This window comes from Parasedimentitalea denitrificans (assembly GCF_011813015.1).
GTDB lineage: Bacteria > Pseudomonadota > Alphaproteobacteria > Rhodobacterales > Rhodobacteraceae > Parasedimentitalea > Parasedimentitalea denitrificans.
In genome coordinates this window covers 57,672-113,367 of sequence record NZ_QHLQ01000010.1, presented here as the reverse complement: position 1 = coordinate 113,367, position 55,696 = coordinate 57,672, and the positions used below count along the sequence as shown (strand labels likewise).

Annotated in this window: 56 protein-coding genes, 1 tRNA gene and 4 pseudogenes (2 of these 61 only partly in view); 42 read left to right on the top strand and 19 right to left on the bottom strand. The window is 55.8% G+C overall.

Going from position 1 to position 55,696, the window contains the following annotated elements; all coding sequences use genetic code 11:
* The 4 genes from DL239_RS11805 to DL239_RS11790 form a co-directional block, all read left to right on the top strand.
* On the top strand, positions 1–250 hold the end of the coding sequence (locus DL239_RS11805; protein ID WP_167684298.1) for a 3-hydroxyanthranilate 3,4-dioxygenase. It extends 311 nt beyond the left edge of the window; the window shows 250 of its 561 coding nt (coding positions 312–561); its start codon lies off the left edge, out of view; the stop codon is at positions 248–250.
* Between the two features lie 26 nt (positions 251–276).
* Positions 277–1,251: a TRAP transporter substrate-binding protein gene (locus DL239_RS11800; protein ID WP_167684297.1), complete on the top strand. Its 975-nt coding sequence runs from the start codon at positions 277–279 to the stop codon at positions 1,249–1,251.
* 65 nt (positions 1,252–1,316) lie between these two features.
* Positions 1,317–1,850 carry a TRAP transporter small permease gene (locus DL239_RS11795; RefSeq protein ID WP_167684296.1) on the top strand — a complete coding sequence of 178 codons (534 nt, stop codon included), beginning with the start codon at positions 1,317–1,319 and terminating at the stop codon, positions 1,848–1,850.
* Positions 1,847–3,106 carry a TRAP transporter large permease gene (locus DL239_RS11790; RefSeq protein WP_167684295.1) on the top strand — a complete coding sequence of 420 codons (1,260 nt, stop codon included), beginning with the start codon at positions 1,847–1,849 and terminating at the stop codon, positions 3,104–3,106. Before DL239_RS11795 ends, DL239_RS11790 begins: the two co-directional genes overlap by 4 nt.
* A gap of 380 nt (positions 3,107–3,486) precedes the next feature.
* Here the strand turns inward: DL239_RS11790 and DL239_RS11785 are convergent, their stop codons facing one another.
* On the bottom strand, positions 3,487–3,771 hold the full coding sequence (locus tag DL239_RS11785) for a hypothetical protein (RefSeq protein WP_167684294.1): 285 nt from the start codon (positions 3,769–3,771) through the stop codon (positions 3,487–3,489).
* 53 nt (positions 3,772–3,824) lie between these two features.
* Here DL239_RS11785 and DL239_RS21675 point away from each other — a divergent pair.
* Both DL239_RS21675 and DL239_RS11780 read left to right on the top strand, forming a co-directional pair.
* Positions 3,825–4,040 (top strand): annotated as a pseudogene (locus tag DL239_RS21675) (IS3 family transposase); the annotation flags it as partial.
* A gap of 177 nt (positions 4,041–4,217) precedes the next feature.
* Positions 4,218–4,403 (top strand): hypothetical protein, encoded by a 186-nt coding sequence (locus DL239_RS11780; RefSeq protein WP_167684293.1) that lies wholly within the window; start codon positions 4,218–4,220, stop codon positions 4,401–4,403.
* A 333-nt stretch (positions 4,404–4,736) separates the two neighbouring features.
* Here the strand turns inward: DL239_RS11780 and DL239_RS11775 are convergent.
* Positions 4,737–4,811: transfer RNA gene (locus DL239_RS11775), tRNA-Asn, on the bottom strand.
* An 816-nt stretch (positions 4,812–5,627) separates the two neighbouring features.
* Between DL239_RS11775 and DL239_RS11770 the strand changes: the two genes are divergently transcribed.
* The gene (locus DL239_RS11770) at positions 5,628–8,342 is read left to right on the top strand and encodes a response regulator (protein ID WP_167684292.1); all 2,715 of its coding nucleotides are present in this window, start codon (positions 5,628–5,630) and stop codon (positions 8,340–8,342) included.
* 91 nt (positions 8,343–8,433) lie between these two features.
* Here DL239_RS11770 and DL239_RS11765 read toward each other — a convergent pair whose 3' ends face one another.
* Together DL239_RS11765 and DL239_RS11760 are read right to left on the bottom strand one after the other, a co-directional pair.
* Positions 8,434–9,282 (bottom strand): flagellin N-terminal helical domain-containing protein, encoded by an 849-nt coding sequence (locus tag DL239_RS11765; RefSeq protein WP_167684291.1) that lies wholly within the window; start codon positions 9,280–9,282, stop codon positions 8,434–8,436.
* Between the two features lie 394 nt (positions 9,283–9,676).
* Positions 9,677–10,267, bottom strand: coding sequence for a 3'-5' exonuclease (locus tag DL239_RS11760; protein WP_167684290.1), 591 nt, complete (start codon positions 10,265–10,267; stop codon positions 9,677–9,679).
* Between the two features lie 540 nt (positions 10,268–10,807).
* Between DL239_RS11760 and DL239_RS11755 the strand changes: the two genes are divergently transcribed.
* Both DL239_RS11755 and tig read left to right on the top strand, forming a co-directional pair.
* Complete coding sequence (locus tag DL239_RS11755; protein ID WP_167684289.1) at positions 10,808–11,914, top strand: porin; 1,107 nt, start codon at positions 10,808–10,810, stop codon at positions 11,912–11,914.
* A gap of 207 nt (positions 11,915–12,121) precedes the next feature.
* Positions 12,122–13,456, top strand: a complete 1,335-nt coding sequence (tig, locus tag DL239_RS11750; protein ID WP_167684333.1) for a trigger factor — start codon at positions 12,122–12,124, stop codon at positions 13,454–13,456.
* A gap of 199 nt (positions 13,457–13,655) precedes the next feature.
* Here the strand turns inward: tig and DL239_RS11745 are convergent, their stop codons facing one another.
* The 3 genes from DL239_RS11745 to DL239_RS11735 form a co-directional block, all read right to left on the bottom strand.
* Entirely contained in the window at positions 13,656–14,498 is an 843-nt protein-coding gene (locus DL239_RS11745) for a flagellin N-terminal helical domain-containing protein (protein ID WP_167684288.1), read from the bottom strand.
* A 552-nt stretch (positions 14,499–15,050) separates the two neighbouring features.
* Complete coding sequence (locus DL239_RS11740; protein ID WP_167684287.1) at positions 15,051–15,674, bottom strand: glutathione S-transferase; 624 nt, start codon at positions 15,672–15,674, stop codon at positions 15,051–15,053.
* Between the two features lie 59 nt (positions 15,675–15,733).
* A complete protein-coding gene (locus tag DL239_RS11735) occupies positions 15,734–16,396 on the bottom strand; it encodes an NAD(P)-dependent oxidoreductase (RefSeq protein ID WP_167684286.1) in 663 nt (220 codons plus the stop codon).
* 120 nt (positions 16,397–16,516) lie between these two features.
* Here DL239_RS11735 and DL239_RS11730 point away from each other — a divergent pair, with 120 nt between their 5' ends.
* Positions 16,517–17,419, top strand: coding sequence for a LysR family transcriptional regulator (locus DL239_RS11730; protein ID WP_167684285.1), 903 nt, complete (start codon positions 16,517–16,519; stop codon positions 17,417–17,419).
* Positions 17,420–17,466: 47 nt separating this feature from the next.
* Here the strand turns inward: DL239_RS11730 and DL239_RS11725 are convergent, their stop codons facing one another.
* Together DL239_RS11725 and DL239_RS11720 are read right to left on the bottom strand one after the other, a co-directional pair.
* A complete protein-coding gene (locus DL239_RS11725; protein ID WP_167684284.1) occupies positions 17,467–19,425 on the bottom strand; it encodes a bifunctional 2',3'-cyclic-nucleotide 2'-phosphodiesterase/3'-nucleotidase in 1,959 nt (652 codons plus the stop codon).
* A gap of 129 nt (positions 19,426–19,554) precedes the next feature.
* The gene (locus DL239_RS11720; RefSeq protein ID WP_167684283.1) at positions 19,555–21,240 is read right to left on the bottom strand and encodes an amidohydrolase; all 1,686 of its coding nucleotides are present in this window, start codon (positions 21,238–21,240) and stop codon (positions 19,555–19,557) included.
* A gap of 31 nt (positions 21,241–21,271) precedes the next feature.
* Between DL239_RS11720 and DL239_RS11715 the strand changes: the two genes are divergently transcribed.
* Together DL239_RS11715 and aqpZ are read left to right on the top strand one after the other, a co-directional pair.
* Positions 21,272–21,433, top strand: coding sequence for a hypothetical protein (locus tag DL239_RS11715; RefSeq protein ID WP_167684282.1), 162 nt, complete (start codon positions 21,272–21,274; stop codon positions 21,431–21,433).
* A gap of 13 nt (positions 21,434–21,446) precedes the next feature.
* Positions 21,447–22,133 carry an aquaporin Z gene (gene aqpZ, locus DL239_RS11710; protein ID WP_167684281.1) on the top strand — a complete coding sequence of 229 codons (687 nt, stop codon included), beginning with the start codon at positions 21,447–21,449 and terminating at the stop codon, positions 22,131–22,133.
* Between the two features lie 42 nt (positions 22,134–22,175).
* On the opposite strand, the gene DL239_RS11705 is transcribed toward aqpZ, so the two are convergent.
* The 5 genes from DL239_RS11705 to rpsF form a co-directional block, all read right to left on the bottom strand.
* A complete protein-coding gene (locus tag DL239_RS11705) occupies positions 22,176–22,649 on the bottom strand; it encodes a lytic transglycosylase domain-containing protein (protein WP_167684280.1) in 474 nt (157 codons plus the stop codon).
* A 125-nt stretch (positions 22,650–22,774) separates the two neighbouring features.
* Positions 22,775–23,134: a hypothetical protein gene (locus tag DL239_RS11700; protein ID WP_167684279.1), complete on the bottom strand. Its 360-nt coding sequence runs from the start codon at positions 23,132–23,134 to the stop codon at positions 22,775–22,777.
* Positions 23,135–23,270: 136 nt separating this feature from the next.
* On the bottom strand, positions 23,271–23,870 hold the full coding sequence (gene rplI, locus DL239_RS11695) for a 50S ribosomal protein L9 (RefSeq protein ID WP_167684278.1): 600 nt from the start codon (positions 23,868–23,870) through the stop codon (positions 23,271–23,273).
* Positions 23,871–23,882: 12 nt separating this feature from the next.
* The gene (gene rpsR / locus DL239_RS11690) at positions 23,883–24,110 is read right to left on the bottom strand and encodes a 30S ribosomal protein S18 (RefSeq protein ID WP_005852865.1); all 228 of its coding nucleotides are present in this window, start codon (positions 24,108–24,110) and stop codon (positions 23,883–23,885) included.
* A 28-nt stretch (positions 24,111–24,138) separates the two neighbouring features.
* Positions 24,139–24,492 carry a 30S ribosomal protein S6 gene (gene rpsF / locus DL239_RS11685; protein ID WP_167684277.1) on the bottom strand — a complete coding sequence of 118 codons (354 nt, stop codon included), beginning with the start codon at positions 24,490–24,492 and terminating at the stop codon, positions 24,139–24,141.
* A 309-nt stretch (positions 24,493–24,801) separates the two neighbouring features.
* Here rpsF and DL239_RS11680 point away from each other — a divergent pair, with 309 nt between their 5' ends.
* The 3 genes from DL239_RS11680 (at position 24,802) to DL239_RS11670 (ending at position 26,831) form a co-directional block, all read left to right on the top strand.
* Positions 24,802–25,356: a hypothetical protein gene (locus DL239_RS11680; RefSeq protein ID WP_240931848.1), complete on the top strand. Its 555-nt coding sequence runs from the start codon at positions 24,802–24,804 to the stop codon at positions 25,354–25,356.
* Positions 25,357–25,513: 157 nt separating this feature from the next.
* Entirely contained in the window at positions 25,514–26,089 is a 576-nt protein-coding gene (locus DL239_RS11675) for a YceI family protein (RefSeq protein WP_167684276.1), read from the top strand.
* 169 nt (positions 26,090–26,258) lie between these two features.
* A complete protein-coding gene (locus tag DL239_RS11670; protein WP_167684275.1) occupies positions 26,259–26,831 on the top strand; it encodes a YceI family protein in 573 nt (190 codons plus the stop codon).
* 112 nt (positions 26,832–26,943) lie between these two features.
* On the opposite strand, the gene DL239_RS11665 is transcribed toward DL239_RS11670, so the two are convergent.
* A complete protein-coding gene (locus DL239_RS11665) occupies positions 26,944–28,185 on the bottom strand; it encodes a cytochrome b/b6 domain-containing protein (protein ID WP_167684274.1) in 1,242 nt (413 codons plus the stop codon).
* Positions 28,186–28,368: 183 nt separating this feature from the next.
* Between DL239_RS11665 and fabD the strand changes: the two genes are divergently transcribed.
* From fabD to cysE, 26 genes and pseudogenes are all read left to right on the top strand, one after another.
* Positions 28,369–29,304: an ACP S-malonyltransferase gene (gene fabD / locus DL239_RS11660; RefSeq protein WP_167684273.1), complete on the top strand. Its 936-nt coding sequence runs from the start codon at positions 28,369–28,371 to the stop codon at positions 29,302–29,304.
* A 65-nt stretch (positions 29,305–29,369) separates the two neighbouring features.
* A complete protein-coding gene (gene fabG / locus DL239_RS11655) occupies positions 29,370–30,107 on the top strand; it encodes a 3-oxoacyl-[acyl-carrier-protein] reductase (RefSeq protein ID WP_167684272.1) in 738 nt (245 codons plus the stop codon).
* Between the two features lie 391 nt (positions 30,108–30,498).
* Complete coding sequence (locus tag DL239_RS11650) at positions 30,499–30,732, top strand: acyl carrier protein (protein WP_167684271.1); 234 nt, start codon at positions 30,499–30,501, stop codon at positions 30,730–30,732.
* Positions 30,733–30,889: 157 nt separating this feature from the next.
* Positions 30,890–31,633, top strand: coding sequence for a 1-(5-phosphoribosyl)-5-[(5-phosphoribosylamino)methylideneamino]imidazole-4-carboxamide isomerase (locus DL239_RS11645; RefSeq protein ID WP_167684331.1), 744 nt, complete (start codon positions 30,890–30,892; stop codon positions 31,631–31,633).
* A 301-nt stretch (positions 31,634–31,934) separates the two neighbouring features.
* Positions 31,935–33,200, top strand: a complete 1,266-nt coding sequence (fabF, locus tag DL239_RS11640; RefSeq protein ID WP_167684270.1) for a beta-ketoacyl-ACP synthase II — start codon at positions 31,935–31,937, stop codon at positions 33,198–33,200.
* Positions 33,200–34,354, top strand: a complete 1,155-nt coding sequence (gene mltG, locus DL239_RS11635; protein WP_167684269.1) for an endolytic transglycosylase MltG — start codon at positions 33,200–33,202, stop codon at positions 34,352–34,354. Before fabF ends, mltG begins: the two co-directional genes overlap by 1 nt.
* 179 nt (positions 34,355–34,533) lie before the next feature.
* A complete protein-coding gene (locus tag DL239_RS11630) occupies positions 34,534–34,926 on the top strand; it encodes a VOC family protein (protein ID WP_167684268.1) in 393 nt (130 codons plus the stop codon).
* A 147-nt stretch (positions 34,927–35,073) separates the two neighbouring features.
* Positions 35,074–35,463, top strand: a complete 390-nt coding sequence (locus DL239_RS11625) for a recombinase (protein WP_240931847.1) — start codon at positions 35,074–35,076, stop codon at positions 35,461–35,463.
* A pseudogene (locus DL239_RS11620) lies at positions 35,438–36,732 on the top strand (DNA-packaging protein). The gene DL239_RS11625 and the pseudogene DL239_RS11620 overlap by 26 nt, the downstream one beginning before the upstream one ends.
* Positions 36,733–36,938: 206 nt before the next feature.
* Positions 36,939–38,120: a phage portal protein gene (locus tag DL239_RS11615; RefSeq protein ID WP_167684329.1), complete on the top strand. Its 1,182-nt coding sequence runs from the start codon at positions 36,939–36,941 to the stop codon at positions 38,118–38,120.
* Complete coding sequence (locus DL239_RS11610; protein ID WP_167684267.1) at positions 38,113–38,331, top strand: GTA head formation protein, RCAP_rcc01685 family; 219 nt, start codon at positions 38,113–38,115, stop codon at positions 38,329–38,331. The genes DL239_RS11615 and DL239_RS11610 overlap by 8 nt, the downstream gene beginning before the upstream one ends.
* A 34-nt stretch (positions 38,332–38,365) precedes the next feature.
* Positions 38,366–38,923, top strand: coding sequence for an HK97 family phage prohead protease (locus DL239_RS11605; protein WP_167684266.1), 558 nt, complete (start codon positions 38,366–38,368; stop codon positions 38,921–38,923).
* 103 nt (positions 38,924–39,026) lie between these two features.
* Positions 39,027–40,139: pseudogene (locus DL239_RS11600) on the top strand (phage major capsid protein).
* Between the two features lie 164 nt (positions 40,140–40,303).
* Positions 40,304–40,903, top strand: coding sequence for a head-tail connector protein (locus DL239_RS11595; protein WP_167684265.1), 600 nt, complete (start codon positions 40,304–40,306; stop codon positions 40,901–40,903).
* Positions 40,900–41,238 (top strand): head-tail adaptor protein, encoded by a 339-nt coding sequence (locus DL239_RS11590; protein ID WP_167684264.1) that lies wholly within the window; start codon positions 40,900–40,902, stop codon positions 41,236–41,238. The genes DL239_RS11595 and DL239_RS11590 overlap by 4 nt, the downstream gene beginning before the upstream one ends.
* Positions 41,235–41,633 (top strand): DUF3168 domain-containing protein, encoded by a 399-nt coding sequence (locus tag DL239_RS11585; RefSeq protein WP_167684263.1) that lies wholly within the window; start codon positions 41,235–41,237, stop codon positions 41,631–41,633. Before DL239_RS11590 ends, DL239_RS11585 begins: the two co-directional genes overlap by 4 nt.
* A gap of 136 nt (positions 41,634–41,769) precedes the next feature.
* Complete coding sequence (locus DL239_RS11580; RefSeq protein WP_167684262.1) at positions 41,770–42,183, top strand: phage major tail protein, TP901-1 family; 414 nt, start codon at positions 41,770–41,772, stop codon at positions 42,181–42,183.
* 3 nt (positions 42,184–42,186) lie between these two features.
* Complete coding sequence (locus DL239_RS11575; protein ID WP_167684261.1) at positions 42,187–42,507, top strand: gene transfer agent family protein; 321 nt, start codon at positions 42,187–42,189, stop codon at positions 42,505–42,507.
* Positions 42,504–42,704, top strand: a complete 201-nt coding sequence (locus tag DL239_RS11570) for a rcc01693 family protein (RefSeq protein WP_167684260.1) — start codon at positions 42,504–42,506, stop codon at positions 42,702–42,704. Before DL239_RS11575 ends, DL239_RS11570 begins: the two co-directional genes overlap by 4 nt.
* Positions 42,697–43,356 (top strand): RcGTA-type gene transfer agent tail tape measure protein, encoded by a 660-nt coding sequence (locus tag DL239_RS11565; protein WP_167684259.1) that lies wholly within the window; start codon positions 42,697–42,699, stop codon positions 43,354–43,356. The genes DL239_RS11570 and DL239_RS11565 overlap by 8 nt, the downstream gene beginning before the upstream one ends.
* Before the next feature lie 116 nt (positions 43,357–43,472).
* Complete coding sequence (locus DL239_RS11560; RefSeq protein WP_167684258.1) at positions 43,473–44,105, top strand: DUF2460 domain-containing protein; 633 nt, start codon at positions 43,473–43,475, stop codon at positions 44,103–44,105.
* On the top strand, positions 44,105–44,992 hold the full coding sequence (locus tag DL239_RS11555; protein WP_167684257.1) for a phage/gene transfer agent baseplate hub protein: 888 nt from the start codon (positions 44,105–44,107) through the stop codon (positions 44,990–44,992). Before DL239_RS11560 ends, DL239_RS11555 begins: the two co-directional genes overlap by 1 nt.
* Positions 44,989–45,531, top strand: coding sequence for a C40 family peptidase (locus DL239_RS11550; RefSeq protein ID WP_167684256.1), 543 nt, complete (start codon positions 44,989–44,991; stop codon positions 45,529–45,531). The genes DL239_RS11555 and DL239_RS11550 overlap by 4 nt, the downstream gene beginning before the upstream one ends.
* A pseudogene (locus DL239_RS11545) lies at positions 45,531–49,463 on the top strand (baseplate multidomain protein megatron). Before DL239_RS11550 ends, DL239_RS11545 begins: the two are co-directional and overlap by 1 nt.
* On the top strand, positions 49,463–49,753 hold the full coding sequence (locus DL239_RS11540; RefSeq protein WP_167684255.1) for a DUF7742 family protein: 291 nt from the start codon (positions 49,463–49,465) through the stop codon (positions 49,751–49,753). The pseudogene DL239_RS11545 and the gene DL239_RS11540 overlap by 1 nt, the downstream one beginning before the upstream one ends.
* A 420-nt stretch (positions 49,754–50,173) precedes the next feature.
* Positions 50,174–50,998 carry a serine O-acetyltransferase gene (gene cysE / locus DL239_RS11535; protein ID WP_167684254.1) on the top strand — a complete coding sequence of 275 codons (825 nt, stop codon included), beginning with the start codon at positions 50,174–50,176 and terminating at the stop codon, positions 50,996–50,998.
* Between the two features lie 9 nt (positions 50,999–51,007).
* Here cysE and DL239_RS11530 read toward each other — a convergent pair whose 3' ends face one another.
* The gene (locus DL239_RS11530) at positions 51,008–51,433 is read right to left on the bottom strand and encodes a hypothetical protein (protein WP_167684253.1); all 426 of its coding nucleotides are present in this window, start codon (positions 51,431–51,433) and stop codon (positions 51,008–51,010) included.
* A 442-nt stretch (positions 51,434–51,875) separates the two neighbouring features.
* On the opposite strand from DL239_RS11530, the gene cysK reads away from it, so the two are divergent.
* Positions 51,876–52,940, top strand: coding sequence for a cysteine synthase A (gene cysK / locus DL239_RS11525; protein WP_167684252.1), 1,065 nt, complete (start codon positions 51,876–51,878; stop codon positions 52,938–52,940).
* A gap of 170 nt (positions 52,941–53,110) precedes the next feature.
* On the opposite strand, the gene DL239_RS11520 is transcribed toward cysK, so the two are convergent.
* The 3 genes from DL239_RS11520 to DL239_RS11510 all read right to left on the bottom strand — a co-directional run.
* On the bottom strand, positions 53,111–53,710 hold the full coding sequence (locus tag DL239_RS11520; RefSeq protein WP_167684251.1) for a hypothetical protein: 600 nt from the start codon (positions 53,708–53,710) through the stop codon (positions 53,111–53,113).
* A 174-nt stretch (positions 53,711–53,884) separates the two neighbouring features.
* Positions 53,885–55,183, bottom strand: a complete 1,299-nt coding sequence (locus DL239_RS11515) for a pyruvate dehydrogenase complex dihydrolipoamide acetyltransferase (protein ID WP_167684250.1) — start codon at positions 55,181–55,183, stop codon at positions 53,885–53,887.
* Positions 55,184–55,195: 12 nt separating this feature from the next.
* Positions 55,196–55,696 carry the final stretch of a pyruvate dehydrogenase complex E1 component subunit beta gene (locus DL239_RS11510; protein WP_167684249.1) on the bottom strand. The gene runs 861 nt beyond the window's last position, so the window shows 501 of its 1,362 coding nt (coding positions 862–1,362); its start codon lies beyond the right edge, outside the window; it ends in the stop codon at positions 55,196–55,198.

Here is a 55,696-nt window from a genome sequence, read left to right as displayed (position 1 = left end):
GGGGTTGGGGATCGTCGTGGAGGCGCCACGTCAACCGGGCATGTTGGAAGGTTTTGAATGGCACTGTTTCAACTGTGAAACGCGAGTGCATCGCGTTGAGCTGCCGCTGGGTGGGCCAGAGGGCATCGTGACCGCGCTTCCAAAAATATATGAGGCGTTTCACAACGACATGGACGCACGGACCTGTCCCGAATGCGGCACAGTCCATCCCGGCAAAGGTAAACCGCCTGAAGGCTGGGTGAAGATCTAAATCAGTTTGAAAAAAAGGGGATTACCATGAAAAAATTCGTGAGAACACTCGCGTCAACCGCGGTGGTCGCGGTGTCATCAATTACAGCGCAGGCAGATGAGTTCCGGTTGGGACTGATCACACCGCCGCCGCATATCTGGACCAAGGCAGCCGAAGCTTTTGGCGAGGATCTGGCCGAAGCTAGTGGCGGCGCCCACAGCGTTTCAGTTTTTCCAGCCCGACAGCTTGGAAATGAGGCCGAGATGCTGCAGCAGCTTCAAACCGGCGCGCTGGATATGGCGTTTATGACAGTGGCTGAAGTTTCAAACCGAGCCCCAAATCTGGGCGCGTTCTATGCGCCCTATCTGGCGAATGATATCGCTCATGCCGGGCGCATATTGCGTTCTGGCACTGCCAAATCCATGCTGAGCCCGCTGCCTGCTCAGGTCGGAGTGGTTGGCGTTGGTTATGGCATGGCGGGGCTGCGCCAGATCGTAAGCCGTGGGGACGTGAGTAGCACTGCCGATCTTGAGGGTCGCAAACTGCGGATCACTCCGTTCGCTCCGATTTTGGACTTTTATAACGCTGTTGGCGCGGCACCGACACCGATGCCTCTGCCATCGGTTTATGACGCGCTGGCAAACGGTCAGGTCGATGCCATTGATATGGACGCCGAGCTGATCTGGGTGCTGAAGTACTATGAGCACGCTGATACAATCCTGCAGTCCGACCACATGATGTTCCCGATGGTGGGTCTTGTGTCGGCACGGGTCTGGGCAGGTCTGTCAGAGGAAGATCGGGCAATGATTGGCGAATTGATGGCCAGTCATGTCGACAGCACCATCGACAGCTATATCGAAAAAGAAGCGGGCTGGCTGGACCAGATCAAGGGCACCGGCAAGACCTTTACCAAGGTTGATGCGGCCTTCTTTGGCAATGCCATAAGCGAATGGAATGCAGCTTGGGAGCAGAAGTCAGAGTCGCTTGGCGACCTGCGTACAACTGCTTCGGAAACCCAGTAAGAAATAACACCTATGACTAAGGGACGCGGGTATGCCTGCGTCCTTTTCTTGGGGGAGGGGGGTATATGCTCTATCTGCTATCACGATCTTGGGCGAAAATGGAGCTATGGTGCTCGGCCTTTCTGGCGCTAATGATTACCCTCTTGATCTTGTTAAACGTGGCGACCCGCTCTCTTGGCGCTGCGCTGTTTTGGGTCGATGAATTGGCCATTTATACGATGGTGTGGATGACGTTTTTTGGCGCATCCGCGGCAATGCACTACCGAACCTCGGTTTCAATTACGTTGCTCACAGACGCCGTGCCCCTTGCGGTCAAGGCCATAATCGAAAAGGTGGTTGATCTGATAGTGTTCGCCTTTGCAATTGCCGTGGTGTGGTTTTGCTGGCGCTGGTTCTCACCGCTTGAGCTTGCCCGCGCTGGATTTGATACAGTGGCGTTTCAGGGCGCAACGTTCAATTTCATCTATGCAGAGCCGACTTCGACGCTGGGTGTGCCGAAATATTTGTTCTGGCTGGTGATGTGGTTTTTTGCCTTCGGAGCTGTGCTTCATTCCGCGATGCACTTGTTTTCCAATCCAGTTCGGGAGGCAGACCAATGACTGCATTCATTTTCCTTGCCACATTGATCCTGTCGGTCCCCGTGGCCATCGTTCTGGTCATCGCTGCTGTTTGGTACATCTGGCAGAGCGGCAATACGGTTCTTTATGACAGTATCGCCTTAAAAATGTTCGGCGGATTGGAGAACTACGGCCTGCTGGCAATTCCGCTGTTTATGCTAACAGGAGAGTTGATGAACGAAGGTGGCATGACAAAGCGGCTGATCAATGCTGCGCGGGTTTTTGTCGGCGGTTTTCGCGGTGGTCTGGCCTATATCAACCTACTGGCCAACATGTTCATGGCCGCGATCATTGGCTCCGCCACAGCGCAGATCGCGGTTATGTCGCGGGCGATGGTGCCGGCAATGGAGGAAGAAGGCCATGACAAAGGATTTGCGGCCGCCACAACAGCTGCGGGTGGGCTTCTGGCTCCGGTTATTCCCCCATCGATGATGTTTGTGATCTATGGTGTGTTGGCGCAAATCCCCATTGGCGAAATGTTCATAGCCGGGATCATCCCTGGTTTGCTTTTAGCCTCGGCCTTCGCCCTTGTAATTACAGTCATTGGCTGGGTGCACCAATTCCCTAAAGGCGCTTGGCTAACGCGCAAGCAGGCCGCTAACGCCCTTCTTGATGCGATGCCCGCCCTTTTGATCCCACTTTCTATCATCGGTGGAATTCTGTTTGGGATAGCCACTCCAACCGAGTCCGCTGCCATCGCCTCTTTGATCGCCTTTCTTGTTGGCTGGCTGTTCTATGGTGAATTGAAGCCATCCCATTTGGGAGAGATGTTCACGCGCACTGCTGCCAACGCGTCGATGATCATCTTTATGATTGCCGCGGCCAGTGTGTTTGGTTGGGTCATCATTTATGAAGAGGTACCGCAGAAACTGGCGAGCCTGATTACCTCGGTCACATCCGATCCGTTCCTATTCCTGCTGATCGTGAATGCAGCGTTGTTGGTGGTGGGTATGGTAATCGACGGCATCGCCGCAATCATTCTTATCACCCCGATTTTGTTGCCAATTGCGATGGGATCCTATGACATCAGCCCTTACCAGTTTGGGGTTGTGGTTTGCCTGAACCTTGCTTTGGGCCTGTTGACGCCGCCGGTTGGGATCGGGCTTTATATCGCCTCAGCGATGAGTAACACAACACCCGGTGAAATTCTGAAAGCGTTGTGGCCATTCCTCTTGGTTGTTGCATTCATTCTCGTCTTGCTGAGCTATTTCCCTGTGCTTTCACTTCTGTTGATCTGATTTTGAGTACTTGTCTGACGTCAGACACTGCCTTTGGTGCAGGTCTCATCAATCAGCTGTTTCCAGCCCAAAATGGGCACGGGCACAGACCCAACGCGGCACCCTCAGTACTGCAAATGAGGCAAGCAACGGTGTAGTGTTGTAGGCTAAGTGAAACTCTTTTGCAGCATCGTATTCTCCCCTCGCTTGGAGGATTAAACCGGAATAGGCGTTTACCACGAAGAAGGCGACAACTGACCTGCCCAAGAGCAACCCGTAACGCCAGACGCGTAGGTCATTCCATTTGGGCAACGATGCTATGTGACGGAGACTCGGCAGCCTGGCTCTTTCTATTGCGGATTGATCCCTAGGAGAGCGCGTCAGCGCCACTAACAATGCAATCAGCAGTAATGGGATAGACCAAAGGACCAAAGCAAATCGCCAATCGCTCTCTGCCAATGGGGTTCAACGGGTAGAGTCAGACCAGCCCCCGACAATTCGCCAATCATCATATCATTGAGGTAAACTGAGCTGCCAAGTGCGACATGCGTGGGCGTCCAAATACGCGTTGCAGCAGGAAGAGCTGTCTGGAACACGGTAACACCCAATCCCATTTCAGCTGATGCAGAAAACAACATTGCAGCAGATTGTACCTGTCCACGAGCTCCGGAGGCTGCCGTCTTCACAAGAAGTCCTGAAACGATAGCGGCGCGCAGGCCAAAGCGCGTTATAATCCAAACTGCTAGAAAACTACTTGCTCCCAGATGATCTCGAAGCCCAGATCGGAGCCTTCGTCGACCACTGCAACCACTAGCGATTCCACGAGATCCTGAACAACGTCACACCTTAAGATGTCGACTTCGGACGGGACAAAGCCATTCTACAGCAGCGAGAAAGGATCAAACAGAAGACGTTCGAAGAGCGACGCTTGCATCATAGGCAGTACGCCGCATAATCAAACCAATCAGATGAGCTAAACCCTCTCTTAGTTTAAGTCGCCTTTGGAACCCAAACTCTGCTGACGTACGCAGGAGGCTGGTTTGTCAGGATGAGGAAGTCCAACAAATGCGCATGAATATTGAATAAAGAATAAAAGCGGATCTTGGAAGTCTGGCATGATATTGAAGATCGAATGCGCGACAAAAGCACTGAGATGATTGCTCAATTCACTGCCAGCAAAACTGATGTCGATTACTCGAATGTTATGGACACGTTGTTCTCTCGGAACCAAGAGCCCAACTCAGGAGGACTGCGGTCCGCCGCGAAGTGGATTGTTATCGTTGCAGGCCGCGTTCCCACCACCGGAAACGGGTTCTAAGGAAAGTAGGCGAAACATTCGGTCTGTCCAGATTAGGAGCGACAGCGTTGAATATGGCGTTTTAAACAATATTATTGATCGTCGGAACTACAGGTTTGTTTGGAGTTTTGAGCGCATTCGATGTGGGTGGTGGATTCGTGTAGGTGTCTGGAATTTTACGCTCAAATGTTAGCAGTGGTAATGGATTTTGTAATATATAGAGTTGTGACGGTAAGAACTGGGATCTCATGTTTCTCGTAAAAAAATGGTGACAAATTCGGTGGCAAGTCGAAAATTCCAGAAGTATCTAAAAACCAAAAAAGCCCTTAAGCTCTTGGGCTTAAGGGCTTTTTATGGCTCCGGCGGTAGGGATCGAACCTACGACCAATTGATTAACAGTCAACTGCTCTACCGCTGAGCTACGCCGGAATATATGTGATCATATAGCTATGGATTTTGGCGAGGTCCAGAGGGGAAAATACTTTTTCTGAAAATATTGAGATTGCCGTGTTGCAGTTTTGAAAAGTGTTATTAGTCATGCGGTTACCCGTCTTTTCTGATCTGCGAAACCGCTGGGATTGGTGTATATTCGGCGATACAATTATGGAAACAGTAGCTCGGGTGGGCACTATTACGTGAATCGGGATGAATGACGTAGCCAAATACGTTCACATGCTTTGGCCCACTCTCGGTGGGAGAGGGTAGGTCACCTAGCTTTCTCATCGTTTGCAAGGTGCCTATGGCGCCATCGCAGTCTTCTTGTTTGTTTTGACTGCCCAGTGATTTCATCATCCAACCGAGTTTTGGGATTTACACTCGCTAGAAGCGGAAATGTGCAGGAAGAGCGCTAAATGTAAGTCTGGAAACAAATTTGCAACCAGGTCGATTGGTCGCCTGTTGGCAATTGTCAAAGGTGTGGGGATGACCGAGAGTGCCAATCGTAAGGCAGATGCAATCAGGCACGCCGATCCTATCGGACAAATCAGAACAATAAAGAACCAGCTGCGGTTTCTTTTGTCACTGGTCGCCGTGCCTGCGATGGGCATCATAGTATTGATGGGTGTTCAAGATCGAAGGAACGCAATCGATGCCTATCAAGACGAGGCAAAAAGGATTGCCGAGAAGATTGTCCAACGACAGGCGCGGTTGACCGAAGAAACACGCCTTTTCCTTTCTGAACTATCGCAAATGCCCGCAGTCTTGTCGCCATCTGCCCCATCGTGCAGGGCATTCCTAGCGCATGTATTGGCGCTAAGCCCGCAATATAGCGACATTGCACTGTCATCTGGTGACGGTAGTTTGTTGTGTAATTCCAGGCCATTGAAGAGCGCAAGATACATCTCCGATCCCGGCTTTCTCCAGCGTGCGTTGGATGAAAATGCTTTTAGTGTCGGGGGTATGGTGCTTGACGAGGCCGCTGATGGCAACGGTATTGGTTTTGCCTTCCCCGTCAAACCTTATCCGGACAGTGCAAAGCCTACCGCAGCAGTGGTTGCGGTCGTTTCTTGGGACTGGTGGCACAAAGCACTGTCTGACGGGGGCTTGCCAGAGAACGCTGTGGCCGTGATCATTGACCAGGCTGGGCAAATCGCAGCGTCATTCCCGCGGTCCTCTGAGTTACCAGGCCCTTGGATCTCCGAAATTGGACCTTCCGGTGACGTGAGCAATACCAGTGTTGGCGAAGTTGTTGCTCTGCCGGATGGTCAGACGAGGTTCTTCGTCCACCAAGCTCTGATCAATCGCCCGGATCAGGAGCATGTGTGGATGAGCCTGGGGGTGCCGGTTGATGCAGGTTTGTTAGCTGCTACGAAACAGACCGCACTTCATCTCGCCATTTTTGGAGGTGTTCTGGTTGTTTGCTGGATAGCTGCAATGCGTTTGTTGGAACGGGGTGTTCTTGGGCCTATCAGGCTGTTGCGCCAAGATGTACAGCCACGGGATCTCAGGACAGAAGAGGGCGGGGCGTTGGGTCCTGACGACGTTGATCAGGACAGTAGCAGCGTTTCAGCAAAGAACGGTTCGCATCCGGTTTGGGAAGGCGCCACTGAACACCAACGAAATCACTTGGAAGCACTGTTGGACGCGACATCAGACAATTACTTTCATTTTGATAAAGATGGCAGAATTCTGGACTATCGACTTCAGCTGGAAAGAAGTTGGTTCAAGAACCAAGTCAACCAGTACGGCAATTTGTTCGCAGACGTTTTGCCGCCTGCTATGGGCAAAAAGTTCAAAAAAGAGTTCAGCAGGTTCCAAAAGGAAAAGGGCCCAGTGACTTGGACGAACCAGTTGGATCTCGACGGCGTTCGCCATTTTCGCGAATACCGACTTTGTCCAATTTTCGGATGTGATGAATCTGTTTTGATGGTCCGCGACGCTTCCAAACTTCATTTGGCCGAAGAGCAACGTGACCAATCCGAGGCCCGGTTCCAACGCATCATATCAAACCTGCCGGGTATGGTGATTAGCCGAAGGGTCGCAGACTTTAAGAACGTGGAAATCACATATGTCAGTCCGCAGTGCAAAGATATCTGGGGATTCACGGAGGAAGAAATTTACGCAGACGCCAAAGTTCTGGAGTCTACCATTGCTCCCGAAGATGTGCGTGAATTAGCAGAACTGGCTGCCAGGGCGGCTGACGAACATAAACCCTACACGCATCGTTTCAAGATTGTTGCGCGCTCAGGCGAAATCAAATGGCTAGAGACCAATACCCGTGCTTATCATCAAGAGGACGGGAGCCTTCTTACCGACGGAATTCTCATGGATGTCACCTCGGAAGTGGAGGTGCAACAGCAGCTCGAAAAAGAGCGAAGTATCGCTTTGCATGCTCAGAAACTTGAAAGCGTCGGTAAGATGACGGGCGGTGTAGCCCATGATTTTAACAATATCCTGGCGGCCATTATGGGCAGCCTGGAGTTATTGCGCGATGACCTTTCGGAAGAGGAACATCTGGATTTGGTCGACGTCGGCATAGGCGCAGCCCGGCGTGGGGCGGAACTGACAGGCGCCATGCTGGCGTATGCGCGCCGGGCGAGGTTAGAACCTCAGGTGGTCGACCTAAACAAGATGGTTCTCGAAACACGAAAATGGGCAGGGCGGGCGCTTCCATTAGGTATCGAAGTTGAAACCTCTCTTTTGACGGGGTTGTGGCTGACCAAGGCTGATATCAGCTCCACAGAAACCGCCCTGTTGAACCTTATCCTGAATGCCCGCGACGCGATGCCGGATGGTGGGGTGTTGACGATAGAAACTGAAAATGCCGAGGTCGCTAAGAGCTGTATAGATGCCCGAGAGGATGAAATTGAACCGGGGCGTTATGTCGTTATATCAGTCACTGACACTGGAACTGGCATGTCGGAAAAGACGCTCTCCCAAATCTTTGAACCGTTTATTACTACCAAGCCGGTCGACACCGGGTCCGGGCTTGGGTTGCCAATGACAATGGGATTTATGCGCCAGTCCGGGGGAACGGTTAGGGTCACCTCCGAACTGGGGGCGGGTACAACCGTAAAGCTATTTTTCAAGGCAGAAGATGAGGAAGAGGATGGAACCGTGGTAACTCAGCCCGAGGTAGAGCTTCCTTCGAGCAATGAACAGAGTATTCTAGTTGCCGAAGATGAGGTGAATTTACGCTCTGTATTGGTCGTGACGCTCAAAAAAGCGGGCTACTCGGTAACTGATGCATCGAGTGGAGATGAGGCGTTGGAACTGTTTAAGGCGAATCCGACGTTTGATTTGCTTCTGACAGACATTAAGATGCCGGGGAACTTGCAGGGGAGGGAACTCAGCAAAGCAGTTCGCGACATTGCACCGGATACGCCTGTGATCTTCATGTCTGGAAATATCGAAGGCACAACTGATGAGGGTAACAAACTACAAAAAAAAGACTCGCAATTAATGAAACCAGTCCTACGGGCAGACCTCTTAGAGGCGATTAGTCAGTCATTGAAAAATTAACCATCAGGCAAAAAACAATGCATCCCATAGCCTAGGCTTCGTGGGATGTTGTCAAAGAGTCCGGGGCGCCGAAGCGCCCCGGGGTATTATCTTAACGGAACAGTGACATCAGGGACTGTGGAGCGCCGTTGGCGATCGACAGCGACTGAACAGCCAGCTGCTGCTGTGTCTGCAGAGCCTTCAGGCGAGCCGATGCTTCTTCCATGTTGGTGTCAGTCATCTCGCTGATACCCATCTTCATGGCATCGGTCAGCTTGGACACAAACTCACCCTGGTCTGACAGACGGGCAGTGTCAGCACCCAGCTGGGCCGCACCGTCAATGGCTGTAGTCAGGAAGGCTTCGACTTCACCCAGAGCGGTCGCAGCAGTTGCGCTGTCAGTGATGGCTGTCAGGTTAGAAGCAAGATCAATGTTTGCTTCGAAGTCAACAGTTGCAATACTGATTTCAGTTGCTGTTGGTGTGCCTGTTGGGCCAACACGGTCAAGCGAAGCCAGGACGCCAACGCTGGTGGCACCTGCGCCGTCAACGTCTGTTGCCAGCAGGTTTGCACCGTTGAACTGAGCGGCGCCAATGATGGCTGCAACCTGTTCGCTCTTCTTGGTGATGTCGTCCTGGATCTTAGCGTGATCAACGTTTTCCGACTGAGCGGATACGATTAACTCTTTGATTTCAGTCAGTTTTTCAACGATTTGCTCAGCGCCAGCGGATGCAACGGAAACAGTTGCTTCACCCACTGCCAGGCTTTCTGAGATGGCTTCGAAACCGGCTACGTCAGATTCCATAGTCTTGGAAATTGCCCATACAGCGGCGTTGTCGCTGGCTGATCCAACCTTTTTACCAGTTGAAATCTGGTTCTGAGATTCGGTCAGGTCGTTGTTCACAGAAGACAGAGTCTGCAAAGCTACCATTGCGCCGTTGTTTGTAAGAATGCTGGTCATTTTTAGTACTCCAGATAGTCATGTTTGGGGATTTGACCCCAGGTTGAACCCAGTCTGTTGACTGGGCTTAGGAGTCGTTCTGACTATACAGAAGGCTGTTTGCCGCCGTGCCACCTTGTCGTTCGGTGCATCTACTTTCTAGCACCCCTGATCCCGGAATGTCCTAACCGAGAGCCCGGGATTAGATCAGATCCTTGGTGAATATTCCCGCGTTGCATCTTGACTGGTGTGGCGCTTAGCGCGCCCAAGTTGCACCGTGCAATTGGAGGTAGGGTGGAGGCAAAATCAATTTCGCTTGCCGGTAATGTGACGCTGAAAAAGCTGAAAAATCCGCGAATCAATGATGACAATCGGCTCGGTTGTAGGGCGCAAAAATGCGCTACTTAGGCTAGAATTAATCTATAAAATTTGACCCTGTTTCGGCCTCGGCATGCAAAATAACTTGCGCTGCGGCCCTCGCATCCTCTCCTGCGTCATGGTGTTTGAAGTCCAGCGTTAACACTTTTTGGAGATTAGCGAGCCCGTGACCGCCATTTCCGCGCAAATGTGGCCAGGCTTTGCGAGCAATTTGCACGCTATTCAGCCATCGCGCGTTCAGATTCGGCTGACCGTAACGCTGGCAGGCTGCGCTGATGGCCTTTTGGTCAAACTGACTGTGCTGAACCAACAGGTGACTCGCCAGGAAATCGCGAAGTGGGTCCAGAACGTCCATGAATCGGGGGTGTCCAGCGACCGTTTCGGGGCCAATGCCGTGCAGCCGTATATTGAACGGCGCAAACCGGACTTCCGGATCAATCATAAAGCTGGTGGTTTCTATCGTGCCGTTGTGATCCACCAAGGCCAAACCCAGCTGGCAGATACTACCGCGGTCGTTATTTGCCGTTTCCACATCCAAAGCTACAAATCTATAGCTATAAGAGAAGAGAGAGCCACTGGCCCATGACGCCAATTCAGCCGGGTGAAAGAGATCCAGTTGTTTGGGCATTCTCGCCTCATATATAATGTACAGTATAACTGTATTGTGACGTCATTCCGCAGCACTGACCAGCCGGTGAAATACACGGACTGCTCTTGGTCAATTCGCTGTGATGACTTGCGGCAGGGTGCGGTGCATCGTGCCCGCTAATTTTTAAGATGCTGCAGGTTCAATCATGGTGCCCGCAACGTGACGAAAAAGGAGGATACCTAAAGGCCAAGTATTTTGGTACACAGCTTACAAATTAAATGCGCGGCTTGGCCGCAACGTGGACCATCTTTTTAAAGATTCGTTTTGCACATGGCTGCCATTCGCCCGGCACTGCCTTATGTGAACTGGATCACATAAGCTCTTGCTCTCATGGGGTAAAATTTCACGTTCCCGTTATTTTTGGGCAAGATTTCGCCATTTTGCGCGCCCTGAATTCGGTCGCTTTCTTTCAAGTCTCGGCAACAAAAAAAACCCGTGCTAGCCGCAAGTCACATGCCGGGTACCTTTTGGATGGAGCGAGGGAACCGGGCTATTATGAGGAACTAGGAGCACTAACTCATGAGAACAAAACTTATAACAAGCGCAAGTGCAGCTGCACTGGCCGTCGCCATCACCTCGCCAGCCTTCGCGGGACCAACCTATGAAAACGATACCGGCGGTAGCTTTACCTGGTATGGTCAGCTTAACCCATCGTTCCAATCATATGACGACGGGACCGAAACTTATAACCGTTTGGTCGACAATGCTGGGTCCAATTCGCGGATTGGTTTCCGTCTAAAGCAGGCGTACGGCGAAAACTCGCTGACGTTCCATTTTGAAACGGCGTTTGGTTTTCGCTCCTCCGACGGTGTCAGCCAAGCCTCAACTGGTGACAACCTAAGCTGGGATCGCACCAACATCCGCCACGTCGACCTTCAGTTTGATACTGCGCGCTATGGCCGTTTCTCGGTTGGTCAAGGCTCCATGGCTTCTGACGGAATTGCAGGCAGTGACCGGTCAGGCACTGGCGTTGTTGCGGGTGTTGCAGTTGCTGACCCTGCGGGCGGCTATGAATTCACGGGTGGACCAGGCGGCGTCTCTGTCGGTGATGTCTTTACAGACTACGACGGTGGCCGTCTTGGACGCGTGCGTTACGACACCAATAACTACAATGGGTTTGTATTCTCGGCGTCCTACGGTACCGATATTCTTAAAACCAACAACGACCGCGAAACCTATGACGTCGCTGTTCGGTACAATAATGAGAATATAGGCGACTTTGCGCTGGATGCAGCTCTGGGTGCAGCCTGGACTGAAGAAACCGGTAAGGACGATAAACGTGACATCGCCGGCTCGGTAGCTCTTGAGCACATGCCCACTGGACTGTCGCTGGCGCTTGTCGCAGGCGAGCGCGATATTGCAGGCAACTACGGTTATGCCAAGCTTGGGTATACAGCTGACTGGACGCCTTTGGGTTCGACCTCGTTCTCAGTCGACTACTATGACGGCTCCGACATGGCCTCGACAGGTGACTCTGCTCAATCCTGGGGCGTAGCTGCTGTTCAGAAAATCGACAACTACAATGTCGAGGCTTACTTGGCCTACCGCGAGTACTCCTATGATGACTCCAGCACCAGCTACAACGACAGTAGCGTAATCATGGCTGGTGCCCGCTGGAAGTTCTAAGCGGCCACTATCAAGCCCCGTAATCTAAGAACACGCCCTTCGGGGCGTGTTTTTTCATTGGTACACGCAGAAAATCGGGCTTTCCCGCTCAACTAGCCGTGTCAAACAGCAATGCCTCTTGCGCCACGGGCTTAGTAGAAATACAAGGCGTCAAATTTATCTGGGGGGATGTCTCTGTGCATGCCCCGAATCTCTATGGGGAATGACATGCAGGTCACTGAGACGCTGAACGAAGGTCTGAAACGCGGCTATGCGATTACCGTTACCGCTGCCGAATTGGACGCTAAGGTAAACGAAAAGCTAGTCGAAGCTCAGCCGGGCATCGAAATGAAGGGCTTCCGCAAGGGTAAAGTCCCTATGGCGCTGCTGAAAAAGCAGTATGGCGAGCGTCTCATGGGCGAAGCTATGCAGGAAACCATCGATGGTGCCATGAATAAGCACTTCGAAGACAGCGGCGATCGTCCTGCGATGCAGCCAAAAGTCGAAATGAAAGATGGCGACAACTGGAAGCCGGGCAGCGACGTTGAAGTCGAAATGTCCTACGAAGCGCTGCCAGAAATCCCTGAAGTAGACCTGAAGTCCATTTCGCTGGAAAAACTGATTGTCAAAGCCGGTGAAGCCGACGTTGACGAAGCACTGGCTAACTTGGCCGAAACTGCTCAGGATTTTGCAGCTCGCGAAGAAGGCGCAGCCTCCGAAGATGGTGACCAAGTTGTCATCGACTTCCTGGGCAAAGTTGACGACGTTGCCTTTGATGGCGGCGCTGGCGAAGATTACCCACTTACTCTGGGTTCCAACTCTTTCATCCCCGGCTTCGAAGAGCAGCTGGTTGGCCTGAAAGCTGGCGAAGAAAAGGACGTTAAAGTCACTTTCCCAGCTGAGTACGGCGCTGAGAACCTGGCTGGCAAAGACGCTGTGTTTGCTTGCACAGTAAAAGAAGTGAAAGCTCCGGTTGCGGCTGAGCTGAATGACGAGCTGGCCAAGAAATTTGGTGCCGAAGATCTGGACGGTCTGAAGTCTCAGATCTCCGAGCGTCTGGAAGCTGAATACGCTGGTGCTTCGCGCGCCGTGATGAAGCGCGCTACTCTGGATGCTTTGGACGAGTTGGTCTCATTTGACCTGCCACCATCGCTGCTGGAAGCCGAAGCTGGCCAGATCGCTCATCAGCTGTGGCACGAAGATAACCCAGAAGTCGAAGGTCACGATCACCCCGAGATCGAAACCACAGAAGAGCACACATCGCTGGCAACACGCCGCGTACGTTTGGGCCTGCTGCTGGCCGAGCTGGGTCAGAAAGCTGAAGTCGAAGTGACCGACGCTGAAATGACTCAGGCTATCATGGGTCAGGCTCGCCAGTACCCAGGTCAGGAACGTGAGTTCTTTGAATTCGTTCAGAAAAACGCTCAGATGCAGCAGCAGCTGCGCGCGCCAATCTTCGAAGATAAGATCATCGACTATGTGTTCGAACTGGCAACTGTAGCTGAAAAGGAAGTCTCCAAAGACGACCTGCAGAAGGCTGTTGAAGCACTCGAAGAAGAGTAATTCTTGTTTTGATTAATTCGGAAGAGGCCGCCCACTGGGCGGCCTTTTTAATTTCAGCATTGTCTGTCTGACCAAGTGGTGCGGTCTTGTCGGCCAAGTAATGCTTTTCCACAATAAACAATAGCCGCCCAATTCAATTGGGCGGCTATTGCAATTTTTAAAATGCCCGAGGCGCGATATACGCCCCGAGCTAAAGTCCTTAGCGGAACAGTGACATCAGCGAAGATGGTGCACCGTTTGCAATCGACAGTGACTGAACTGCCAGCTGCTGCTGTGTCTGTAGTGCCTTCAGACGAGCCGAGGCTTCTTCCATGTTGGTGTCAGTCATTGCACTGATACCCTGTTTCATGGCGTCGCTCAGCTTGCCAACAAATTCACCCTGGTCAGTCAGACGAGCCTTGTCTGCACCCAACTGGGCAGCGCCGTCGATGGCAGTGCTTAGGAAGGCTTCGATTTCAGTCAATGCAGAGGCAGCTGTGGTGCTGTCCGCGATTGCTGTCATAGAGGACATGTCCAAGTTGTTTGTGAAATCAAGTGCCGCAATGTCGATCTCAGTGGCAGCAGGTGTACCAGTAGGGCCGACCCGGTCAAGCGAGGCAAGAACACCCAAGCTAGTTTCGGTGCCATCAACAGTGTCCAGCAGCAGATTGACCCCGTTGAACTGGGCTGCACTCATGATCGCATCAATCTGTTCAACTTTTTTGGTGATGTCTGTCTGAATTTTGACGTGGTCAACGTTTTCAGATTGGGCTGATACTACCAATTCCTTGATTTCTACCAGTTTGTCCACGATGTTTTCTGCACCGGCAGATGCAACCGCTACAGTTGCTTCACCCACTGCCAGGGCTTCAGAGATAGCCTCAAAACCTGACACATCGGATTCCATTGTCTTGGAAATCGCCCAAACCGCAGCATTGTCGCTGGCTGAGCCTACTTTTTTACCAGTTGAGATTTGGTTCTGAGTATCGGTCAGATCGTTGTTCACCGACTGAAGAGTCTGCAGAGCAACCATTGCGCCGTTGTTTGTCAGAATGCTGGTCATAATCATATTCCTTACGTAACGTGAGATTCCTCACGTTGTTTCGCCCAAAGGGGCTTATTAAAGGCCGTTCTGACTATGCAAATAGTTGTTCGTTTGAAACTCAACTTATCAGCGCCACCCCACCCAGGATGCAAGGACCAATCTGGGTTGTAAGTCTTAATAGGTTCCTAATTGCGAATGTGGGGATACTTAAAGGTGTTTGAAAAATTGACTAGAAGCACTGGGGATATCTTTTCTGGTAGGGGTGTTGCCCGGCCACTAAAGGCTATCCTTGGGCCTGTGATTTTTAGTTAGCATCAATAAAACAAAGGCTTCGGTGGCTTTTGTTTTGGCTTGAGTGACTTATGGAAAAGCCGATTCTGGATCACTTATTGACGCTCAGAATCGGCTGTCAGCGCCTCATAAAACTACTTTTGCAGGCGAAAAAAGTTTTGGCGAACATTCTGAGTTGTGAAGATTACATCGCCCTAAGCGGGTTCGCTGGCGTTTGACTGTGCAATTCTATTGCTACCTAGGCGTAATTCACAGGAATCGTGGCGAGTCACCTAATGGCTACTTCTGGGGGAAGTGTACGACGTCTGCACCCTCAACCCACTGCGGGTATTTGCTCATGATTGACGCAAACCGGTCTGAGGTCAGGAACCGATCAAGCCAAGCTTGTAATTTTGGCCAGGGTTGGGCGTCGAACCAATCTTTGTCGATAAAGGCAAACTGCCGAACAAATGGCAGAATCGCGTAATCCACCAAACTGGGCGTATCAAAGATCCATTGCTCAATCTGTTGATCCAGCTCCGCCAGAAACGCGCCAGCCAGAGCACGCTGTTCACTGGCATCCATTTCTGGATACCGGCTGGCGTATTTGGTGTGGTCCAGTGCGTCTTTGAATGGCCCGTCTGCGCGGCTGATCCAATCCCATCCGGCATCTGGCATATTAAGCCAGCCCTCGGGGTCGGACAGACGCAGTGCCCATGTCATGATGTCCAAGCTCTCGTCGATGGCACCATCTTTGGTGACCAGACAGGGCACTGTCGCACTGGGCGACGCCTCAAGGAACGCGGCTGGCTTGTCTCGCAGAACAACTTCGCGCAATTCGACCTGCTGACCGGATGAAACCAAAGCCAGCCGCGCCCGCATGGCATAGGGGCAGCGGCGAAAGGAATAGAGCGTGGGGATCATCGTCAGCGCCTTTTAGTAAAGTCACGAGACAATAGAATCCACCACGCTGACCGACAAGCTTATGTGGCACTAATCATCTCGGCCGGAACAGAAAAAGGTGCCTTGCGGGGAATGGACTGCACCATATAACTGCCGACATCAGCCCGGCTGATTTTTGAGGACAGTCGATAGCGGTCAACAACCCGCGCCTCACCAGTTGGTTCACCATCGACCAAGGTAACTGGCCGCAGGGCCAAACTGTCCAGACCGCTGTCTTTATATACTTGCTCCATTTTCGCCAAATCACGATAGGCAACAGACACGTTGCTCGACTTGATCAACAGCCGCATTACCGGGTTTATCTTTGACCAGCTTTCGGCAACCCCGGCGGCGCTGATAGATACCACCCGTTTGACACCATGGCGCTTCATCGCCGCGACGATGTTTCTGGCGCTTTGTTCCGCCAGATTGATCGGGGAAACCACAGGGGACCACGGGTTGGATGCGGACTTTCGTTTAATACCTAGACAAGAAAGCACCGCGTCTTGGCCCTGCATCGCGCGGTCCACTGTTTGTGCGTCCATAACTTCTCCGTGCATGATCTCTAAATCGTCGGGAAATTCCCCCTTGGATCCGGGGCGGATCAGCACGCGTACATTATAGCCCTGTTCAATGGCAGACTTGGCCGCCCATTGGCCGCAGTTTCCAGAGGCTCCGAAAATAACCAGGTTTTGTGCAGTCATTGTATTGGTCCTTGATCTGTTTTGCGCCGGTGCAAGACAGCGCCTGTTTCTCAATCCAGTTAGTGTCGCTGGCCGCGTATGGGAATTGCCAAGGATTGCACTTCTGGCATACAAAAATGCATGGAATGGAAATCTGTCTCTTTCGACTGGAATCAAATTCGTGCTTTCCTAGCCACCGTGGACGAGGGCTCATTCTCGGCTGCGGCCCGTGTGCTTGGGCTGACCCAGCCAACACTGGGCCGTCAAATTGCAGCGCTAGAGTCTGATCTGGGCGTCACTTTGTTCGAACGCAACGGCCGCAGGATGGATTTGACCAAATCGGGCCTTGAACTGGTAGAGCAGGCCCGCGCTATGCTGCAGGCGGCAGGGCAAATCTCGCTGACGGCCTCAGGGCAGTCGCAATCTATCGAGGGTGAGGTTTCCATCACAGCAACCGAGGCCATGATGGCCTACATGTTGCCGCCCTTTGTTGCGCGACTTAGACAGCAGGCGCCGGGGATTGAAATCAGATTGGTGGCCTCAGACAAGGTGAGCGACCTAACTGCGCGAGAGGCGGACATTGCAATTCGTCACGTGCAGCCGGAACAGCCGGATCTGATCGCCAAGAAGCTGGGCCAAACCCAGGCGCGGCTCTATGCGGCCTCTAACTATCATGATCAGATCGGCCGTCCTGATGCCAATCAAGACCTGACCGGCGTGGATTTCATCGGACAGGATCACTACCTGCGCTCGTTGCGTGTGCTGTCCGGGCGCGGCTTGCAGCTGGACCGGGCGAACTACAAGATGATCAGCTCTAGCAGTGTGACCCTGTGGGAAATGGTCAAAGCTGGGTTGGGACTAGCAGTGATGACTGATGATGTGGCCCAGCGCACGCCGGGGGTTGAACCGGCGTTTCCCGACATGGAGCCCTTTGATGTGCCGGTCTGGCTGGTGACCCACCGCGAGCTGCACAGCAGTCGCCGTATTCGGATGGTGTTTGACCTGCTGGCCGAGCATTTCTCAGAAATCAGGACTTACCGTTAGAAAAGGCCGCGCTGTTGCACGGCCTTTCTAGTTTCTGTCTGTCTACTTCACAGGTCAATCTTGAACCGGGCAAAGCCTTCAGGGCCTTCTCCGGCTGGCGCGATCTTCATGCCTTCGACGCTGTCGACATAGTCATTTGCCTTGGGGCCGGTATCAAACAGTACCGAGGTGCCGGGAAGGGGGGCAAACGACCAGTTGGAATCGGCGCGCGGGCTGATGGTGCCGTTTTCAACGATATAGCGCACAATCACGTCGCGATTGGTGTCGGGGCCTTCGAACACAATGGTATCACCCATCGCACCGGGGAACTTGCCGCCGCCACTGGCGCGGTAGTTGTTGGTGGCGATGATGAACTTGGCTGCTGGATCAATCGGTGCGCCGTTAAACATCAGGTTGACGATACGATTGGCACTGTCATCGCCGGGTTCACCCTTGGGCCCAAATTTGGATGGCTGTGATAGATCAATCTGATAGGTTACGCCGTCGATCACATCATAGTTGTAACTGGGAAAGGCTGGGTTCAGTAGAACCTGGTCGTCCTTGCCAACCTCTACTTGGTTAAAGATCCCGGCAGAGCGTTCCAGCCAATCCTTGACCTCTGCACCCGTGACTAGCACCGCACGGGCGGTATTGGGATACAGATACAGATCAGCGACGTTTTTGATTGCCACATCGCCCTTAGGCACGTCGGTGTAATACTCTGGGCCTCCACGACCGCCGGCCTTAAACGGAGCCGCCGCTGACAGAATGGGCAGGCCTTCATACTCAGTGCCCTTCATCATTTGCTCAATGTACCAAGTCTGGGCAATCGACACGATCTGAACCGAGGGATCATCCGCAACCAATGCAAAATAGCTGTGCAGTGGTGAGTCTGTCTTACCAACCGCGCGACGGACATAAGAGAGTGTCGCCTCGTGCTCCTGTGTAGCAGACGCCAGTACATCTGCATCATCTTCTACGAGGGCCGTATAGCTGCGGTCTTCGTTGCGCTTGGAAATGGGCCGCGCCTCGGAACCATGCCCAACCACACGCCATCCATTGCCGTCACGCTCTAGCATCAGGTCAATCAGGCCAAGGTGGCTACCCCAGAAACCGCCCATGGTGGCGGGCTTGCCATGAATGGTGCCCTTTTCCGCGTCCACACCAGCAAAGTCGGCGTATTTAGAGGATGGGAACACAAGGTGGCTGTGACCAGTCATGATGGCATCAATGCCCTCAACCGCTGCCAGTGGAACCGAGGCGTTTTCCATACCTTCAGTCTCATCCGCCGAACCAATGCCCGAGTGGGACAGGGCGATGATGATATCAGCGCCTTTTTCCTTCATTTCTGGCACGTAGGCACGGGCGCATTCCAGAATGTCACGCGCCTGCACATTGCCTTCAAGATGGGGCCGATCCCAGTTCATCACCTGTGGTGGCACAAATCCAATAAGACCGATCTTGATCGGATGCTTGGCGCCAGTGCCATCCGTCAGCTCACGTTCGATCATCACATAGGGTGGCAACAGGGTCTTGTCGTCCCGCGGCCCAGCGCCGGTCTCGGTAGCGATATTGGCACAGACCACCGGGTAATTGGCCCCGGCCAGCGACTTCATCAGAAAATCGAGCCCGTAATTGAACTCGTGGTTGCCCAGGGTCGAGGCCTCAAATCCAAGCGTGTTCATCGCGGCAATCACCGGGTGCATGTCACCCTCTTTCATGCCGCGCTCATAGGCGATGTAATCGCCCATTGGGTTGCCTTGCAGAAAGTCACCATTGTCCAGCAGCAACGAGTTGGTGGCCTCGGCGCGGATCTCTTTTACGATCGACGCGGTGCGGGCCAGACCAACAGTGTCGCGCGGTTTGTCGGCGTAATAGTCATAGGGGAACACATGCACGTGCAGGTCGGTGGTTTCCATCAAACGCAGGTGCACCTGATTGGCAGCGGCCTGAACCGAAAACGGATGCAGTGCGATCAGACCAGCTGAACCGGCCAAAAAGGACCGGCGATCTAAATTGATTGGCATGGTGAACTCCCAAAAATTGTTATCGTTATCAGATCACGATATCACGAGATTAGCCGCTGCCTATGACATTCTTATGTAACCAGCGGGGAGGCACCGATAAGATGCCTCCCAACTTTAGATGCGCCCGAATTAGTCGTCTGCACTGTAGACAGTTTCGCCCGCCTTAATGGTTTCCAGCACTTCGATATCGCGAATTCCCATCGGGTCAATCGCTAGCGGGTCAGCCGACAGGATCACCAGATCAGCCAGCTTGCCAACTTCCAGTGTGCCTTTGATGTCTTCCTCAAAGTTTTGATAGGCGGCGTGACTGGTAAGGGCCTGCATCGCTTGGTAGGCGGTCAAACGCTGGTCTTCACCAATGATCTGACCTGACCGGGTGGCACGGTTTACCCCGGTCCAGGCTGTCATCAACACATCCGGAACCACCACAGGTGCGTCTGTGTGAATAGTGAAAAGCATATCGCGCTTAGCTGCCGAGCCACCGGGATTGTTACGCGCTCCGCGCTCTGGCCCCAGCACCGTGTCCATGTAGTAGTCGCCAAACATGAACGGGTGGGTCATTTCAAAGCTTGGGATAATGTTCAGCGCCTGCATGTCGTCGAACTGATCCTCACGCGCCATTTGCGCGTGGATCATCACAGGCCGCCAGTCTTTGCTTGTCGCATCCTTTAGTGACTTGATCGCATCCAGCATCTGATCACCAGCGGCGTCGGCATTGGTGTGTATCAGGATTTGCCAGTCGTTATCCCAAGCCTTGTTAATAAAGCCCTCGATTTGTTCTCCGCTCCAGGCGGGGTAACCGTGGTAATCGGCTGTCTGACCGGTAGGGGGCTTATGGTATGGCTGTGAGGAGAAGGCGGTCATGCCGGGCAATGAGCCATCCAGATTTAGCTTTACGCCCCCCAGCTTTAATCCGTTTTGGTAGTCGGCAAAGTGGGCAAAGTCTGGGTTCCAGTCCTCGTTCAAAAGCTCAATTGCCGGATATGCGTTCACGTCTAGCCACAGATCTCCATCATCAGCCGCTTTCTTGAGCAGCGCCAGATCTGTCGGCGTGGTGCGGCCATCTTGAACCGATGTGATGCCATTGCGGGCATATTCCTGCAGTGACATTTCCAGATTATCCAACTGCTGCGCCATATCTGGCTGTGGCATGTTCAGCATCACCGGCCACATTGCAGATTCTTCCAGCACTCCGTTAGGTGTCCCATCCGCCGCCTTCTGAATGACGCCGCCTTGCGGGTTTTCACTGTCCGCACTGATGCCTGACATTTCCATTGCCAGCGAATTGACTACACCGATATGGCCCGAGGAGTGAATGATCAGAATTGGGTGCTCGGTTGATACTGCGTCAAGAATTGCACTATCGGGATGGTCTGGCAGGATCGAGGTGTCATAGCCGATGCCCAATACCCAACCTCCCTTGGGGATCTGGTTGTCATCAATGTACTGGCGCAGCGTTTGCTGCACACCCTCGAAATCGTCGGCCAGCCCATAGGGGGGCGCTGCCAGATTGGCGACGCTCAGCGCCAGACCCATCTGGGTGACATGACTGTGGCTGTCGATCAGCCCCGGCAGCAGGGCTGCGCCCTCTAAATCCAGCATCTCTGTTGAATCCGTAGCCAGAGCCTTCGCTTCGTCATAGGTTCCAACAAAACTGATGTTGCCATCTTTGGTGACCAGCGCCTCGGCATAGCTGGGGCTATTGCCCACCATCGTCAGGATGGAGCCACCAAAATAAAGTGTGTCAGCGGCAAATGCCGCTGATGGAATAAAGACGGAGGCAAGAATGGGGAGTAGGGGGGAATAAACACGCATAACAATATCTTTCAAATAAGAGTGCAATGCCATGAGCATTGAAAATGAGGGTGGGACTATCAACCTGAGGATCATTTATCAGCGTCTTACCGCCCTGCCAGGTTGTGGCGCGCATACCACGCTGAGAATCTTCCGCGACAGAATTGACCGCTCGCGATTTGGTTGTGGTATGTTGGGCGCGATCTATTTTTAAGAAAGGTATTGCTATGAATAAATTACTGGCAGAATTCATTGGCACGTTTTGGTTGGTGCTGGGGGGCTGTGGCAGCGCAGTTCTGGCCGCTGGCGTGGCGGATGTTGGTATTGGCTGGTTGGGCGTTAGCCTCGCCTTTGGTTTAACGGTTCTGACGATGGCCTATGCCGTAGGCCACATATCCGGAGGGCATTTTAATCCTGCGGTGTCGCTTGGCCTGATGATCGGTGGCCGCTTTGATGCCAAGGACTTGATCCCTTATTGGCTAGCACAGGTTGCAGGTGCGGTGGCCGCTTCGGTTGTCCTTTATATCATTGTTTCAGGTGGGGCAGGGTTCACTGGCGTGGGCGGGTTTGCCTCCAACGGATATGGGGCTGCATCCCCGCAGGGTTACGGCATGACCGCAGCACTGGTGACCGAAGTGGTGATGACTGCGGCATTCCTGATTATCATTCTGGGGGCAACCTCTGCCGGGGCACCCGCCGTGTTCGGCCCGATTGCTATTGGTTTAGGGCTAACCTTGATCCACCTGATCTCGATCCCGGTGACAAATACTTCGGTCAATCCTGCCCGTTCAACTGGTGTGGCTCTATTTGCTGATGGTCCGGCCCTGTCCCAGCTTTGGTTGTTCTGGGTTGCACCATTGGTCGGCGCCGCTTTGGGCGCGATTATCTGGAAAGTGATGAGCCCGGACGACTAAAAACACCGCTTGGTCCGGTCGAAATCCGGACCAAGCCTGACTTTAGTTCACCAACCCAGTTTCTTTCAACATCCCGCGCTTCTTGGCCTCATGCCAGTAACCACGCGAATAGTGCTTTACGGCCATGTCCTGACTACCATCGGATATCAACCAGGCACCGCGCAGGTATTTAACCGCGAATTCCAGATTGGTATTGGCATCCAGCAGGTTCTTGGCCGGACCGCTGAACCCCATTGACCGGGCTGTGGCGGGCAGGATCTGCAATAGCCCATAATACGGGCTGTTCATCGCCCAGGGCCGGTGTGTGCTTTCACGGATTGCCAGACGGTGCACCAACTCGCGCGGTACCTCATAGTGATCCGCCCACTTATTGATCAATACGCGCAGTTCAGGTGTTTCATTCGGATACAATGGCGGATCAAAGTCATCCCCGGCCTGACTTGCAACACTGCGAGAGCAGGCCGAAACGGATACAGCCATTGAAACGATCAGGCCTAGTGCAGTTCTACGGTTCATGGCTTTCTTCCTCTCTCAGTATTTACGCTAAATTAGTGGTCAAACAGAGAGGGGCAACCAGATGGGTGTAAAACCGCCGATGCCCCAAGTCCCCCTTGGCTGGCACCGGTTTAAATATCGAAAAATCAAGCGACTACGGGATGACCCGCTTGTTGCATGCAACGCACTAGATAATCACGCTGGGCCTGCTTGACCTGCGCATCGCCAATAGCAGCGCCTGTGACCGCACCCAGGACCAATCCTACGGCTGCCTTGTCTCGGTTTTCAGTCGCTCCGACCAGAGCGCCGCCAACGCCACCAAGTGCTGCGCTTTTCTGGGTATGGTCTCGACCAACCTGTCGCGCCTGCGACCGGCATTGGGCTTCATCACTGTCGAAACTTGCACCAACAGCGCCATTCAGCTGCAAGGGGGCGTCCACTGGGACTGTGTCGCATGCAGCCAGCAGCAGCATGGATGCGGTGAGTGTCAGAAATTTGCCGGTCATTACCTGTTTCCTTTGCAAAATCGTCAATCTATGGAGCAAAGATAGGGTGCACTGGGCCAATGTACTAGCGTTTCATAGAAAAAGGCCGCCCAAACCGGGCGGCCTTTTCCAAACTTTCAGCTCGATAGAGAAGCGATTAAGCTTCTTCTTCAGCCACTGGTGCGTCGTCATCATCCGATGCGGCGCTACCGATATCGTCGAACAGTTCCGAAATCTCGAAATCAGCTGCGGCTTCTTCTTCCGCTGCCAGTTCCTGGATCGATTTGCCCGATGCCTGCAGTTCGGCTTCTTCAACCGAACGCGCAACGTTCATTTCGATTTCAACAGTAACTTCTGGGTGCAGGTTGACGGCAACAGCGTGCAGACCCAGGTCTTTGATCGGGTGGATCAAAGCGATCTGCTTTTTGTCGACCGAGAAACCTTCGGCAGTTGCGGCGTCAGCGGCGTCACGTGGAGTGACCGACCCGTACAGAGCGCCGGCATCTGATGCCGAACGAATCACAACGAACTGCTGGCCAGCCAGCTTTTCGCCCAGTGCTTCTGCTTCAGTTTTGGTCTCAAGGTTGCGAGCTTCAAGCTGCGCTTTCTGAGTTTCAAAGTTGGCAATGTTGGCTGCCGAAGCAGTCAAGCCTTTGCCCTGAGGCAGCAGGAAGTTACGTGCGTAGCCAGGTTTGACGTCTACAACGTCGCCCATCTGGCCCAGTTTCGCAACGCGCTCAAGAAGGATAACTTTCATGTCAGTATCTCCTTACTTAACAGCGTATGGCAGCAGGGCGAGAAAACGTGCGCGTTTGATGGCACGAGCCAGTTCACGCTGTTTTTTCGCCGAGACGGCAGTGATCCGCGAAGGAACAATTTTGCCGCGCTCAGAGATGTAGCGCTGCAGCAGACGGGTGTCTTTGTAGTCGATTGCCGGAGCATTGTCGCCCGAGAATGGGCAAACTTTACGACGACGGAAAAATGGTTTTGCGGCCATGGTTTAGCGTCCTTTTCCTAAGCAGCGATCAACGGCGCTCGCGACGGGAGTCGCGTTCGTCACGTTTCTGCATCTGGACCGAAGGGCCCTCTTTGTGCTCGTCCATCTTGATGGTCAGAACACGCATAACATCGTCATGCAGACGCATCAGGCGCTCCATTTCCTGGATAGCCGGTGCCGGAGCATCGGTACGCAGGAAGGCATAGTGGCCCTTACGGTTTTTGTTGATCTTGTAGGCCATCGTCTTGACGCCCCAGTACTCGCTGTCGACCAGCTTGCCGCCGTTGTCGGACAGTACAGCACCGAAATGTTCGATGAGACCTTCTGCTTGCGTGTTGGACAGGTCCTGACGCGCAATCATTACATGCTCATATAGTGGCATGTGAGCTCCTGTTATATTCAAGGCGCATTTCAAAGATGGGGCGGTTAGCCTTCCGCGGCCCCACCACGAGAGTCTGCGCGGATCGAAATCGTTGCGGAAGGAAGCCCCCATATACAGGCTGTGGCCAAAAGGGCAAGCCAACAGATCAGTCCGCAGATCCCTGTGTTTCCACGTGGGCAACATTACCGACCTATGCCCGGTATTTTCCCAGCATCTGCCCCATTGCTGTCTCATTGTTCGAGTTAATGGAAATTAACAAGTGATTAACAGCCCAAAAAGGGTGCGGAATGATGAGGAAGGGCGGACGTTATGGCAGCAGCTGAAAACATCCCGATGAAAGGCGCAGGCAACGTTAAGGACAACGTAGGCAAGGCGGCACCTCGTGGGCTCTACGCAATGGCCGAGGCACTTCCTCTGGTGCTTAGTTTTGAACCAAACTGGCAACTGCGGTCGATTGTCCTTCGCGTTATCGGCGCTGCGATGATCCTAAGCTCCACAACGATCTGGTTGATGCCCGGCGTCGCCTATGATCCCGAAATGGGACTGATCAAGATAGGGATCTCTGTGTTCTTGTTGTTCGCTGGCATTGCCCTAATGATGGTCAACGACCCAGGTACCCACCCAGACGCTTATTTCGACCCAATCCGCCGCGAGTTGCGCGTTTTGCAACGCACCGGGCAGGGGCGCCCTCGTACAGTCCTGCGTCGTGGCTATGACAGTCTTGGCAGCGTTCGGTTCAAAGATCGCTCGGTTGAGTTGTACGAAATCGACGGCTCACTTTTGATCCGCCTTCCGCTTAGCCTTGGCTCCACCCGGAAATTGCTGCGTGAACAGCTGAGTGGCGTAGTGCCAATCCTTAGCTAAACCAAATCACATCTGCGCGATAATGAACCCGGCTTGGCAAAAGCCGGGTTTTGCGTTCGCAGGTTCACAGGTTATGTTGGTTTTTGCTGACTTCCCAATTCAAGCGTCAGTTGTCATTTCTAGTGCCATATCAATTGTTCAATCGGAGCCTTTCCAAATGAAAAAGACCCTGCTTGCCGCCGCTCTGGCGACTGTCGCTGCTACCTCTGCCTTCGCAACTCCTGAGAAGTACATTCTCGACGCCAGCCATAGCCAGATTCTGTTCAGCTATAACCACCTTGGTTTCTCAACCACTTGGGGTCTGTTCTCAGGGTTTGAGGGCGACGTAATGTTTGATCAGGGAAACCCGGCGGCCTCTAGTGTCACCGTCTCGATGCCAACCAAGTCAATGTTTACAGGCTGGGAAGATCGTTTTGGTCACTTCATGTCCAAGGACTTCTTTGGCGCGACTGACGAAGACATGATCAGCTTTACCTCTACTGGTATCGAAGTCACCGGCGACACCTCGGCTCAGATCACCGGCGACTTGACCATCAATGGCACGACCAAGCCTGTTGTGCTGGACGCTGTTATGAACCAGGCAGCCGATCACCCGATGAAAGGCAAGCCTTGGGCTGGGTTTGACGCCACAGCGACCGTTCTGCGCTCAGACTTCAACCTGGGTAAATTCGCTCCTTACGTCAGCGACGAAGTTGAAATCAAAATCTCTATAGAGGCTATGAAGGCTGACTAAGCCTGCTTTCGAGGGCTCACGAGCCTTTCTAGAATCATCCAGCCCCCGTCCAGTATCTGGGCGGGGGTTTGTTTATCAGGAACCGATTGTGTGAACGTAGTTGGCTTTCCTTTGGGCAAATGAGCGCAATTTCTAGTGAGATGTGATTATTGACCAGGAGCCTTTCGCGATGAAAACCTTTTTGTGTGCCAGCTTTATGGCCGTTGCAGCTTCCACTTCCATGGCTGCCCCCGAAAAATACATGCTGGACGCAGGGCACAGCCAAGTCGTTTTCAGTTATGATCATTTGGGTTATTCAACCACGCATGGGATGTTCGCGGGGTTTGAAGGCGAGATCATGTTTGATCAGGAAAACCCAGCGGCCTCTAGCGTTTCGGTGTCGATGCCTGCGACGTCTATGTTGACCGGCTGGCAAAAACGCTTTGATCATTTCATGTCCAAGGACTTCTTTGACGCCGATGACAGTGAGATGATCAGCTTCCAGTCCACTTCCATTGAAGTAACCGGAGAAAAAACCGCCCTGATTACCGGGGATCTGACCCTGAACGGGGTCACCAGACCAGTGGTTTTGGATACCGTTTTAAATCAGGCAGGTGATCATCCCATGGCCGGTAAACCTTGGGCTGGGTTTGATGCCAGCGCCTCGATTCTGCGGTCCCAGTTTGAATTGGGAAAATTTGCCCCCTTTGTTGGGGACGAGGTCACGATCCAAATCTCCGTCGAGGCGATGAAGGCGGACTAAAACAACTGAGACCTAGAATGTCCAAAGCCGCCAACCTTTATGGGTCGGCGGCTTTCGATCTATTCCCATTGCGATCATGTTGTGGATGTCCCGTGGTCCAAGACATCCTCCATCAATTCACGCGGTCAGCTGTCAAATCAATCTGAACGTCAACGGCAAAGCCCAATGAGGACTCATCTGGCATGTTTTGCCCAATATCAAAGCTCAACCGATCCAGTGTAACGGTTCCTGCCATCACAGCCTGATCGTTCTGAAGGTCGAGGGTAAAGGGCAGGGTGATAGGCACCTCCTTGTCGCGGACCGTCAGGGTTCCGACCGCCTGATAACCTGCGTCCAGCTTCTCCAGTTGTGCTTTGAACACTGCAGTAGGGTAGGTTGCGTTGTCGAAGAAATCAGGGCCCATCGCCTGTGCGAATACGGTGCCAAGATCAAAAGACGCGATCGCTATGGTCACTTCTACGTCTCCAACGTGTCCTGTTGGGGCGGCAGCGTCAAAATTGATCGCTGCCGTCCATTCGGTAAAGCTACCAGAGACCTGACTGCCCATTTGGGTGATGCTAATGCCCAAGGTTCCATTCTGAACCTCCCAGCCAGACGCCACCTGTTGTAAGGGGGCAGGTTGTGCCGAAACAGCCTGCGCGACCGGTTGATTGGGTGATGTGAAAAAGCCGGCCATGACGCCAATACCCAGCACCAAAAACCAAACTCCCAGTGCAGTGAACAAAGGGATCAAGCCGCCTTTGTGTTCTGCCGGTTGCGGCAGGTCCAACTTACCCGGTAACATCCGGCGCAGGGTGGCATCGCGGTCAATTACATGGTGCTTTACGGCGCCAGCAATATGCAACAACAGCGATACAATCAGCACCCGAACAAATAGAATGTGCAGCGACGCAAGAACATGCGCCACGCTCTCAGACTTGGGAACAAATGGCAGATCCTGCCCAAACGGCCACCAGATAGGCGCAAAACCAGTGGTCGCGGCGTGTTCAATCCAACCGAACAGCGGCACCAGCACCAATGACCCATACAGCAACCAGTGCACAGTCTCTGCGGCCCAGGATTCAAGCTTGCGATCCGGATGCAGCAGTCCCGGTTTGGGGTGGCTAATGGCCCACATAATGCGCAGAAGTGCGGTAAAGAAGACTGCTACTCCAATGGTTTTATGTATTGAAAACAGTATATAAACCCGGGAAATGACCTCCAGAGACCCATCAAACTCAGGGCTTCGGATCTGATACGCCAGATTGTTGGCGACCAGTCCCAGTGGAATGGCCGTCAGGATCAACAGGGCCATAAACCAGTGAAAACCTTTGGCCACGCTGCCATAACTGGCGGGAGTATTGTATCTGGACACAGGTCTGTTCCTTTTGGGCTGTCTGTTGATGTCAACCTAACTATCATCGGCCTAGTTGCAACGAAGATGGATCTCTCGTTGCGCACAGGATTGGTGCGCAAAGGTGCAGCTCTCTTGTGTGAAGCGCCTCAGACCGCTAAACCGGCCAAAATCGCATAGTATTCAGACTAGATGAGGTGTTGGATGACAACCGCATTCGTTTTCCCCGGACAGGGCGCACAGACAATTGGAATGGGCAAGGCACTGGCAGAGGCCTACCCCGCAGCCAAGGCTGTGTTTGACGAGGTCGACGCTGCACTGGGCGAAAGCCTGAGCAACCTGATCTGGGAGGGGGACATCGAAACCCTGACCCTGACCGAAAACGCCCAGCCTGCACTGATGGCGACATCCATCGCTGCTCTGCGCGCGCTGGAAGCTGAGGGCATTGGCATCGACAAGGCGTCTTTTGTTGCGGGTCACTCGCTGGGTGAATACTCGGCCTTGGCCGCTTCAGGGGCTGTTTCTGTCGCCGATACTGCCCGACTGTTGCGCACCCGTGGACAGGCTATGCAAAGCGCCGTGCCTGTAGGTGTTGGTGCCATGGCTGCTCTGTTGGGGCTGGACTTTGAAGCCGTCAAAGAGGTTGCCGCTGAAGCTGCCGCCGAAGGCGAGGTCGTGCAGGCGGCCAATGATAACGACCCAACTCAGGTTGTGGTGTCCGGTCACAAGGCGGCTGTTGAACGCGCTGCCGAGATTGCCAAGACGCGGGGCGCGCGCCGTGCTGTGATGCTGCCCGTAAGTGCACCGTTCCACTGTGCCTTGATGCAGCCCGCTGCGGATGTGATGGCAGAGGCTCTGGCCGCTGTTGAGATCAAGTCCCCAACCGTGCCGCTGATCGCAAACGTCCGTGCTGACGTTGTGACCGACCCTGCCGAAATTCGTGCACTGCTGGTCGAACAGGTCACCGGTTCCGTGCGCTGGCGTGAAAGCGTTCAGGTCATGGCTGCCAAAGGCGTGACCGAGTTCTGGGAAATTGGTGCGGGCAAAGCACTGTCCGGTATGATCCGCAAGATCGACCGCAGCCTGACCAGCCGCCAAGTTGGCACTCCGGACGATGCCAAGGCAGCCGCAGAAGCATAAGTTTTAGAAATTCAAATTCCGGCGCTCGAAAATGCAACGGGTGTCGGAAATAAAAAGGACACGATATGTTTGATTTGACTGGTAAAAACGCTCTCGTAACCGGCGCATCTGGTGGCATCGGCGGCGATATCGCACGTGCATTGCACGCTGCTGGCGCAACAGTGGTGCTGTCCGGCACCCGTCAGGAGCCGCTGGACGCTCTGGCTGCTGAACTGGGCGAGCGCGCCCATGTGCTGACCTGCAACCTGTCTGACAAGGATTCGGTTGAGGCCCTGCCAAAGGCCGCCATCGCTGCCATGGGTTCCGTTGACATTCTGGTCAACAACGCCGGCATCACCCGCGACAACCTGTTCATGCGGATGAAAGATGACGAATGGGATAGCGTGATCAACGTGAACCTGACCTCGACCATGCGCCTGTGCCGTGGCGTGCTGCGCGGTATGATGAAGGCACGTTGGGGCCGCATCATCAACATCTCGTCCATCGTCGGCGCTACCGGCAATCCGGGGCAGGGCAACTATGCTGCGTCCAAGGCTGGTATGGTCGGCATGTCCAAATCACTGGCCTATGAGGTTGCTAACCGTGGCATCACCGTCAACGCTGTTGCGCCCGGCTTTATTGCCACTGCAATGACAGACAAGCTGAACGAGACGCAGAAAGACGCGATCCTGACACAGATCCCAGCGGGCCGCATGGGGGAGTCGAAAGAAATCGCCGCTGCTGTGCTGTATCTTGCCAGCGCCGAGTCAGCTTATGTCACTGGCACCACGCTGCACGTCAACGGCGGCATGGCGATGCTATAACAGGCAGAGAATCACGCGGTTTCTCACTTGATGACGAATCCCGGAACACGCTCAAGTTGCTTTTGGCGGGTTCCGGATATTTTCCTCCGATCCGGGTTGTACCCACGATAGTTGGCGCTTGTGTGGCCCATACTGACAACGATATTCTGCGCCAATAGGCCTTTTTATTCCTGTTGTTTGTAGTTGGCGGTGACTTAGCGAAACCGTTTGCCTCCGCGTCTGTCTGTGATATAGGCGGCGCATCTCTGTTCCGGCGGGTTCCCTTTGGGAAGTCCCGGACAAGCCCCCCGCACTTTGGGGATTGAACCGCCCGGATTGGGCACATTAACGCCATCCCCAGCGGGCAAGGGCAGAACCGGGCCAACTGGTCCTGAATAATCGAGGAATTAACATGAGCGACGTCGCAGACCGCGTAAAAAAGATCGTTGTAGAGCACCTGGGTGTTGAAGAAGACAAAGTAACCGAGAACGCTTCGTTCATCGACGATCTGGGCGCAGACAGCCTGGACACAGTTGAGCTGGTTATGGCCTTCGAAGAAGAGTTCGGCATTGAAATCCCTGACGACGCTGCAGAGACTATCCAGTCCTTTGGCGACGCGGTGAAGTTCATCTCCGAAGCTTCCTAAAGTTTCCCAATCGCACTTTGCGATTGCCTAAACGGCGCTTTCCAATTGGAAGGCGCCGTTTTTGTTTGGCGCGCTTGGCGGAAAATAGCCCAGTCTTAATTGGAAGGGCAGAATGTGCTATCATGCCCTTGTTGTTACTGACTGGAGGCTGTTTGCTATGATGATCTACCCGACAATGGAGCTGCAAGACGGGCATTGCGTGACCCTGGACAAGGGACGACTGGATGAGCCTATGCTCTGGCATGTGGACCCGGTTGAAACCGCCCACGGATTTGCAGCCTCTGGTGCCGAGTGGATGCATCTGACAGATTTCAATGCAATCGAAGGCAACGGCGACAATGCGGACCTGATCGAGGAGATCATCCGCACTGTAGGTATTCCTGTGCAGCTTGGCGGCGGAATGCGCAGCCGTGAACATATCGAACATTGGCTTGAAAAGGGGGCCGGACGCATCGTTGTCGGCACTCTGGCAGCGCGTGACCCTCAACTGGTCGAAGAACTGGCGCGCCAACATCCGGATCAGATCGTGCTGGCGGTGGATGTTTGGCAGGGGCAGGTGATGACAGACGGCTGGCGTCAGTCAGGCGCGTTCACCCCCGAGGCGTTTATTTCTGCGTTCGGCAACGCGCCCTTTGCCGGTATTATTATCACAGACATTGACAGCGATATGTCCAACGTCGAGGCGCAGCTTGGGCTTATTGCCGGCTTGGCCGTAGATGCGCGTGCCCCGGTTATTGCCAGCGGTGTTGTGCGCACCAGTGATGACATCTCGCGCCTCAAATATATCGGTACGATTTCCGGCGCCTTAGTCGGGCGGGCGATTTTTCGCAAAACACTGACGGTAGAGGACGCTCTAAAGACCGCCATGCCCGAACCAGAGCCGGTTGCTGAAATTCTGTGATAATTGATGCGTGCGAGCATTTCTTGTTGGTATGCTACACAATATTTTGATGCAGGCTAGAAGGCGTGGCTCACGATCTGGCCTGCATCAAACCTGACTCCAAAAGACACTTTGGGGTCAGGAACCTAGTACTCGTTACCAATTTAACACTAGTACAACTTTAGATTGATGTGGGGTGGTTAATTAATGCTTACTGCAGCCGTCACTTTCCCGTGAAAACGGCATGCACTTGGCCCACTTGCACTTTCGGGGCATTCCAAGCTATTTGAGAACGAATTGCCGAGGCAAAGGAGAGCAAGGAATGCGTCGAGTTGTTGTTACCGGACTAGGATTGGTCACTCCACTGGCTAGCGGTGTCGAGGAAACATGGTCGCGGTTGCTGGACGGACAGTCCGGCGCAGGGCCGATCACCCGGTTTGATGCAGTCGAAAGCGGTGTCACCACGACCTATGCCTGCGAAGTACCGCATGGTGACGGGTCGGAAGGCACGTTCAATCCCGACGAATGGCTGCCAAAGAAAGAACAGCGCAAGGTCGATGACTTTATCCTTTATGGGATTGCCGCCGCCGCTATGGCCGTCAGCGATGCCGGTTGGAAGGCCGAAACCGAAGAAGATCAGTACCGCACTGGCGTGATGATCGGATCCGGCATTGGTGGGCTTGGCTCGATTGCCGATACTGCTGTGATGATCAAAGAACGCGGCCCCCGTCGGGTATCGCCGTTCTTTATTCCTGGCGCGCTGATCAACCTGATCTCGGGTCAGGTGTCGATCCAGCACGGCTTTAAGGGCCCGAACCACTCGGTTGTGACTGCCTGTTCCACGGGTGCACACGCGATTGGTGACGCCAGCCGCTTGATTAAACACGGCGATGCAGATGTGATGATCGCCGGTGGTGCCGAAGCCGCAATCTGCGAAGTGGGTATCGCTGGTTTCAACGCCTGTAAGGCGCTGTCGACCAAAATGGCCGATGATCCAACCAAGGCCAGCCGTCCATACGACAACGACCGCGACGGTTTTGTCATGGGCGAGGGCGCCGGCGTTGTGGTTCTGGAAGAATATGAACACGCCAAGGCACGTGGTGCCAAGATCTATGCCGAGGTGCTGGGCTATGGTATGTCCGGCGACGCTTATCACATCACCGCTCCGTCTGAGACTGGCGAAGGCGGTGAACGTTCCATGCGCGCTGCATTGCACAACGCTGGTCTAAAGCCTGCGGATATCGACTATATCAACGCGCACGGTACATCGACCATGGCCGATACCATCGAACTGGGCGCTGTTGAGCGGATGCTGGGCGATGATGCTGCGTCTGTGACCATGTCGTCGACCAAATCCTCCACCGGTCACCTGTTGGGTGCTGCTGGCGCAATCGAGGCGATCTTCTCGATCTTGGCGATCCGCGATCAGGTGGCTCCACCAACCATCAACCTCGACAATCCAGCGGTTGAGTCGGTTGTGGATCTGGCCCCGAACGCCAAACGTGAGCGCGAGATCAACGTGGCGCTGTCCAACTCGTTTGGCTTTGGTGGCACCAACGCCTCTGTGATCTTCGGAAAGGCCGACTGATGTGGCGGGCCCTTGCGTCGAATATGCTGACGATACTGGTGGTGGGCCTGTTCCTGCTGGGCGGTGTCATCCTTTGGGGTAAATCCCAGTATACCGCCGGGGGGCCGCTGGAGACAGCGATCTGCCTGCGGGTCGAGCGGGGCTCGAACATGACAAAGGTAAGCCGCGACCTGGAAACTCAGGGCGCGGTCACCAGCGGTGCGATGTTCCGTCTGGGCGCCAAATACAGCGAGAAAACCGGCGATCTAAAGGCCGGTAGCTTCTTGGTTAGCGCTGGGTCTTCGATGGAGCAAATCGTCGAACAGGTGACCACCTCTGGCGCCAGCTCTTGCGGCACGGAAATTGTCTACCGTGTTGGCGTCACCCGCATCACCGCGCAGGTGCGTGAACTGGATCCGGCCACCAACAAATTTGTCAAGCGCGCTGACTTTCAGATGGGCGGCGATGATATCCCGGCGATCTACACGGACAAGCGCGGCGAGAACGATACCCGCTACCGCATTGCCCTGGCCGAAGGTGTGACCAGCTGGCAGGTGGTCGAGGCGCTCAAGGGCTTGGACTTGCTGGACGGTGATCCGGGCGTACGCCCACCCGAGGGCATGCTTGCCCCCGACAGCTACGAGGTCGTACCGGGTTCAAAGCGGGCAGATATTCTGGCCGAGATGCAGGAACGTCAAGAGCTGCGCATTAACGCCGCATGGGAGGCCCGCACTGATGGCCTGCCGCTGGCGTCGCCCGAGGAAATGCTGATCCTTGCGTCGATTATTGAGAAAGAAACAGGTGTCCCGACAGAACGTCGTCAGGTCGCCAGTGTCTTTACCAACCGCCTGAACCGCGGCATGCGTCTGCAAACTGACCCGACAGTGATCTATGGTGTCACCAAGGGCGAGGGCGTGTTGGGCCGTGGTCTGCGCCAAAGCGAGCTGCGCAAGGTCACGCCTTGGAACACCTATGTGATCGAAGGCCTGCCACCGACCCCCATCGCCAACCCCGGCATGGCCAGTCTTCAGGCTGCGGTGGACCCTGACACAACCGACTACGTGTTCTTTGTTGCCGACGGCACCGGCGGCCACGCCTTTGCCGAAACGCTGGAACAACACAACCGCAACGTCGTAAAATGGCGCGCGATTGAGGCGGAACGGCAGAACAACTGATTTGGCCGCAGGTCGAGAGAAGAGGGCGCTTCGGCGCCCTTTTTTGTATCTATTTCACTTGCCCGGCACCGCCGGGCCGCGCCTGACCTTCCCCACGGGAAGGCGCTTACACGCCTCCCCAAGGTCAAGCGCTGCCCTCGATACTGACCGAAAGCTCAACTGAAAAGGATCCAGAAAATATGCTATCAGGCGTCTGCATCGGCACCAATGACATCACCGCCGCCACGCAGTTCTACGACACTGTTTTGGCAAACATCGGCATGCGCCGTGTCCTGACTGAACCGCGCGAAATGGGCTATGCTGGCGCTGATGGGCGAATAAGCGTGTTTCTCATCGTACCCTTTAACGACCAACCGGCCACCTTCGGCAATGGCACCCAGTTCATGTTCTATGCACCGGATGCGGCCGCTGTACGGGCGTTTCACGCAACAGCGCTAGCGTGTGGCGGCATGGATGAGGGCAAACCCGGCCCGCGCAGCTATCACCCGGATTACTACGGCGCCTATGTACGTGATCTGGACGGCAACAAGCTGAACGTCTCTGTCAGCCTTGAGATCAGCTCTGGCGGATGAGGTCATAACAGCCTGTTGCCACCCCACCGTACGCTCCCCAGCCTTCAAACCTTGACTTTTACGCAAATTTCCCCTATAGGTTGAATTGCAGTTGGAAGACATCCAGACGGCCTAGGCTAACCCCCGCTGGCCGTCTTTGCGTCTCTCATGCGGATCACATCGCATGAGGAACCTCAGGTTATGGTGCAAAACCCACTGACTCCCCAAATCGAAAAAACCGCTGATCTGCTCAGGTCTTTACAGGATTCCATCCAACGTTTGCGCAACGTGGCCGAGGCCCTGCGGGAACAGTTGGAAGCAGACCAAGAGGTGGGCGGCGACATCTCAAAACCACAAATCGCCAAGCTAGAGGGGCTTATCCGGGACTGTCAGAAAGTGGAGAAAACCCTTGTCGCACAAAGCAGCCAATTCGCCTCCCTCGCCGAAACAGGCCCCTCGCTGGACCTCGACCAGCTGCGCGGGGATTTGCGCTGCCGACTTGCTACCCTTCGTGCCTGCTGTGATGAGCGAGATGTTTCTGGAGGAACTGACGGATGAGCTGCTGATCGCGCTGCCCTATCTGTTTGATCAGTGGGCCTTGCCGCATCAGATGCCGCCGGGTGGCGATTGGCGCGCCTGGATCATTCTTGGTGGGCGTGGAGCAGGGAAAACCCGCGCCGGTGCCGAATGGGTGCGCAGTCAGGTTGAGGGCAGCCTGCCAATGGATGCAGGCGCTGCCCGTCGTGTGGCGCTGCTGGGGGAAACCTATGATCAGGTGCGCGACGTGATGATCTTGGGCGACAGCGGTATCCTTGCTTGTTCCCCCCCCCTGATCGTCGCCCCACGTGGAAGGCTGGCGAGCGCAAGCTGATCTGGGCCAATGGCGCCACCGCGCAGGCCTTTTCGGCGCACGACCCCGAAGCCCTGCGCGGGCCGCAGTTCGACGCCGCCTGGGCGGATGAGCTGGCCAAATGGAAAAAGGCGCGCTCTAGCTGGGATATGTTGCAGTTTGCCCTGCGGCTAGGGCGGGACCCGCGCATGTGTGTGACCACCACGCCGCGCAATGTGCCAGTGCTGCGCGAGATCCTTGGCCTGTCGTCTACCGTACAGACCCACGCCCCAACCGAGGCAAACCGCGCCAATCTGGCACTCTCGTTTCTGGCCGAGGTGCGCAGGCGCTATGCGGGGACACGACTGGGCCAGCAAGAGCTGGACGGGGTGCTGTTGGCAGACATCGAAGGGGCGCTGTGGACGGACGACATGCTGCAATCAGCGCTGGTGGACCGCGCCCCAACACTGGACCGGGTTGTGGTGGCTGTCGATCCGGCTGTCAGCGCGGGCAAGGCTTCGGATGCTTGTGGTATTGTGGTTGTCGGGGCCGCCTTGCAGGGCCTTGTGCAGGATTGGCGTGCCTATGTACTGGCGGACCGCACGGTGCAGGGGGGTGGCCCGCTTGTCTGGGCACAGGCGGCGATTGCCGCGATGCAAGAGTTCGGTGCAGATCGCTTGGTGGCAGAGGTCAACCAGGGCGGCGCACTGGTCGAGACTGTGTTGCGTCAGGTGGACCCGCTGGTGCCCTACAAATCCTTGCACGCCAGTCGCGGCAAATCTGCGCGCGCCGAACCGGTGGCCGCTCTGTACGAACAGGCGCGGGTGTATCACCTGCCGGGTTTGGGCGATTTGGAGCAACAGATGAGCCAGATGACCCCGCAAGGGTTTCAGGGCGGCGGCTCTCCGGATCGGGTGGATGCCTTGGTCTGGGCGCTGCATGATCTGATCATTCAGCCCGCATCGATACTGCAAAGACCACGGCTTAGGATGTTGTAATCCTTGTGGTTTCAATTAACCGCCCGTCAGTTCAGGCGGGCGGTTTTTGAGTATTTTCAGCAAAAAGAAACAGGGGCCGTGCTGTCTGACGCCAGGGTGTTGCGCACCCGCCGTACGGTCTGGATCGGAAATCTTAGCTGTCATTCACGATATTTGTTTTCAGCAAAGGGGCACCCCAGCTCCGAAGGTGAAAATGAGGAATGGTCATGGTCTTTGACGTGTTTCGGCGCAAACAACAGCCTATCGAGCAGAAGGCAAGTGCAGCCGCCCGCGTGGTGGCCTGGCAGGGCGCCGGGAGCGCCGCCTGGAGCCCACGTGACAGTCAATCCATGATCCGCAGTGGCTTTGCTGGCAATCCGGTTGGGTTTCGCTGTGTTAAACTGATTGCCGAGGCCGCAGCCGCGCTGCCACTGGTGTTGCAGGATCAGGTCCAGCGGTTTGAGCAGCATCCGGTGTTGACGCTGCTGGCCCGGCCAAATGCCGCTCAGGGGCAGGCCGAGCTGCTAGAGGCGCTGTTTGGACAGCTGCTGCTAACCGGCAATACCTATGTCGAGGCAGTGGCGGATGAACAGGGATTGCCGCTAGAGCTGCACGTCTTGCGCTCGGATCGGATGTCGGTAGTGCCGGGCGCTGATGGTTGGCCTATGGGCTATGATTATAAGGTCGGCGGTCGCAAGCATCACTTTGGCCTGACCGGGGCCAGACCCGCGATCTGTCACATCAAGAGTTTCCACCCGCAAGATGATCATTACGGCCTATCGCCATTACAGGCGGCGGCGATGGCGGTGGATGTGCACAACAGTGCTTCACGTTGGTCCAAGGCGTTGCTGGATAATGCGGCGCGCCCATCTGGTGCGCTGGTCTGGAAGGACAGTGATGGCAGCGGCAGCATGGCAGATGACCAGTTCCGCCGTCTAAGTGACGAGATTGAGGCGAATTTTCAGGGTGCACGCAATGCCGGTCGCCCGATGGTTCTAGAGGGGGGCTTAGACTGGAAACCGATGGGGTTTTCGCCCAGCGACATGGAGTTCCAGAAAACCAAGGAAGCCGCAGCACGGGAAATCGCGCTAGCCTTTGGGGTGCCGCCGATGCTGTTGGGGATCCAGGGGGATGCGACCTATGCCAACTACCAAGAGGCACACCGCGCCTTCTATCGGCTAACAGTGGTGCCGTTGGTAACGCGTGTAGCGGCGGCACTGGTAGATTGGTTGTCGGGGTTTGATGGCGCGGTACTGACATTGAAACCAGACCTGGATCAGGTGGCGGCCTTGTCATCGGAACGGGATGCGCAATGGGCGCGGGTGGCGGCTGCCGAGTTTTTGAACCGCAGTGAAAAGCGCCGCCTGTTGGGTCTGCCGGCAGAGGAAGGAGAGCCCGGGGATGCGTGATGGTATGCCGCCTCCGTTTGATTGCGCGCCGGGTTTGCGATTGGCCGCGCACGAGCGGCTGATGCAGCTGCAACTCGAGCACCTGAACCGGCGGCTGGAACGGATTGAGCAGATGATGGAGCGACTGGAACGCCGGTTGTGGTTTGCGGTTTACGGCGTGGCGGCTGTGGTGCTGGGGCAAACGCTCAGGTCGCTGATGTTGCTGCAGTAAGTGTTGGTTAACAGAATGTTAAAGGGAGTTTCTCATGCAAATAGAAACCCATCTAGAACATGAATTTATCGCCTGTCAATCGGGGCTTAGCCTGACCGAAGGCCAGGTGATAGAGGGTTACGCCAGCCGGTTTGGTGAGGTTGATCAAAGCGGCGATGTGGTCATGCCCGGTGCCTATGCCAACTCGCTTGCCGCGCTGATGGCGCGGGGCGGCAAGGTCAAGATGCTGTGGCAACATGATCCGGCCCAGCCGATTGGCGTTTGGGATGAGGTACGCGAGGACAAGCATGGTCTTTGGGTCAAGGGGCGCCTGCTGGTGGAGACCCGCCGTGGGGCCGAAGCGGCGGCGCTGATTGCGGCTGGGGCCATTGACGGGTTGTCGATAGGCTATCGCACCAAATGTGCCAGCAAGGGCGATAAGGGAGAGCGCCGCCTGAGTGAGGTAGAGCTGTGGGAGGTATCGCTGGTGACCTTTCCGATGCTGCCGACAGCGCGGGTTACGGGCAAGGGGGCGGATGATCCGGTGACATCGGCGCTACGGGATCTGGCTGCCGTTTTGGCACAGGCCCGGCTCCAGATCGCAAAGCCCTGATCAGGGCAGGATTTTAACCAAACAGGACACTCAGATGAGCAAGAACACTCCTTCGTCTGCCACTGCAGACGCAGCCCCTTTGATACATGATGTGACACGGTCCATGGAGGGATTTGTAGATGATTTCAAAGGGTTCCGTGATGACATCAAGGCGAAACTGAAACTGACCGAAGAGCGAGTAACAATGTTGGATCGAAAAACCCAAATCACGGCCCGTCCGTAGTTGTCTGCTGTCAATGATGACGGTGCGCCGCATCAAAAAGCTTTTATGACCTATCTTCGATCCGGTGAAGATGACGGGCTGCGAGGGCTGCAACTGGATGGCAAATCGCTGTCTACCGCAGTGAACAGTGATGGTGGCTATCTGGTTGATCCGGTGACATCAGAGACGGTGACTTCGGTGTTGCAATCAACTGCTTCGATCCGGTCTATCGCATCCGTGGTCACGGTAGAGGCGACCTCGTATGATGTGCTGATCGATCACACTGATGTTGGCGCTGGCTGGGCTACAGAAACTGACCCGACGGTGGAAACCGGAACCCCGGTGATTGATCGGATCACCATTCCCCTGCACGAGCTGAGCGCGCTGCCCAAGGCGTCGCAGCGGCTGCTGGACGATAGCGCCTTTGATATCGAAACCTGGTTGGCCGGGCGCATCGCCGACAAATTCTCGCGGGCTGAGGCTTCGGCGTTTCTGAACGGTGATGGTATCGACAAACCCACCGGTATTTTGACCCACGGCGTAGTTGCGAATGACAGTTGGAGCTGGGGTAACATCGGCTATGTCGCGACAGGTACGGATGGTGGAATTGGCGATGGTGACGCCATTGTTGATCTGGTCTACGCGCTAGGGGCTGAATATCGAGCTAATGGTGTTTTTGTCATGAATTCAAAGACCTCTGGTCTTATCCGTAAGTTGAAAGACGCGGATGGTCGCTTCCTATGGTCAGATGGTCTGGCCGCAGGAGAGCCCGCGCGGCTGATGGGATATCCGGTTCTGGTGGCCGAGGATATGTCCGGTGTTGCCAGCGACAGTTTCTCGATTGCGTTTGGTGACTTTACCGCCGGTTACACCATCGCCGAACGCCCCGATCTGCGGGTGCTTCGTGACCCCTTTAGCGCCAAACCACATGTGCTGTTTTACGCCTCCAAGCGGGTTGGCGGTGATGTCAGTGACTTTGCAGCCATCAAGCTGCTGAAATTCGGCCTGACCTAACTGGTCTGACCGATGACGTGGTCGGCAGCCCGGCTGCGTCGGCAGGCGCGTATTGCATTCTTTGTGTCGTCCAGCTGCTCCCCTCCGTCCGAGCGGCATAGAGAGATGCGCGCCTGCTGTATCCAATTCTGTCCCAAGGGGACGCAAGTTTCCGGAGTAATGTGATGATGTTGACCGAACAGACGCCGGTGCCCGAAGCCGCGCTGCCGCTGGAGCCGTTCAAGGCGCATTTACGGCTGGGAACCGGGTTTGGAGAAGCCAGCCTGCAGGATGAGGTTCTGATCAGTTTTCTACGGGCGGCTGTAGCTTCGATAGAAGCAAGGACCGGCAAGGTGTTGATTTCACGCCAATTCGACCTGAACTTGCACCAGTGGCAGGACCCGGTGGCCCAGCCGCTACCGCTGGTGCCTGTCACCACGATTGGCTCGGTTGTGATGATAGATGCTGATGCGGTTGAGCAGACATTGGCGCCTGATCAGTATCGTTTGATTGCAGATAGTCAAAAGCCACAGCTTTGTGCCTCGGGTGGGGTGTTGCCGACAGTGGCAACTGGTGGAGCGGTGCGCATTTCGATGACCGCAGGCATGGGGGCTGGTTGGGGGGCGCTCCCGGCGGATCTGGGGCAGGCGGTTCTGATGTTGGCGGCGCATTATTACCAATACCGGGATGATACGGGGTTGTCGGGCGGCTGTATGCCGTTTGGCGTCACTAGCCTGATCGAACGTTACCGGGTGGTTCGGCTTAGTCTGGGGCGGATGCAATGAGGACGCCGGTTCTATCCCGCCGTTTGACACTAGAGGACCCACAGCGCGCCAGTGATGGTAGTGGCGGATTTGTGGAGGAGTGGGAGGGCTTGGGTGAAGTTTGGGCTGAAATTCAGTCACTTGCGGGGCGCAGTAAAGTGCAGGGTGGCGCGGATCTGTCGTTGCAACGCTATCGGATCACGGTGCGGGCTACACCAGTAGGATCTGCCAGTCGCCCACGACCGGATCAGCGGTTCCGCGAAGGCGCTCGGCTGTTCCTGATCCACGCGGTCGCCGAGGCAGATGATAGCGGACGCTATCTGACCTGCTTTGTACAAGAGGAGGTCTCGGCATGAGTTACGCCCTATCTGCAGCGCTGCAATCAGCTGTGTTTCAGCATCTGGCCAGTGATCCAAATCTGGCGGGAGTCGCCATCCATGATGCACTGCCGACCGGCACTGTCCCACAGACCTATGTTCTGCTTGGAACCGAGGAGGTGCGCGATGGGTCGGATGTGTCTGGAAGTGGTGCGCTGCACAGGTTTATCGTTTCAGTTCATTCGGATAGCGCCGGATTTTCATCAGCAAAGCAGCTGGCCGGGGCGGTTTGTGATGGGCTGATCAATGCGCCAATGGCTCTGACACGCGGGGCGCTGATCGGCCTTTGGTTTGATCGCGCTCAAGCCCGCCGGATGAGCAACGGCAGTCGCAGGATCGATCTGCGGTTTAGGGCACGGGTTGAGGATGAGTAAGCACCAAGGAGTATAGGGCGGCGCCTGACCTTGGGGAGGTGCAAAGCGCCTTCCCGGGGGAAGGTCAGGCGCTGCCCGGCGGTGCCGGGCGATCTGAAAATGATGTGCAGTGATTTGGAAGCAATGGAGAAGCGCGATGACAGCCCAAAACGGCAAAGACCTTTTGGTCAAAGTGGATATGACCGGGGACGGCCAGTTCGAAACCCTTGCGGGGCTGCGCGCCACGCGGGTCAGTTTTAATGCGGAAACGGTGGATGTCACCAGTCTGGAAAGTCAGGGCGGCTGGCGCGAGCTGCTGGCCGGTGCTGGGGTCAGGTCCGCATCAATTTCAGGCTCTGGTGTGTTTCGCGATGCGGGATCGGATGAACGGGCGCGGCAATTGTTCTTTGACGGTGAAACCCCGGATTTTCAGGTGATTATCCCAGACTTTGGTATCGTCGCGGGTGCGTTTCAGGTCACTGCGTTGGAATATGCCGGCAGCCACAATGGCGAGGCCACCTATGAGCTGTCACTGGCCAGTGCCGGCGTGCTGATCTTTACGGCCGTTTAGCACATGGCCAATCCCTGGACAGGAGAGGTCACGCTGGTGATTGATGGTAACCCACGGGTTATGAAACTGACCCTGGGCGCCTTGGTTGAATTGGAACAGGCCCTTTCCGCGGGTTCGCTGGTTGATCTGGTGCAACGGTTTGAAAACGGTGGGTTTTCGGCTGCAGACATCATGGCGCTGATCGGGGTCGGCTTGCAGGGCGGTGGCAATTCGATGTCGCCTGATGAATTGGCAAGGGCCGAGATCGATGGCGGGCCGATGGCGGCGGCGCGGGCAGCGGCGGAACTGCTGGCGCGGGCCTTTATGGTCCCGGAACAGCCATGAGCCAGTTGGATTGGCCTGCAATGATGCGAGCCGGGATGTTGGGCCTGCGGTTGTCACCGCACGATTTCTGGCAACTGACCCCGGCAGAGCTGCGTTTGATGCTAGGGCACGACGCTGGCCAGTCTGCGATGGGGCGCGCCGGGCTGGATGCCCTGATGCAGGCCTATCCCGACAAGACAGGAGACAGTGATGAGTGATCACGAGGCAATTGGAGATCTTGAGCTGCAAAGCGAAGGTCTGGGCGAGGCGCTAAGCAATGCAGCCGGCATGGCGGCGACCTTTGACACCGAGTTGCGCCGGGTGCGTGAGGCCTTTGCGGCCACCGGGCAAGATGCGGCGACATTGGAACGTGGTATGTCCAAGGGGCTGCGGCGGGCCTTTGATGGGGTGGTCTTTGACGGTATGAAACTGTCCGATGCGCTGGAAACTGTGGCGCGCACAATGATCCAGACCACCTATAACGCTGCAATCAAGCCAGTGACCAACCATGTGGGCGGCGTGCTGGCAGATGGGGTGACGCAGCTGGTCAGTGGTTTGCTGCCCTTTGGGGATGGTGCTGCGTTTTCCCAGGGGCGGGTGATGCCCTTTGCCCGTGGTGGTGTGGTTAGCGGTGCTACCAGTTTCCCGATTCGAGGTGGCACTGGCCTGATGGGCGAGGCCGGTCCCGAGGCGATCCTACCGCTAGCGCGTAGTCCGGATGGATCGCTGGGTGTGCGCAGTGGCGGTGGGGCTGGGGTCAAAGTGGTGATGAATGTCACCACTCCGGACGTGCACAGTTTTGCGCGCAGTCAGGGGCAGATCGCGGCACAGATGAGCCGGGCCTTGGGGCGTGGGAATAGAAACCGTTAAGTTATTGAATACACAGGGTCGCGTCTGACCTTGGGGAGGTGCAAAGCGCCTTCCCGTGGGGAAGGTCAGGCGCGACCCGGCGTTGCCGGGTCAAAGGGAAACATGAGACCGCAATCATGAACTTCCACGAGGTAAGATTTCCCGCCAGTCTCAGTTTTGGCTCTATCGGTGGGCCAGAACGGCGCACTGATGTGGTGACGCTGGCCAATGGGTTTGAAGAGCGCAACACGCCCTGGGCGCATTCGCGCCGACGCTATGATGCCGGGCTCGGCCTGCGGTCGCTGGATGACATCGAAGTGCTGATCGCCTTTTTCGAGGCCCGGCGCGGTCAGATGCATGGGTTTCGCTGGAAAGACTGGTCCGACTTCAAATCCGCCCGTGCCACCGCTGATGTCGCATTCGACGATCAGGTGGTTGGAACCGGTGATGGCAGCACGATGACGTTTCAACTGTGCAAAACCTATCGGTCCGGCAGTTTCAGCTATCAACGGCCGATTTCCAAGCCTGTTATTGGGTCTGTGCACATAGGCATTGATCAGGATGAGCTGCGCGCCGATGTGGATTTCACTCTGGACGAAGCATTGGGGCAGGTGACGTTTTCCCATCCCCCAGGGGAAGGCAGAACCATCGTTGCGGGGTTCGAGTTTGACGTGCCGGTGCGGTTTGACACCGACCGCATTCAAACCAGTGTCGCTAGCTTTCAGGCGGGCGATGTACCCAATGTGCCAGTGGTCGAGGTGCGGGTCTGATGGCGGCGCTGTCACCGGCGTTTCGGGCGCATGTGCAAAGCGGGCTAACCACACTGTGCCGGGCTTGGGCGATCACCCGAACCGACGGCGTGGTTTTTGGCTTCACCGATCATGACCAGTCACTGGCTTTTGACGGCTACAGCTTTAAGGCCGGCACCGGTTTGACTGCCTTGGCACTGCAACAGGCCACTGGGCTATCAGTGGACAATACCGAGGCGATAGGCGGCCTTAGCGATGCCTCGGTACGCGAGGCGGATATTGATGCGGGGCGGTTTGATGGGGCCGAGGTGCGCTGCTGGCAGGTGAACTGGGCAGATGTCTCGGTACGCAGGTTGATGTTTCGCGGCACAATTGGCCAGCTGCGTCGCGCCGGTGGTGCCTTTCATGCGGAACTGCGGGGGCTGAGTGATGCGCTGAACCGGCCATTGGGGCGGGTGTACCAGAAACCTTGTACTGCGGTGCTGGGCGATAGTGCCTGCCGCTTTGCCTTGGACACGCCCGGTTACCGAGAAGAGGTCCCGGTGGAACAGGTGGAGCGAGGGCAGGAATTTCGCTGGCAGGATCTGGCGGGGTTTGAGCCGGGCTGGTTTGCCCGTGGTCAGCTAGAGGTGCTGTCAGGGGCCGCCCAAGGGTTGCGCGGTGTGATCAAGCAGGATCGCGATGACGGGGCGAGCCGGGTGATAGAGCTGTGGCAGCCCATAGGGGCCGAGGTCATGCCGGGAGATATGCTGCGTTTGCAGGCGGGCTGTGACAAGCGGATGGAGACCTGTCGCTTGAAGTTCAACAACTTGATCAACAATCAGGGGTTTCCTGACATCCCGGGCGAGGATTGGGTGATGTCGGTGCCCAAGCAGAGCGGTGTCAATACGGGTGGCAGTCGACGATGACCGCGCATGGGAACAGGGTTGTCGCCGCTGCACGTGGCTGGATTGGCACGCCCTATGTGCATCAGGCGGCGTGCAAAGGCGGTGGTTGTGATTGTCTGGGGTTGGTGCGCGGGATCTGGAGTGAGTTGGTTGGGGCGGAACCGGAACAGGTGCCTGCTTATTCGATGGATTGGTCCGAACCGCAGGGCGAGGAACAGCTATGGCAAGCGGCGCTGCGCCATCTGGTGGCAAAACCGCTGGATCAGGCGGCTGTGGGTGATGTGATCCTGTTTCGCATGCGGGATGGTGCGGTGGCCAAGCATCTTGGGGTGCAGTCTTGTGTTGGCATGTTAACGCAGAGGGTCGCGCTTGAACTTGGGGAGGTGCAAAGCGCCTTCCCGGGGGGAAGGTCAGGCGCTGCCCGGCCAGTTGGCCGGGCAAGAACAGCCTCAAAGTTTATCCATGCCTACAGCGGCCATGGGGTGCTCGAAAGCCCGCTGAGCGCGCCTTGGCAACGGCGCATCGTGGCACGGTTCCAATTTCCTGAGGAGACAGCCTGATGGCAACCATTCTTTTGTCAGCAGCAGGCGCTGCACTGGGTGGATCGGTTGGGGGGACCCTTGCCGGGCTGTCCTCGGTTGCAATTGGCCGTGCTGTGGGGGCTACCCTTGGTCGGGTGATCGATGCTCGGCTGCTTGGGGCTGGCTCGGATGCGGTGGAAACCGGCAAGGTCGAGCGGTTTCGTCTGACGGACGCCAGCGAAGGCAGCCCGATCCCGCAGGTCTATGGCCGGATGCGGGTTGGCGGCCAGGTGATCTGGGCCTCGCAGTTCCAAGAGAGCAAGACCGTGAGTGGCGGTGGCGGCAAAGGGGCACCATCCCAGCCGCAGACCACCAGCTATAGCTACTCTGTGTCCTTGGCGATTGCGCTTTGCGAGGGAGAGATAACGGCTGTGCCACGGATCTGGGCGGATGGCGAAGAGCTGGTGCTGTCAGACCTGAACTTTTCTTTGCACCGAGGGACGCCGGATCAAGAGCCGGATCCGGTGATGTCTGCCATTGAAGGCGCCGACCAAGTCTCGGCCTATCGCGGCACTGCCTATGTGGTGTTCGAGAATCTGCCCCTTGCTCCTTATGGCAATCGGGTGCCGCAGTTCTCGTTTGAAGTGATCCGTGCGGAACAACCCGACAGTGCCAGCTATCAGGATGATCTGGGCCAGTTGATCCGTGGTGTGGCGCTGATTCCGGGTAGTGGCGAATATGCATTGGCGACGACCCCAGTGCACTACGACCATGGACCAGGACAGGCGCAGGGTGGCCAACAGTCATGCGCCTACGGGGCAGACAGACTTTCTGGCCTCGATGAATGCGCTTAAGAATGAGTTGCCCGCTTGTGATGCGGCTTCGTTGATTGTGTGCTGGTTTGGCGATGATCTGCGGTGCGGCGAATGTACCCTACGACCCAAGGTCGAACAGACGGATACCGAGGCAGGGAATATGCCCTGGACCGTGTCAGGCCTGACACGCGGTACTGCGCAACCCGTGGCGCAACAGGATGACCGGCCGATTTATGGCGGCACCCCTGCGGACGCCTCGGTGGTTGAGGCGATTCAACATATGCGCGGACAGGGGCGGCGGGTGATGTTCTATCCGTTTATCCTAATGGACCAGCAGGCGAATAACGGCCTGCCCAACCCGTGGAGCGATGCCAGTGACCAGCCTCATCTACCGTGGAGGGGGCGGATCACCCTATCGCAGGCTCCGGGACGTGTTGGCTCGCCCGACGGGACTGCGCTGGCGGATGCCGAGGTCGCTAGTTTCATAGGGACAGTGACAGCCGCAGATTTCACCATTGGCGACGGGACTGTAGGCTATAGCGGACCAGAGGAATGGTCACTGTCGCGGTTTATCCTGCACTATGCAGCGCTATGTGCCGCTGCTGGTGGGGTAGAGGCGTTCTGTATCGGATCGGAACTGCGTGGGTTAACCCAGATCCGTGGTGCTGGTGGCTTTCCCATTGTACAGGCGCTGATTGATCTTGCCGCACAGGCCCGTGCGTTGCTGGGGGCAGAGACCAAGATCAGCTATGCGGCCGATTGGTCAGAGTATTTTGGCTATAATACCCCTGAAGGCGACAGGCTGTTCCACCTTGATCCGTTATGGGCGGATGACAATATCGATTTCATTGGCATTGATAATTACATGCCACTGTCTGACTGGCGCGAGGGTGAGGATCATCTGGACGCCCAAGCAGGTGTGCCCAGTATCTATGACCCGGCCTATCTGGACGGCAACGTACAGGGGGGCGAGGGCTATGACTGGTATTACCACTCGCCCGAGGCCGAGGCGGCACAGATCCGTTCCCCGATAGAAGACACCGCCCATAGTGAGCACTGGATCTGGCGCTATAAGGACCTGCGTAATTGGTGGGGGAATGATCACCATGAACGTATTGGCGGAGTGAGACAGGCGATCGCCACCCCATGGGAGCCGCAGAGTAAACCGATCTGGTTCACCGAGTTGGGCTGTGCGGCTATTGAAAAAGGCACCAATCAGCCCAACAAGTTTCTCGATCCAAAGAGCTCGGAGTCGAAATTACCCAGAGGTTCGAACGGGCTGCGTGATGACCTGATCCAGATCCAATACCTGCGTGCAGTGCTGGGGCACTGGAGGCAGGCCGACAATAACCCCGTGTCGGATGTCTATGGTGCGCCAATGCTGGATATGTCGAACGCCTATGTCTGGGCCTGGGACACGCGCGCCTATCCGGTGTTTCCAAATGCGCTGGATCTGTGGAGTGATGGAGACAACTATACCCGTGGGCATTGGCTGAACGGGAGGGTTGGGCAACGCACCCTAGCCTCGGTTGTGAGTGAGATCTGTGAATGCGCTGGGCTGGGTAGGGATAGCTATGATGTCTCGCAGCTACATGGTGTGGTGCGGGGGTATGCGGTAACGGATGTGAGCGATGCCCGTGCGGCGTTGCAACCCCTGATGCTGCGGCATGGCTTTGATGCGATCGAACGGGACGGCGTGTTGCTGTTCCAATTGCGCAATGGTCAGGGTGCAGTGGATCTGGACCCCACACTGCTGGCAATCAGTAATGACCTGGAGGGGGACAGAGAACAGACACGCGAAAGCGAGGCCGAGCAGGTCGGGCGGGTACGGCTGCGCTTTGTGTTGTCCGGGGGGGATCACGACGTGGTCAGCGAAGAGGCGGTGCTGCCGGATCAGGCCACCCATGCGGTGAGCCAGACCGACCTGCCCATGGCCCTGACCCGCACCGAAGCACGGCAAGTGGTAGAGCGTTGGCTGACTGAAGCGCGCGTGGCGCGGGATACTGTGAAATTTGCCCTACCACCATCGGCCATTGCGCTGGGCGCTGGTGATGTGGTGCGGCTGCCGGATAGTGACGGGGCTTCCAAAGGGGATGGTGCCTTGTACCGGATTGACCAGTTGGAACAGACCGAACTGCAACTGGCCGAGGCGGTGCGGATCGAGCCCGAGGTCTATACCCCGTCAGAACTTGCCGAGGAACTACCGGGCCTCAGTGCCTTTTCCGCGCCTGTACCGGTGCTGCCCCTGTTTATGGATCTGCCGCTGATGCGCGGGGATGAGGTGCCCCATGCGCCACATCTGGCCGTCACCGCTCAGCCCTGGCCGGGAACTGTGGCCCTGTTCGCCTCGGCCTCTGATGACAGCTATGCACTGGATCAGATCATCGCGGCGGGATCGACCATTGGAGTTACTCAAACTCCGTTATTGTCCGCGCCATCAGGGCGTTGGGACATGGGCGACGACCTGCAGATCTCGCTGGTATACGGGAGCCTGCAAAGCCGCGATGCAGAGGCGGTACTGAATGGTGCCAATCTGGTGGCGATCGGCGATGGCAGCAGCGGCAACTGGGAGCTCATGCAGTTTCAGGAGGCAGAGCTGATCGGGCCGGACAGCTATTTGCTACGAACCCGCTTGCGGGGGCAATTGGGTAGTGATGGCTTGATGCCAGCGGTCTGGCCTGCCGGATCATGGCTGGTGCTGTTGGATGGCTCGGCGGTGCAGCCCGACCTGACCCCAGTGCAACGACGCATCACTACCGCATCGGGCCAGCGCGGCGCAGCTATGACGACCCATCTTATGTGCATCTGGTTGAGGCATTTGATGGCAATGGTTTGCGCCCCTATAGCCCCGTCCACCTGAACCAAAGCGGTGCGCTGGGCGAGGATCTGACTGTCAGCTGGATCCGCCGCACCCGGATTGAGGGCAATAGCTGGGATCTGGCCGAGGTGCCTCTGGGAGAAGAAAGCGAAGCCTACCGTATCCGGATTCTGAGAGGGACCACGCTGCTGAGTGAGTATTTCGTAAGCACTCCGACCTGGACCTATACAGCCGGAGCGCAAGTCGCGGATGCGGTGATCGCAGGCGACCAGATCGAAGTCGCTCAGATATCAGCCCGATACGGCGCAGGACTGCCGGGGCGCTTGGTGCTGACGTGATGCGACCGGTCTTACACGGTGATGTGACATCCGTCGCCCGGGCGCTGTTGCTGGTCAAACCCGAAGAACGGCGCGCCATGTGTGCACAAATCTTTGACCAGGCGGATCTGGCCGGGACCTATGTGCAGCAGCATGGCCGCCTACATCGCCTCTATGGCAACGGATCCCTGATGGCCGCAGCAAGGAAGTATCCGTTGGGGGACGAGCCAACCTTTGACAACATCGACTACTGTGGCTGTGTGATGACCGTTCTGGGGGCACTCATGGCGCGCAGCACCTGCACCAACTGAGCCAAAACCTCCCGCCCGTCGCTGGGCATCTAAGTGATGCCTGCTCCCGTTGGGCGTGGCGCTGCACCAAGGTGCAGCGCGGTTGCGCTCTGATGATTTCTTGCGAATCGGGGCTGGGTCAATGATGGCCGGAAGCCACCGCGCATCGCGCGGGCATCGCTCATTGAGGCGGTCGCGACTCGCCTTACCCTTGATATGGCTCCTGAGGGCACATGTGTCCCTCAGGAGCCTCTCAGCAATCTTTAGTCTTTCCTTGCGCCGTGCCGCAGGCACGGCGTGGGTCGCTTTGGGCAAAGCCCAAAGGGAAACCAAAAGCCCGGGCAAATCTATTCCATTCAAGAATGTGATCGATCAAATCTTTGCATTTGGCAAAAAGACACATAGATGCGAAACTTGAGGTGCAAAACAGGACGCAAAGCCATGGTTGAAACACAGCACACCGTAACTGCTCTGGATCCGGTCTGGGATCAGATCACCAGCGAAGCACAGGACGCAGTGGCCACGCAGCCGCTGATGGGCGGGTTGATCCACGCCTGTGTTCTGCATCACAAATCAATCGAGAAAGCGCTGTCGTATCGCATTGCGGCCAAGCTGTGCTCGAATGAAATGTCGATGATGGTGCTGCGCGAAATCGTTGATGATGCGTTTGAGCAATCGCCAGCGATTGTCGAGGCGGCGCGTGCCGACCTGATGGCGATCTATGATCGTGACCCAGCCTGCCACCGGTTGTTGCAGCCGATCCTGTATTTCAAAGGCTATCAGGCGGTTCAGGCGTATCGCGTTGCCCATTGGCTGTGGCAAGAGGGCCAGCAGGATCTGGCTTATTTCATCCAGATGCGCACATCCGAGATTTTTGGCATTGATATCCACCCTGGTGCCAAACTGGGGCAGGGGATCATGATCGACCATGCCCATTCCATCGTGATTGGTGAAACTGCGGTGGTGGGCAACAATGTGTCTATGCTGCACTCGGTTACACTGGGTGGGACTGGCAAAGAAGAGGAAGACCGTCACCCCAAGATCGCCGATGGCGTGCTGATTGGAGCCGGTGCCAAGGTTCTGGGCAATATCAAGGTTGGCCGTTGCAGCCGCATTGCCGCCGGATCGGTGGTGTTGCAAGAGGTGCCGGAATGCACAACCGTGGCTGGCGTGCCTGCCAAGATTGTGGGTGAAGCGGGCTGTGATCAGCCTGCGGTCAACATGGATCAGGTGGTGCCCTGCGGAAACAGAAGCCCAGAGGACTGAAGCCAGCTGTTAGCCGGTGAGGAAGAGGGTCGCATCGTCCAAATCCTTGCAGACTTTCGCCCTCACGCGCTCACCAAACTTGGTGAGCGTATTCTCCTCCCATTCGGCGACCCAGCCGACATCCTGTCCGGTTTCTGGAAGCGGCGGAATCAAAACGAATTTTCGAAGCGGCGAACCTAGGATCGCGGATCGAAACTCATCGCCGCTAACCCATTGATAATCTGCGTCTGAAAGGGCGTTGGGTGAAGTTGAGACGTCGGCGACCCAATGTTCGACTTGGTTGGCATTGACCCAGTCAAGAGCGGCCAAAACCGCGTCTCTTACGCGCGTGCCTTCGTCATATTCGCTGAACCAATTTAGATAAACGGCCGCGAGGGCTGGTCGCCAAGTCACCTCTACCAAGGCTTCGGCCCTGTGAATGATTTTCTCTGCCACATTCTGCGCTCCCTAGGGGTCGTTTCCGTCGGTGTCCGTAGACTAGCAACCAAAGTCACTATCTGCAAAGAGTGCGAACTGGTGGATCCCGCCCCTCCTTTGATCTTGCGTTCTATGATTCTGAGGGGCGAATTGATGCAAGGTTTAAGCGCGATAATCAGTTTTGAACCCGACAATTGGGTGGATTTCTGACGGACGCTTGGATTTGAAAATTCAGGCAGATTTTCTTTGTTTCACCGCGACCAGATATGTTTTTCCCAAGAAGCTGGTGATTGGCGGATCAAAGGCGTGCATCGCGCCTATTCTCAGTGAAAACCGTGCAGGTGGCGCAGTGATACTGGCGTGTGTTTTGCCAGTGCTGCTCTTGTATCCAAGCCGTAGCGGTTTGATATAGAATGGGAAATATTCAGTGCCGCTTGGCACAATCTGCTGAGGACCCGATATGATCTATACAACCAATGGCCGTGGCCGCCTGTATGACAATATTTTGCAGACCGTTGGCGATACGCCGACCATTCGCCTGAACCGGATCGCGCCCAAGGGCGTTGATATCTACGTCAAGTTTGAGGCCTTTAACCCCGGTGGTTCGGTCAAGGACCGTCTGGCGCTGAACATCATCGAGGCGGCCGAGCGTGAGGGGCGGTTGAAACCCGGCCAAACCGTGGTCGAGGCGACCAGCGGCAACACCGGTATTGGTCTGGCCATGGTCTGCGCCGCCAAGGGCTATCCGCTGGTTATCACCATGCACGATGGATTTTCAGTTGAGCGCCGCCAGTTGATGCGGATGCTGGGGGCCAAGGTGGTGCTGACCCGCAAAGAAAACAAGGGGATGGGCATGGTGGTGAAGGCTCAGGAATTGGCAAAGGCCAATGACTGGTTCCTGGCGCATCAGTTTGAAACCAAAGACAACGCCGACATCCACGAGGCCACCACCGCACGCGAGATCCTGGGCGATTTTGACGGTGCCAAACTGGATCAAGTGGTTTTGGGCTATGGCACCGGCGGCACCGCCACCGGCTTGGGTCGGGTGCTGAAACAGGCACGTCCTGATCTGAAGATTGTGCTGAGCGAGCCAGAGAATGCCGCGCTGGTTGCATCTGGCACCGCGCAGGTCCGCAATGATGAGGGCGAGCCGTCTGAAAGCCATCCGTCGTTCACACCACACCCGGTGCAGGGATGGACACCGGACTTTATCCCACTGGTGCTGCAAGAGGCGTTGGATAAGGGATATTTTGACGGGCTGGAGCCTGTAACAGGCCCAGAAAGCATCGCCATGTCACGTCGTCTGGCAGCGGAAGAGGGCATTTTGGCAGGGATTTCCGGTGGGGCATCTGTTGCCGCTGCGCTGAAAGTGGCCGAGAAGGCCCCTGAAGGTTCGGTTATTCTGGCGATGCTGCCAGATACAGGTGAGCGGTATCTGTCGACCCCACTGTTTGATGGCATCGGGGCTGAGATGGACGACGAAGAACTGACCCTGTCACACTCGACACCTGGGTTTAAGTACTGATCCGCGTGCTGCCGCTGGCGTTGCGTCGGCAGTAGGTGCCGCGCAGGTGAGTATTTTTGAAAAGATGAAGGGGGCGGGTGCGCTCCCTTTTTTGCGTTTTGGGTTTGCCAACGATTTTTGGGCGTCTCGGGGGCATCTTTAGGTTCAAGGGTTGAATAGCCAGACATGGGTTATTTTGTCCAGTATGCCTCAACCGCTTTCAAACACTCTTGGTTGAGCCAGCACGATTGTTCGTTCAGATCCAAGGCGGCGAATACCGCAGCTGCCGCAGACACCAGGCTTTCTTCTTTTGAGACGCGAATAAAAACGTCTTTCTGTGACAAAACAAACAAAGCGCCAATATCCGTTGTTACGCCCCCTTGAACTGCTGGGAGCCGAGCCTCAGAGCTTGGACCGAGCTTCTCTCTCAATCCGCGGACCTCTCGGTCAACGCGAGCGGGATCTACACCAAGGTATTCAACACATTGAAGTACCGTGCCATAGTCACCTTGGGCCACATACAACTGTAGCTCAGATGGCTCCCTGCCTTCTTTCGACGGTGAGACATGAGGGTTCAATATGACATCATGATCGGTGTCGAAATGATCAGAGATGAGGGAAATGAAGCTAGTATCAAGTGTTTCAGAGTTAGAGCAAATAGCCGTCTGTGCGCTTGATTGACTGGCCATAAGCATCAGAAAAGCAGGCGCAGCGAGCGTGGTACGCCATGCATCAGAGATACGCTGCAGACGAGGTGAAAAGGTACTAGGACCCATTGTTTGAAAATCCATTTCAGAAGGAAATAATTGGTGGTTGTGACACTCAAGGGCTTTTTAGTCGATTCCATGAATTGTTGTCTCAGGATAGATCGGTCTCAACGTGAGAATTTCGATCCACATCTGCGCTATTAAAACAAAAGCCCCGGTCGTTATGACCGGGGCTTTACAATTTGCATCCAGCGACCCTTAGGCCAGCATGGCAATCGGGTTTTCCAGATTGTCGACAATGGCGTTCAGCAGGTTTGCGCCCACTGCTCCGTCGATGACGCGGTGGTCGACCGACATGGTGACGGACATCACTGTCGCCACTTTCAACTCGCCATCTGCGCCCACAACAGGCTGCTTTTTGCCAGCACCCACGGCCAGGATACCGGCGTGGGGTGGGTTCACGATGGCGTCGAAGTTGTCGATGCCAAACATACCCAGGTTGGAAATCGCAAACGAGCCGCCCTGATATTCATGTGGTGCTAGTTTGCGGTCACGGGCACGGGACGCCATGTCTTTCATCTGAGTCGAGAGCGAGGACAGCGACTTGCTGTCTGCGTCTTCCAGAACCGGGGTGAACAAGCCACCTTCGATGGCGACGGCAACCGCCACATCAGATGCTTTCATCTGCAACACACGATCACCAGCCCAGACAGCATTGGCCTCGGGGACCTGTTGCAGGGCGATGGCGACGGCCTTGATGATGAAATCGTTGACCGAGAGTTTCACGCCACGGGTTTCCAACTGTGCGTTCAGCTGAGCGCGGAACGAGAGCAGGGCATCCAGTTGGATGTCACGACGCAGGTAGAAGTGCGGGATGGTCTGCTTGGCTTCGGACAGGCGTGCGGCGATGACCTTGCGCATACCGTCGAGGCTGACCTCGTCGTAGTCGCGGCCTTCGTACATCTTGGCAACCATGTCGGCCGATGGGCCTGTTGGTGCAGCGACAGCAGCAGGTGCAGCAGCTGGGGCGGCTGGTTTGGGTGCAGCCACAGCGTTTTCTACATCTGCCTTAACGATGCGACCTCGGGGGCCAGACCCTTGCAGCGTTGCCAGATCCAGACCTTTGTCAGCCGCGATACGGCGGGCTAGCGGTGATGCGAAAACCCGAGTGCCATCTGCTGCTGCCGGTGCCGCCGGGGCGGGTGCTGCAGGTGCAGGAGAGGGCGCCGGTGCGGGCCCCGGCTCTGCTGGGGTAGCTGCTGCGGTTGGGGCCGCAGGGGCGGCGAGTGCTGACGTGATGTCGTCGGCGCTTTCGCCATCTTCCAGCAACACGGCAATCGCAGTGTTCACCGCAACACCTTCGGTGCCTTCTGCAATCAGGATCTTGCCAACGACACCTTCGTCCACGGCTTCGAATTCCATGGTGGCTTTGTCGGTTTCGATCTCGGCGATCAGGTCACCGGACGAAATGGTGTCGCCTTCCTTGACCAGCCATTTGGCCAGGGTGCCTTCCTCCATGGTGGGGGACAGGGCGGGCATGAGAATTTCAGTTGGCATAGCTCTGTCTCCTTACCGGTAGGTCACTTGTTTCACGGCAGCAATCACCTCTTCGGTGGTGATCAGCGCGTGTTTTTCAAGGTTGGCGGCGTATGGCATGGGCACGTCCTTGCCGGTGCAGGTGATCACTGGGGCGTCCAGATAGTCAAACGCCTGCTGCATTACTTCGGAGGCGATGTAGGAGCCGACAGAGCCTTGTGGCCAGCCTTCTTCGACAGTGACCAGACGGTTGGTCTTCATCACCGATTTGATCACGGTTGGCAGATCCATCGGGCGCAGGGTGCGCAGGTCGATGACTTCAGCGGAAATACCGTCTTCGGCCAGCTTGTCAGCGGCTTCCAACGCGTATTGCATACCGATGCCGAAGGAAACGATGGTCACATCTGTGCCTTCGCGCCAGATGCGGGCCTTGCCAAATGGAACTGTGTAGTCATCCAGCTTTGGCACGTCGAATGCGCGACCATAGAGGATTTCGTTTTCCAGGAAGATCACTGGGTTGGGGTCGCGGATGGC

What these genes read in the sequence shown, in the direction of transcription:
- DL239_RS11790 (WP_167684295.1), top strand. Translation starts at nt 1,847, where the DNA reads ATGACTGCATTCATTTTCCTTGCCACATTGATCCTGTCGGTCCCCGTG.
- DL239_RS11575 (WP_167684261.1), top strand. Translation starts at nt 42,187, where the DNA reads ATGGCCAATCCCTGGACAGGAGAGGTCACGCTGGTGATTGATGGTAAC.
- DL239_RS11610 (WP_167684267.1), top strand. Translation starts at nt 38,113, where the DNA reads ATGCGTGATGGTATGCCGCCTCCGTTTGATTGCGCGCCGGGTTTGCGA.
- DL239_RS11515 (WP_167684250.1), bottom strand. Translation starts at nt 55,183, where the DNA reads ATGCCAACTGAAATTCTCATGCCCGCCCTGTCCCCCACCATGGAGGAA.
- DL239_RS11730 (WP_167684285.1), top strand. Translation starts at nt 16,517, where the DNA reads ATGGAATGGAAATCTGTCTCTTTCGACTGGAATCAAATTCGTGCTTTC.
- DL239_RS11520 (WP_167684251.1), bottom strand. Translation starts at nt 53,710, where the DNA reads ATGGATTTTCAAACAATGGGTCCTAGTACCTTTTCACCTCGTCTGCAG.
- DL239_RS11800 (WP_167684297.1), top strand. Translation starts at nt 277, where the DNA reads ATGAAAAAATTCGTGAGAACACTCGCGTCAACCGCGGTGGTCGCGGTG.
- DL239_RS11740 (WP_167684287.1), bottom strand. Translation starts at nt 15,674, where the DNA reads ATGATCCCCACGCTCTATTCCTTTCGCCGCTGCCCCTATGCCATGCGG.
- aqpZ (WP_167684281.1), top strand. Translation starts at nt 21,447, where the DNA reads ATGAATAAATTACTGGCAGAATTCATTGGCACGTTTTGGTTGGTGCTG.
- DL239_RS11580 (WP_167684262.1), top strand. Translation starts at nt 41,770, where the DNA reads ATGACAGCCCAAAACGGCAAAGACCTTTTGGTCAAAGTGGATATGACC.
- DL239_RS11795 (WP_167684296.1), top strand. Translation starts at nt 1,317, where the DNA reads ATGCTCTATCTGCTATCACGATCTTGGGCGAAAATGGAGCTATGGTGC.
- DL239_RS11560 (WP_167684258.1), top strand. Translation starts at nt 43,473, where the DNA reads ATGAACTTCCACGAGGTAAGATTTCCCGCCAGTCTCAGTTTTGGCTCT.
- DL239_RS11760 (WP_167684290.1), bottom strand. Translation starts at nt 10,267, where the DNA reads ATGCCCAAACAACTGGATCTCTTTCACCCGGCTGAATTGGCGTCATGG.
- DL239_RS11585 (WP_167684263.1), top strand. Translation starts at nt 41,235, where the DNA reads ATGAGTTACGCCCTATCTGCAGCGCTGCAATCAGCTGTGTTTCAGCAT.
- DL239_RS11590 (WP_167684264.1), top strand. Translation starts at nt 40,900, where the DNA reads ATGAGGACGCCGGTTCTATCCCGCCGTTTGACACTAGAGGACCCACAG.
- tig (WP_167684333.1), top strand. Translation starts at nt 12,122, where the DNA reads ATGCAGGTCACTGAGACGCTGAACGAAGGTCTGAAACGCGGCTATGCG.
- rpsF (WP_167684277.1), bottom strand. Translation starts at nt 24,492, where the DNA reads ATGCCACTATATGAGCATGTAATGATTGCGCGTCAGGACCTGTCCAAC.
- DL239_RS11735 (WP_167684286.1), bottom strand. Translation starts at nt 16,396, where the DNA reads ATGACTGCACAAAACCTGGTTATTTTCGGAGCCTCTGGAAACTGCGGC.
- DL239_RS11615 (WP_167684329.1), top strand. Translation starts at nt 36,939, where the DNA reads ATGGTCTTTGACGTGTTTCGGCGCAAACAACAGCCTATCGAGCAGAAG.
- DL239_RS11745 (WP_167684288.1), bottom strand. Translation starts at nt 14,498, where the DNA reads ATGACCAGCATTCTGACAAACAACGGCGCAATGGTTGCTCTGCAGACT.
- DL239_RS11570 (WP_167684260.1), top strand. Translation starts at nt 42,504, where the DNA reads ATGAGCCAGTTGGATTGGCCTGCAATGATGCGAGCCGGGATGTTGGGC.
- DL239_RS11765 (WP_167684291.1), bottom strand. Translation starts at nt 9,282, where the DNA reads ATGACCAGCATTCTTACAAACAACGGCGCAATGGTAGCTTTGCAGACT.
- DL239_RS11550 (WP_167684256.1), top strand. Translation starts at nt 44,989, where the DNA reads ATGACCGCGCATGGGAACAGGGTTGTCGCCGCTGCACGTGGCTGGATT.
- cysE (WP_167684254.1), top strand. Translation starts at nt 50,174, where the DNA reads ATGGTTGAAACACAGCACACCGTAACTGCTCTGGATCCGGTCTGGGAT.
- DL239_RS11630 (WP_167684268.1), top strand. Translation starts at nt 34,534, where the DNA reads ATGCTATCAGGCGTCTGCATCGGCACCAATGACATCACCGCCGCCACG.
- DL239_RS11780 (WP_167684293.1), top strand. Translation starts at nt 4,218, where the DNA reads ATGCGCGACAAAAGCACTGAGATGATTGCTCAATTCACTGCCAGCAAA.
- DL239_RS11625 (WP_240931847.1), top strand. Translation starts at nt 35,074, where the DNA reads ATGCGGATCACATCGCATGAGGAACCTCAGGTTATGGTGCAAAACCCA.
- DL239_RS11700 (WP_167684279.1), bottom strand. Translation starts at nt 23,134, where the DNA reads ATGACCGGCAAATTTCTGACACTCACCGCATCCATGCTGCTGCTGGCT.
- DL239_RS11670 (WP_167684275.1), top strand. Translation starts at nt 26,259, where the DNA reads ATGAAAACCTTTTTGTGTGCCAGCTTTATGGCCGTTGCAGCTTCCACT.
- cysK (WP_167684252.1), top strand. Translation starts at nt 51,876, where the DNA reads ATGATCTATACAACCAATGGCCGTGGCCGCCTGTATGACAATATTTTG.
- DL239_RS11555 (WP_167684257.1), top strand. Translation starts at nt 44,105, where the DNA reads ATGGCGGCGCTGTCACCGGCGTTTCGGGCGCATGTGCAAAGCGGGCTA.
- DL239_RS11645 (WP_167684331.1), top strand. Translation starts at nt 30,890, where the DNA reads ATGATGATCTACCCGACAATGGAGCTGCAAGACGGGCATTGCGTGACC.
- DL239_RS11680 (WP_240931848.1), top strand. Translation starts at nt 24,802, where the DNA reads ATGGCAGCAGCTGAAAACATCCCGATGAAAGGCGCAGGCAACGTTAAG.
- DL239_RS11715 (WP_167684282.1), top strand. Translation starts at nt 21,272, where the DNA reads ATGAGCATTGAAAATGAGGGTGGGACTATCAACCTGAGGATCATTTAT.
- mltG (WP_167684269.1), top strand. Translation starts at nt 33,200, where the DNA reads ATGTGGCGGGCCCTTGCGTCGAATATGCTGACGATACTGGTGGTGGGC.
- rplI (WP_167684278.1), bottom strand. Translation starts at nt 23,870, where the DNA reads ATGAAAGTTATCCTTCTTGAGCGCGTTGCGAAACTGGGCCAGATGGGC.
- DL239_RS11725 (WP_167684284.1), bottom strand. Translation starts at nt 19,425, where the DNA reads ATGCCAATCAATTTAGATCGCCGGTCCTTTTTGGCCGGTTCAGCTGGT.
- fabF (WP_167684270.1), top strand. Translation starts at nt 31,935, where the DNA reads ATGCGTCGAGTTGTTGTTACCGGACTAGGATTGGTCACTCCACTGGCT.
- DL239_RS11595 (WP_167684265.1), top strand. Translation starts at nt 40,304, where the DNA reads ATGATGTTGACCGAACAGACGCCGGTGCCCGAAGCCGCGCTGCCGCTG.
- DL239_RS11720 (WP_167684283.1), bottom strand. Translation starts at nt 21,240, where the DNA reads ATGCGTGTTTATTCCCCCCTACTCCCCATTCTTGCCTCCGTCTTTATT.
- DL239_RS11565 (WP_167684259.1), top strand. Translation starts at nt 42,697, where the DNA reads ATGAGTGATCACGAGGCAATTGGAGATCTTGAGCTGCAAAGCGAAGGT.
- fabD (WP_167684273.1), top strand. Translation starts at nt 28,369, where the DNA reads ATGACAACCGCATTCGTTTTCCCCGGACAGGGCGCACAGACAATTGGA.
- DL239_RS11755 (WP_167684289.1), top strand. Translation starts at nt 10,808, where the DNA reads ATGAGAACAAAACTTATAACAAGCGCAAGTGCAGCTGCACTGGCCGTC.
- rpsR (WP_005852865.1), bottom strand. Translation starts at nt 24,110, where the DNA reads ATGGCCGCAAAACCATTTTTCCGTCGTCGTAAAGTTTGCCCATTCTCG.
- DL239_RS11540 (WP_167684255.1), top strand. Translation starts at nt 49,463, where the DNA reads ATGCGACCGGTCTTACACGGTGATGTGACATCCGTCGCCCGGGCGCTG.
- DL239_RS11650 (WP_167684271.1), top strand. Translation starts at nt 30,499, where the DNA reads ATGAGCGACGTCGCAGACCGCGTAAAAAAGATCGTTGTAGAGCACCTG.
- DL239_RS11675 (WP_167684276.1), top strand. Translation starts at nt 25,514, where the DNA reads ATGAAAAAGACCCTGCTTGCCGCCGCTCTGGCGACTGTCGCTGCTACC.
- DL239_RS11705 (WP_167684280.1), bottom strand. Translation starts at nt 22,649, where the DNA reads ATGAACCGTAGAACTGCACTAGGCCTGATCGTTTCAATGGCTGTATCC.
- fabG (WP_167684272.1), top strand. Translation starts at nt 29,370, where the DNA reads ATGTTTGATTTGACTGGTAAAAACGCTCTCGTAACCGGCGCATCTGGT.
- DL239_RS11605 (WP_167684266.1), top strand. Translation starts at nt 38,366, where the DNA reads ATGCAAATAGAAACCCATCTAGAACATGAATTTATCGCCTGTCAATCG.